This is a genomic window from Candidatus Liberimonas magnetica (assembly GCA_020523885.1).
In the GTDB taxonomy this organism is placed as follows: Bacteria; Elusimicrobiota; Endomicrobiia; order Endomicrobiales; family JAFGIL01; genus Liberimonas; species Liberimonas magnetica.
In genome coordinates, this window is sequence record JAJAPY010000012.1 from 1 (window position 1) to 57,671 (window position 57,671).

The 57,671-nt window shown below is 41.9% G+C and carries 30 protein-coding genes (1 of these 30 running past the window's edge); 18 read left to right on the forward strand and 12 right to left on the reverse strand.

Annotated features, from left to right (window positions below; translation table 11 throughout):
- Window positions 1-194: 194 nt before the first annotated feature.
- Together LHV68_09510 and LHV68_09515 are read right to left on the reverse strand one after the other, a co-directional pair.
- Window positions 195-602, reverse strand: coding sequence for a HEPN domain-containing protein (locus tag LHV68_09510; protein ID MCB4792111.1), 408 nt, complete (start codon window positions 600-602; stop codon window positions 195-197).
- Window positions 599-1,237: a nucleotidyltransferase domain-containing protein gene (locus LHV68_09515; GenBank protein MCB4792112.1), complete on the reverse strand. Its 639-nt coding sequence runs from the start codon at window positions 1,235-1,237 to the stop codon at window positions 599-601. Before LHV68_09515 ends, LHV68_09510 begins: the two co-directional genes overlap by 4 nt.
- Before the next feature lie 750 nt (window positions 1,238-1,987).
- On the opposite strand from LHV68_09515, the gene LHV68_09520 reads away from it, so the two are divergent.
- Window positions 1,988-2,398 (forward strand): hypothetical protein, encoded by a 411-nt coding sequence (locus LHV68_09520; GenBank protein MCB4792113.1) that lies wholly within the window; start codon window positions 1,988-1,990, stop codon window positions 2,396-2,398.
- A 145-nt stretch (window positions 2,399-2,543) separates the two neighbouring features.
- On the opposite strand, the gene LHV68_09525 is transcribed toward LHV68_09520, so the two are convergent.
- The gene (locus tag LHV68_09525) at window positions 2,544-3,227 is read right to left on the reverse strand and encodes a rubrerythrin (GenBank protein MCB4792114.1); all 684 of its coding nucleotides are present in this window, start codon (window positions 3,225-3,227) and stop codon (window positions 2,544-2,546) included.
- A 212-nt stretch (window positions 3,228-3,439) separates the two neighbouring features.
- On the opposite strand from LHV68_09525, the gene LHV68_09530 reads away from it, so the two are divergent.
- Window positions 3,440-3,598 carry a hypothetical protein gene (locus LHV68_09530; GenBank protein ID MCB4792115.1) on the forward strand — a complete coding sequence of 53 codons (159 nt, stop codon included), beginning with the start codon at window positions 3,440-3,442 and terminating at the stop codon, window positions 3,596-3,598.
- On the opposite strand, the gene LHV68_09535 is transcribed toward LHV68_09530, so the two are convergent.
- Window positions 3,574-4,641: a glycosyltransferase gene (locus tag LHV68_09535; protein ID MCB4792116.1), complete on the reverse strand. Its 1,068-nt coding sequence runs from the start codon at window positions 4,639-4,641 to the stop codon at window positions 3,574-3,576. The two genes, LHV68_09530 and LHV68_09535, sit on opposite strands and share 25 nt — an antisense overlap.
- 273 nt (window positions 4,642-4,914) lie before the next feature.
- Between LHV68_09535 and LHV68_09540 the strand changes: the two genes are divergently transcribed.
- The 5 genes from LHV68_09540 to LHV68_09560 are packed head-to-tail and all read left to right on the forward strand — an operon-like array spanning window position 4,915 to window position 10,967.
- Window positions 4,915-6,381, forward strand: coding sequence for a B12-binding domain-containing radical SAM protein (locus tag LHV68_09540; GenBank protein ID MCB4792117.1), 1,467 nt, complete (start codon window positions 4,915-4,917; stop codon window positions 6,379-6,381).
- Entirely contained in the window at window positions 6,378-7,088 is a 711-nt protein-coding gene (locus LHV68_09545) for a methyltransferase (protein MCB4792118.1), read from the forward strand. Before LHV68_09540 ends, LHV68_09545 begins: the two co-directional genes overlap by 4 nt.
- A gap of 1 nt (window position 7,089) precedes the next feature.
- A complete protein-coding gene (locus LHV68_09550; protein MCB4792119.1) occupies window positions 7,090-9,402 on the forward strand; it encodes a B12-binding domain-containing radical SAM protein in 2,313 nt (770 codons plus the stop codon).
- Window positions 9,389-10,195, forward strand: a complete 807-nt coding sequence (locus LHV68_09555) for a methyltransferase domain-containing protein (GenBank protein ID MCB4792120.1) — start codon at window positions 9,389-9,391, stop codon at window positions 10,193-10,195. Before LHV68_09550 ends, LHV68_09555 begins: the two co-directional genes overlap by 14 nt.
- 1 nt (window position 10,196) lies before the next feature.
- A complete protein-coding gene (locus tag LHV68_09560; GenBank protein MCB4792121.1) occupies window positions 10,197-10,967 on the forward strand; it encodes a DUF5777 family beta-barrel protein in 771 nt (256 codons plus the stop codon).
- Here LHV68_09560 and LHV68_09565 read toward each other — a convergent pair.
- Window positions 10,951-12,126: an MFS transporter gene (locus tag LHV68_09565; protein ID MCB4792122.1), complete on the reverse strand. Its 1,176-nt coding sequence runs from the start codon at window positions 12,124-12,126 to the stop codon at window positions 10,951-10,953. The genes LHV68_09560 and LHV68_09565 overlap by 17 nt on opposite strands.
- Window positions 12,127-12,406: 280 nt before the next feature.
- On the opposite strand from LHV68_09565, the gene LHV68_09570 reads away from it, so the two are divergent.
- The 5 genes from LHV68_09570 (at window position 12,407) to hcp (ending at window position 22,172) form a co-directional block, all read left to right on the forward strand.
- Entirely contained in the window at window positions 12,407-14,083 is a 1,677-nt protein-coding gene (locus LHV68_09570) for a hypothetical protein (GenBank protein MCB4792123.1), read from the forward strand.
- Window positions 14,084-14,210: 127 nt separating this feature from the next.
- Window positions 14,211-14,888 (forward strand): hypothetical protein, encoded by a 678-nt coding sequence (locus LHV68_09575; GenBank protein ID MCB4792124.1) that lies wholly within the window; start codon window positions 14,211-14,213, stop codon window positions 14,886-14,888.
- Window positions 14,889-15,164: 276 nt separating this feature from the next.
- Window positions 15,165-19,109 (forward strand): polysaccharide deacetylase family protein, encoded by a 3,945-nt coding sequence (locus LHV68_09580; protein ID MCB4792125.1) that lies wholly within the window; start codon window positions 15,165-15,167, stop codon window positions 19,107-19,109.
- A gap of 30 nt (window positions 19,110-19,139) precedes the next feature.
- Window positions 19,140-20,441 carry a glycosyltransferase gene (locus LHV68_09585; protein MCB4792126.1) on the forward strand — a complete coding sequence of 434 codons (1,302 nt, stop codon included), beginning with the start codon at window positions 19,140-19,142 and terminating at the stop codon, window positions 20,439-20,441.
- Between the two features lie 81 nt (window positions 20,442-20,522).
- The gene (gene hcp, locus LHV68_09590; protein ID MCB4792127.1) at window positions 20,523-22,172 is read left to right on the forward strand and encodes a hydroxylamine reductase; all 1,650 of its coding nucleotides are present in this window, start codon (window positions 20,523-20,525) and stop codon (window positions 22,170-22,172) included.
- 255 nt (window positions 22,173-22,427) lie between these two features.
- On the opposite strand, the gene typA is transcribed toward hcp, so the two are convergent.
- The gene (typA, locus tag LHV68_09595; protein ID MCB4792128.1) at window positions 22,428-24,284 is read right to left on the reverse strand and encodes a translational GTPase TypA; all 1,857 of its coding nucleotides are present in this window, start codon (window positions 24,282-24,284) and stop codon (window positions 22,428-22,430) included.
- 129 nt (window positions 24,285-24,413) lie between these two features.
- Here typA and LHV68_09600 point away from each other — a divergent pair, with 129 nt between their 5' ends.
- From LHV68_09600 to LHV68_09615, 4 genes are all read left to right on the forward strand, one after another.
- Window positions 24,414-25,883, forward strand: coding sequence for a potassium/proton antiporter (locus tag LHV68_09600; GenBank protein ID MCB4792129.1), 1,470 nt, complete (start codon window positions 24,414-24,416; stop codon window positions 25,881-25,883).
- Between the two features lie 21 nt (window positions 25,884-25,904).
- A complete protein-coding gene (locus LHV68_09605) occupies window positions 25,905-26,444 on the forward strand; it encodes a septation protein A (GenBank protein ID MCB4792130.1) in 540 nt (179 codons plus the stop codon).
- Between the two features lie 227 nt (window positions 26,445-26,671).
- Window positions 26,672-26,896 (forward strand): hypothetical protein, encoded by a 225-nt coding sequence (locus LHV68_09610; protein ID MCB4792131.1) that lies wholly within the window; start codon window positions 26,672-26,674, stop codon window positions 26,894-26,896.
- A complete protein-coding gene (locus LHV68_09615; GenBank protein ID MCB4792132.1) occupies window positions 26,893-27,675 on the forward strand; it encodes a class I SAM-dependent methyltransferase in 783 nt (260 codons plus the stop codon). The genes LHV68_09610 and LHV68_09615 overlap by 4 nt, the downstream gene beginning before the upstream one ends.
- A gap of 78 nt (window positions 27,676-27,753) precedes the next feature.
- Here LHV68_09615 and LHV68_09620 read toward each other — a convergent pair whose 3' ends face one another.
- The 5 genes from LHV68_09620 to LHV68_09640 form a co-directional block, all read right to left on the reverse strand.
- Complete coding sequence (locus tag LHV68_09620; GenBank protein MCB4792133.1) at window positions 27,754-28,044, reverse strand: GIY-YIG nuclease family protein; 291 nt, start codon at window positions 28,042-28,044, stop codon at window positions 27,754-27,756.
- A gap of 89 nt (window positions 28,045-28,133) precedes the next feature.
- A complete protein-coding gene (locus LHV68_09625) occupies window positions 28,134-28,841 on the reverse strand; it encodes a hypothetical protein (GenBank protein ID MCB4792134.1) in 708 nt (235 codons plus the stop codon).
- A 78-nt stretch (window positions 28,842-28,919) separates the two neighbouring features.
- A complete protein-coding gene (locus LHV68_09630; GenBank protein ID MCB4792135.1) occupies window positions 28,920-29,210 on the reverse strand; it encodes a GIY-YIG nuclease family protein in 291 nt (96 codons plus the stop codon).
- An 86-nt stretch (window positions 29,211-29,296) separates the two neighbouring features.
- Window positions 29,297-30,148 carry a radical SAM protein gene (locus LHV68_09635; GenBank protein ID MCB4792136.1) on the reverse strand — a complete coding sequence of 284 codons (852 nt, stop codon included), beginning with the start codon at window positions 30,146-30,148 and terminating at the stop codon, window positions 29,297-29,299.
- The gene (locus LHV68_09640; protein MCB4792137.1) at window positions 30,139-31,449 is read right to left on the reverse strand and encodes a radical SAM protein; all 1,311 of its coding nucleotides are present in this window, start codon (window positions 31,447-31,449) and stop codon (window positions 30,139-30,141) included. The genes LHV68_09635 and LHV68_09640 overlap by 10 nt, the downstream gene beginning before the upstream one ends.
- Window positions 31,450-31,576: 127 nt before the next feature.
- On the opposite strand from LHV68_09640, the gene LHV68_09645 reads away from it, so the two are divergent.
- Entirely contained in the window at window positions 31,577-32,092 is a 516-nt protein-coding gene (locus LHV68_09645) for a hypothetical protein (GenBank protein ID MCB4792138.1), read from the forward strand.
- Between the two features lie 55 nt (window positions 32,093-32,147).
- Window positions 32,148-50,570, forward strand: coding sequence for an AAA family ATPase (locus tag LHV68_09650; GenBank protein MCB4792139.1), 18,423 nt, complete (start codon window positions 32,148-32,150; stop codon window positions 50,568-50,570).
- A gap of 64 nt (window positions 50,571-50,634) precedes the next feature.
- Here the strand turns inward: LHV68_09650 and LHV68_09655 are convergent, their stop codons facing one another.
- Window positions 50,635-57,671: the final stretch of a HEAT repeat domain-containing protein gene (locus LHV68_09655; protein ID MCB4792140.1), read on the reverse strand. 29,041 nt of this gene lie beyond the right edge of the window; 7,037 of the gene's 36,078 nt are visible here — the last part of the coding sequence; its start codon lies beyond the right edge, outside the window; its stop codon occupies window positions 50,635-50,637.

Below are 57,671 nucleotides of genomic sequence, written 5' to 3' on the forward strand. Positions count from 1 at the left end.
TCTGGTTTGTTTTCTTGATTTGTATGTGTTCATTAACACCTATTTTTACGTCAATATGTATCTTTTGTCATATTTTCGCGCTGCGGGATGCTAATTTATAGCTACTTCAATACTGCTTATAAACATCCTATTTATAAATTGTGCCTGGATTGACAAATGTGACTTATTTAAAATCAATAAAACAAACAAAACATTCATCGAAGCTGCATTTTTATCCAATTATAATAGCGTTCTGTCCGAATTAAAATATCATTTGCTTCTTTTTCTCTAAAAGATCTATCCTCATATTCAACGATATTTTTCATAGCTATAATCTGAGTTAAGGTATTTGCGTACTTTTTGGTTTCTTCAAAATCTATCTGATCAACAAGAAGATGAATAAGGTCTCTATGGTCCTGACTTGAACACCTTATACCTTTCTTGCGAACCAAAAGGCAATCAGTTATCGAAATAGCGCAATGAACTGCTTCCAACCCGACTGAATGCCAGTTCTTGTTTGAATACGATTGAAGCATTGCACTGTAAAAATCATTAGCCTTATCTAAATATACCGTATACTTCGATTTCTCTATATTTTTGAAAGAAACATGTTTGGCATTCATATTGTTATTATCTCACCGGGTGTTTTACCGTAAACAGTTTTGCCAGATTTAATTATATTACTTATCAGTTTATCGCCTTTTTTAGCCTTTTTTATAAACTCATTTATAGTTAAAATATAAGGAGATAATGTGTTGCCGAAATGTTCCATAAAATAAGTGTTTTCTCCGCTGGCAATATCAATAATTTTATCTTTTGCCGCAATATTTTTTATGATTACTAAAACATCTATATCACTTTTAGGTTTTTCATTTTCCGAAGCCAGGCTGCCAAAAAGTATTATTGAAAGAATTTCATTTTTCAAGTTACCTAATGATTGGAGCAAAACAACCCCGATATCTTTTGTTAACTCAACAATACTTTCTTTTTCTGATTTAAATAATGGAATTAGAGTGTTTTTTACAAAATAATGCTCTTTGTTTAAAACAAATAAATGCATACTCCCTGTCTTTTTTACTTTAACTATGCCGTGCGCACAAAATTCCCTTAGCACTTTATGACATTGCCAATGGTTTATATCTGCGGCAGCAGCAATCTCTCTTCCGCTTTGCTGGCCGCTATTGAACGCCAGGTGGCGCAATATTTTAACCTTTACCTTTTGGCCCAACAAACTGTCAAGTACATTCTTGTATTCCATAACACCCTGTCTATTATTAAAGACATTTGTCTGCTATTGTAGACATTATAGCATTTTATAGCAAAAAGTCAATACACCTGTCATGATTTTCTATTTTCTTAGTGTGAATTCCGGGGACACAATACTTAATTACCCCATTTTACGTCATAATGTATCTTTATTACAATTTAGTGGCATTTATACTTAATGTAGATATTGACGAAATCTTATCAATCCTTATCTTAATAACGAGGCTGTTGCTGAACTCCTAAAGTGTCATTGCGAGGAGTCAAAAGACGACGTGGCAATCTACTTTACGACAATAATATATTTTTGAGATTGCTTCGCTAACGCTCGCAATGACAGAAAACAGAGTTCGGCAACAGCCTCTAACTTAAGACCGTCCCCTATCCCTGCGTTTTTAAGATTTATATCAATAGACAAGACAAGTATACCTATTTAAAAATACCTTTTCAAACAAGACACAAGCTTGGCCCGGTATTGTTATGAAACTTTTTCTGATCTTATTTTGTCTAAATGGCGTAAGAGATAAAACCCAAAAATGGGTAAATAATAATGAGAAGTTAACAATTTAGAAGGGTTCAGTGAAGAAAGGCTCGCGAAGCGAGACTTTTTGAACGCCGAAGGGAAACTTAGTTTCCCTCGGGGAGCGTTCCGGCGATAAAATTCCCGATCGAGCCGGAACAATCCTGAGAGAAGCGAAGGTAAGTCCCGCACAAGGCGGGACGCGACATAAAGGAGGAATAAACCATGAGAAGATTAGTAGCTATGGTGCTTGCCTGTGTTTTTGCTTTGCAGGTGTACGGATTGTCGTATGCAATGGATTGCGGGGAAGGCTGCAAGCATTGCCAGAAAAAGGTGGAAAAATCAATGGATAAACACCTTGCAAAAATGACAAAGGAGTTGAGCCTCACGCCAGAACAAAAAGAAAAGGTTGGAGCTATACTGAAAGAAAAGAGCGATAAGATCAAAGCTGAAATGCAAAAAATGTGCGATGCCAAAAAAGCTATCAAGGATGAATCCTACCAGAAGATAAAAGAGGTGTTAACCCCGGAACAGGTGCAGAAATTTGACGAGATGAAACAAAAACGCGAAGAAAAGATGAAAAAGAAAATGAAAAAATGCGAGGAGGATAAGAGCAAAGATGCGGTTGTAAAATAAAAAAAATAAAATAGGACGGCCTTCGTTAACGTGAACTAACAAAAGGCCGTCCTTTTTTATTAATATTTTTTAATTCTTTATAGTAATTATGCTTTGACGGAGTTTAATCACCGCAATCAAGGGAATGCTGTTTTTCTGGCAGCCCCTATTTTACCTGCTCAAACTTGGATACAGGCGCATGGCATATTGCGCATTCTGCAAAATTCAGGTTGTCTGTCAGGTTGCCGCATACAGTGCATACATAAAACCCTTTGGAAGCTTTTTTCCAGGCTTTAAGGTTTTTGAGGGATTGCTCAAACATCATCTTATGGTTTTTTTCAACTCCCATTGCAGAACCGAAAGATATCGCGGCCATCTTTACATTATCCGCTTTTGCCTGTTCTAAGAATTTAGGATACATAGCGTCTGATTCGTAGCTTTCGCCTTTTAAGGCATCTTCAAGGTTTTCTTTTGTGGTTTTTATTTCAGGCAATTTAACCTCTGCCTTTGGCATGCCTCCGAGCTCGACAATAGCTTTTGAATGCAGGCCAGCGTGTATCTCTTCGGATCGGGCAGCAGCTCTAAAAAGCTGTGCTGCCTTTTTGTACCCTTCTTCGTCCGCTTTTTTTGCATAAGCCAGGTACTTTGCTTTAGCGTTTGACTCGCCGTTATAAGCCGTCATAAGGTTGGCCAATGTAGCGGACGGCTGGGGGGTGGCAACTGCGGTAAGTTCTTTTTTTGTATCCGGTGCTGCTATCTGATCCTCGGCATTAATTGAGATCGAAATGCCGGCAAGTACTGTGCAAATTCCTAAAACATACAACACCGAACTTTTGCTGATTTGCTTCATATACCCTCCTTTGTTTATTGAGCCTTATGGCTAATAGGATCGTTTGTTATAATTCTATCTTATTAATGCAGGCTAAAACAATAGCTCATCTCCTGAATAAACTGACTTTATTCTATCTTGCTCTTTAATTTTAAAAAATAATTTGTATAATCGTTGCGGAAGAACATTGGTTATGACCCGTGTACGAAACTAGAATATCAGGGGGGCCTAAAATGAAAACTATACCGTTAATGTTTGCAGTGATCTTTGCAGCAGCAGTTTCTCTTTTTGCAGATATAATTTACCTTAACGATGGGCAGATATTTGGCGGCTGTTTCGCAGGAATGACAGAAAATGTCATTCCAAATCAACGGCCGGTCAACGATCTATAAATATTGTTAAAATCTTTGACAGTTTCATTCATGGATTTCAGAAGTATCGGTTCATAATCATTACTTAAAAGCAAGAGCTCTTTAATTTTAGCTATCATTTCTTTTTTATCGGTACAAATGCAGATCTTTTTATTTGGCGGCGTATGGCCCACATTAAAACAGACAACGTGAAGGCCGCAGTAAAGGGCTTCCATAAAAACGTACCCCTGGCCCTCGTATATTGAAGTATGCAAAAATACCTTGCTTTGCTGCATGTATTTGAAGACTTCTCTACGCGGTAAGGAGCCGGTTAACGTTACATTGCTGTGTAAACCGAGGCCATCGATCTTTTGTTCGAGATATTCCTTTTCTACGCCGTCACCAATCAATACTGCTTTTAATTCCGGAAATTCCTTTGCCAGGACGCTGATTATTTCTAAAAAAAGACTGTAATTTTTCACCGGTATTAATGAACCGGCGCCGAGTACATCTATTTCCCGTTTTGTGTTGCGGTCGTTTATGGGTACCTGTTCCCGGTCCAGCCCGAAAGGGATGACGGTATTTACATTTTTACCCGTAGCTTCACGAAAGAATCTGGATGCATTAGCGGAAGGAGTAGTGACTGTAAGCCGGGAATACTTCAGGAGTCTTAAATAATGGTTTCCAGGTTTTGCATCCTGCCCCATTATACTGGCCACTTGAGGTATATTGAATATAAATGACAGTATTTGCCCGATAAAACTGCATTCACCGAGCCAGAAACTGTGGATTATCCTGAAATTACCGGCTGAATGAAGCCTCGTGAAAAAGTAAATAACTTTAAGCCAGTCAAATAATCTAAGAAGCTTTCTATTCTTCCTTCCCATGGAATAGACTTCAATACCGTTCCATTTATAAGCACGTTTATTAAATGGATATTGAAAGGAAATAATGGTTATTTTCGAATCGGGAAATTGTTTTGCATAATACAGCACATAATTTTGTAATGCCGGAATACAGGCCGTATCATCCTCATTTTGCGGAAATCCGGGAACCAGGAACACGATGTTATTCTTTGGGTTCATAGTATCAACACTCCGTAAACAGAAATAATTATAGCAAATAGTATATTTGCACTGCTTAATATTTAGTAAAATATATTATAGTTTAAATATGCGAAAATTAATTAACAATGAAGCTGTTGCCGGACTTGATTTCCTGTCATTGCGATCCCGCAAAGCGGGAGAAGCAATCTCAAAGATTATTTATCGTTATAATGTAGATTGCCACGTCGCCCTTCGGACTCCTCGCAATGACACCTCAGGAGTCCGGCAACAGCCTCTAATGAGAATGTTAAAATGATACTTTTTATAAACCCAAGAAGCGCCAGCAGAAAATACCGCGTTCCGTTATCTTTGCTTGCCCTGATGCGGATGTTCCCTGAAAATGAAACAAGTATAATCGACTGTAACGGAGTAAAAGACCCGGAAGTTGTCTCTCTAATACTGGAGCATATAGGACTAAAAAGGCCTATCACAGCGGCAGCTCTTACCGTCATGCCTGGCCCTCAATTAAAACCGGCGATAATCATAAGCCGCGCGATAAAAAAACGCTACCCGGAAATTCCTATTATCTGGGGGGGCTATTTCCCAAGCATAAACACGGAAACAGTATTAAAGTCGGATTTTGTGGATATAGCAGTCAGGGGGCAGGGGGAGGAAACGTTTTTTGAAACAATAGAATGTTTAAAAAATAAAAAACCCCTTGCCCTTGTCAAAGGAATTTCTTTTCGCGAGGGTTCAAAGATAGTGCATAATAAAGACAGGGCTCAAACAGACCTCAATCTGTTACCTATAATTGACTGGAACAGGCTTGATATTAATAAATACATTTCAAAAACTATCCTTGGCTCCCGTACTTTCAGCTACCATTCAAGTTACGGATGCCCGTTTTTATGCAAATTCTGCGCTGTTAACACCGTATTTAAAAAAACATGGTTTGCCGAGACTCCTGAACGCATAATAGGAGCTTTAAAACCTTTAATAGAAAAATATAGTATAAATGCCCTGGAATTTCACGATAACAATTTCTTCGTTTCTGAAAAACGCGCGATAGAGACCGCGGAACTTTTGAAACCCTTTAAAATGCGCTGGTGGGCAGAAGGACGGATAGACAGCCTCAATTCTTTTTCTGAAACCACATGGCAGAAACTCAAAGAGAGCGGTTTATTCATGCTGTTCACAGGTGCGGAATCCGGGAATGATGAGACCCTTAGAAGTATCGGTAAGCCTGAAATCAACACAGAACAGATATTTAGTACGGTAAACTTGCTGAAAAAATACGATATAATACCGGAATTATCGTTCATGCTTGGAACAACAAAAGACCCTGATAATGAACTGAAATCAGCTGTTACAATGGTTAGAAAAATAAAACGCATAGAAAAACGGAGCATAATTATTTTTTACCTGTATTCCCCGGTATATGATACTTCGCTTGCCGGAGAGTTGGCTGGCGGAGCTTTTGATTTTCCCGACAATTTAGCAGAATGGCAGAAGAGCAAGTGGGCGTCTTTTGATATGCGGCAGGGAAAACAAATTCCATGGTTGACTAAAAGATTCATACGCCGGGTGAAAGATGCCCAGACAGTTATAAATGCGCGGTTCCCGGCTATTACAGAAATTACAATAAAAACATGGCAAAGGTTATTGCTTAAACTGAGCGCTTCGTACCGTTATGCGTTTAATTTTTACAGTTTCCCGATAGAACAGCGGATATTATTTAAGTTGTTTTCTTACACCCACCCGAACGAAGAGGGGCTATGAACAGATTCTGCTATGACCCTTTCTCTTTTCCGCGTAAATACGTGCGCGCTGTCTATAACAAGATGTTTCATAAAAGACTGCGCCTGCGCGCCGGCCGCACCGCCTGTGTAACAATAAAAGGCACCCGCTTCAATATAGACGAAGGTGTTTTTAACCCTCTCCTGTTTATGACCGGGAAACCATACGCAATAATGCTTGATAAAGTGTTGAAGGAAGGCAGCCGCGGCTCTGTCCTTGATATGGGTACGGGCTCAGGGGTCGGCGCGTTGATCGCAGCCAGGTATTCGGACAAGATCCATGCCGTTGACATCGATTCAAAAGCAGTCGCCTGCGCACGGGAAAACGTTGAGAATTCCGGCAAGATGAGTACGGTCCAGGTCTATCAGGGGGACCTTTTCGAACCTGTAGAAGGATTTGTATATGATGCGATCCTGTTCAGCCCGCCGTATTTGGCTAAAATCCCGGTATCAGGCGCCGGCCGCGCACTTTACGGCGGCAATAACCTTGAAACTATAGACAGGTTTTTTTTCGGGGCAAAACAGCATCTGGCACCTTGCGGTGTAATCTATATGCTGTGCTCAAGCGAAGGGCAGAATGACATGATACTGGAATTTATTAAAAAGCACAAGTACCGGTTCACCCTTTCTGCAATGAGAGATATTATACTGGAGCGGTTGTTCCTTTACAGAATTAATCCGGAGTATTGAAATGGGCGAGAAAGAAAGGGTCCTAAAATTAGTATATTATTTTAATATGTTCGATTATCCGGTTTCTCCACGGGATATTTCCAGCCTGACCGGCATTAAAATCAATACAGCCCAAAAACTGCTTGAAGAAATGGCCGGGAACAGAGAAATTGAAAGAAACAGTGATTACTATTTTGTTCCCGGGAAAATATGGTCTGTTAAAAGGCGTCTGGAGAAAGAAAAAACTTACTCTATTTTAAAGAACAAGATAAGGACGGCAGCCTTCATCCTGTCTCTTATACCTTTTGTACGCGGAATTTTATTGACCGGTGCGGCAAGTAAAGGGGTTTTATCTTTTTATGATGATTTTGATTTTCTAATAATAGCAGAACACGGGCACATCTGGCTGTGCCGCACTATTATAGTGTTGTTGAGGAGGTTGGTCTCTTTTAATTTTCGCCATCCGCGTTTCAGAATGTTTTGCTGCAATTATTATGCAAGCGATGCCTGCCCGGAACTGCCTGACAAAAACGAATTTACTGCTATGGAACTAACAACATCCCAGCCTGTTTACAATGTTGCTCTTTGTAACAAGTTCTATGCGGATAATGCCTGGTCAAAAGGCTACTTTATTTCAAGCCATGTAACGGATAAAGTGGCACCGGTTACTTTTAAATCGTCATTTCTAAAAAAGCCGCTTGAAATACTTATGACTTTTTTAGGAGCAAGGTATATCGAAGATAGATTAAAAAACATGTATTACAGGCACTGGCTCAAAAAAGGGTATATTTCCGGGTTAAACGATTTTTCTAACATGGTATCTGATTTTTATATTAAGGCGAACCCCGGTAATATACAAAAATACCTGCTCGATAAAATAGCAAATTATAAAGCCGGGGAGCATCATTCAAAGCTGCGGACAAAAGCAATAATGCGCCAGCTTGCGTTCTACCGGCCTAAAACATCGGACAAAATGCGGATCTTATTTACTCATGCTTATTATTTAGCGCAAACACTGGGAGAAAAAAGAATAATGAAACCGTACGTGCCTCTAGGGCCGCTTTCTGTTGCATCATCAGTAAGAGAACGGGGATTTGTGGTAAATTTTTTTGATACCACATTTAAAAAAAATATAAATTCTTTTGCCGGTTATTTATACTGGAACCCTCAGCCGGTAATAGGGATTTATATCCTTGAAACAACTAAAAAGAGCGCAGTTAAAATGATAAAAATAGCCAGAGCTTCAGGAAGCGTAGTCGTAGCTGGGGGCCCTGAGCCTTCCGATGACCCTCAATATTACATAGATGCCGGAGCAAATGCGGTAGTAATAGGAGAAGGAGAGGAGACGGTTGTTGAGTTGTTGAATGCCATACAGTACGGCGACAAGCAGGTCAGCGAGATACCGGGCTTGTATTTAGGCAGGGATATCCCGTTTGCGGAAAGAAGACCTGTAAGAGACCTTGACCTTTTCCCTCAGCCTGCAAGGGACCTCGTTGACATGCGCCCGTATTTTAAAACCTGGCAACAGCATCACTCAATAACGTCTTTGCATCTAACCACTTCCAGGGGGTGCCCTTACAAATGTTCCTGGTGTTCAAAACCGGTTTTTGGCACGTCTTTCAGGCAGCATTCGCCCAAATACGTAGTAGAAGAAATGTTGTACCTGAAAAAAAACTATAACCCTTCGCAGGTATGGATAACGGATGACACATTGGGTATTAACCGTTCATGGATAAAAGATTTTCGTGATGAGGTGTTAAAAAAAGAGGCAGCTATTCCTTTTGAGTGCCTTTCGAGGGTGGATGTGGTTAACCCCGAGATGCTCAAACAGCTTAAAGAAACAGGTTGTTTCAGGGTATGGTACGGTGCGGAGTCAGGTTCGCAAAAAATCCTCGATAAAATGAACAAGTCTTTTACCATAGAAGACATAAAAAAAGCTTCTTGTCTTACCCGCAGTGCAGGCATCGAAGTGGGCTTCTTTATTATGGTAGCGTATCCGGGAGAGACTATAGCTGATATTGAACTAACCAGGAACCTCATAAAGCAGGTTAAACCCGACCTGTGCGGTTCTGCGGTCGCATTCCCTATGAAAAAAACCAAGTTTTACGATGAAGTTGAACATCATCTTCTGCCTAACTGGCACTACCCCAGATTAGAGAACAACAATAAGCTTACTTTTAAGGCCGGGTATCCGGGAATATTTTTTAACCTGTCACGGCGCTTAATAGCAAAAGAATGCACGGTATTTGACAAACCCGGGACAGCGTTAAAAGATAAATTAAAGTATGAAATATATAAATCTGCATATGGGATCATGAAATATGTGTTGTCTTGATGATTTAAAATCAGAGTGGAATACTCAGGCAGAAGGGTATGATACCGGTTTTCGCAGCAGAGCTATTGCCCGGTATATTCATAAAAGAACGATGGTATCCTTGAAAGAAGCCTTTAAACCAGGGATGCACCTGCTTGAAATCGGCTGCGGTACCGGTGAAGAAGCGATAGCTCTTGCAAAAATTGGAGTGAGGATAACTGCTATCGATATTTCTTCAAGCATGATCGAGTGTTCAAAACAAAAGGCGAAAAACGAAAATGTGCAGGATTTGATCGATTTTAAGGTTCTACCTGCCGAGCAAATTAACCTTTTGGAACACGGACTATTTGACGGGGCTTACTCGCTTTTAGGCCCTGTAAACTGCATAAATAACATTCAAGTGTTTGCAGATTCCCTGACTTCAATGCTTAAACCGCAAAGCAGCGTTGTTTTTTCTGTTATAAACAAGTATAACTTGTGGGAATTGTTCTATTACAGCTTGAAAATGGATTTTCCTACTGCATTTAGAAGGCTGGGGCATTCCCCTGTTAAAGTAAAACTTACTCCTGGTTCTTGTGATATACATTTATGGTATTATACACCCGGTTCATTTTATAGTTTTTTTAAAAATAATTTTAATACTAAAGAGATAGCAGCTCTTCCGCTTATTATGCCTTCACGGTTTATGGAACGCTGCTGTAAAACAATAAAAATAGAAGGTATTTTAGAGTTTATTGAAAAAGTATTTTCAGGAATTTATCCTCTTAATTGTTTAGGGGATCATTTCCTGATAACAATGAACAAAAGGGGCTAGCATGAAACGATTTATTGCAGGTTTTATTTTTTTCACGTTTTTGGCTTCACCAGCCTTTACGATGTACAGCGATTTTTCGCAGGAGCCGTTCTTGAACCTCCTGCAAACCAAGCCCCTCGAAGACAGGGAGCTGCGGTTTTTCCTTCAGCATCATTATGATAGTGGGAATATCGCTTCAGCGAATATAAGGTTCGGTTACGGTTTCACCAAAAATATAAATATGTATTTGTCTGTTTTAACCCATTCTCAGGTAATTTCAGATGGCACCAATTCTGAAAGCATAGATATAAAAGAATATGAATATTTGTTTTTAACTCCTGTATTAAAAGATAAAAGTAATAATTCTTTAACAAAAGCTTCTTTTATTGGAGGTATAAGCACATTGAGAGCTGACCAAAGCTCCAGCATCAAGTCAACAGGCTATAATAACCAGTACATTCTGCTTGGCTTGTTATATGATCTGTATTCTAAAGACCCGCTTATATTTGAAATAGCGCCGATCTTTGTTACTGATACGAAGGATAACAAAAGCGTATTTGAGGCTTCTTTCGGCTTAAAATATATGATAGGCAAAAGAACAGCGCTTTTTGCCGAATTGCCGATCCTTGTTTCCAATCCTAACAATTGGAAGAATCCGTATTCGCTGGGTTTGCAATATAAGCTTGGCCCGCATATTATTTCACTTTTCGTGACTAATACCTACGGTTTTACAACATCCTATGTCTTGCAGGGAATTGATACAACGTATTACGGTTTCAGGTTTTCTCTGTAGGACTAATTGTTTTTATTTTGAGGGCAAAATACAGGTTGGTAAGAGAGATCACAGCGCCCAAGAGGAATATATATTCGTAGCCTACGGTTTTCCATATTAACCCGCCAAGAAGAGCAATACTTATAGAAAAAATATGATCTATGGATACTCCCGCTGTAAGAGTTGAGGTGAGCTCCTGCGGGTCGAGAGCTATTTTTTGTAAATAAGTGGCACGCGCCATACCAACCGACATAAGCAACTGGTCTGTAATAAAGCATGCACTGGCTATCAAAAGTGCGGTGTTTATAGAGAAGAACTTCTTTGCAAAACCGTATCCCATACAGACAAAAATAAGCACTACGGCTTCGCCGGCCAGGATAGTTTTTTCGCCGTATTTATCTATGGCTCGGCCCAGGATCGGTTTAAATACTATGCCTATAACACCGCCGATGGTAAGGAGTTTCGCTATGGACTGGGTCGGCTGTAAAAAGACGGTGACTAGTATCCACGGGGCAAAAGTCAAAAATATCTGTTTTCTTGTCCCATAGAGGACAGAAAGTATATAAAATAGTTTGTACTCTTTCCTGAACTTAAACCTCGTTCCGGCAGGTACAGGTTTGTTCTTTCTCATGCCGTAAATAAGGAGTGCTCCGATAAAAAAACAAAATGCCGAGATACCAAAAGTGGCGGAAAAACTCAAATGCAGGTACTTAAAACCTAAAAACACCATAAAACTGCCGGCTATAGCGGCAAAATTGCCTGCCCCCTGAAGCTGTCCAAGCCTTTTTCCGGTCTTACCTTCCTGGGCCAGCTCCATACCTATATCGGATGTAAGCGGCAGGAAAAGATGCTGGCCGAGGCTGTACACAAAAAGCCAGAGGAGCATGCTTGAATAACCGAAAGAGAAAAAGCCTATCATAAAAACCCCTAGGGCAGCTATCATCTGGGACATAGCCGCAAGGGTCCTGTTGCACATAAAGAAGAACAGGGCGGAAACAAAAATGACCGAAAGACCGGGGATTTCCCTTGGGAATTCAAGGAATGTCCTCTGGAAATTTGTTATGTTAAAGCGCTCGTTTAAAAAATTATTAAATGTCGAGTCAATAATGCTCTGGGCAAAGCCCAGGCAGGCTGTCGCCAGGATAAATAAGAGAAAATCCCTTGAAATTGATTTGTTCAATATCTTCATACAGGGATAAATTGTATATTATTTAACCTTTCAAATCAATTTCATATTTTTATTAATTGTGTTTAAAAGCCATTACCGATGCGGGACCGGTAAGGGCTCACCGCAGACAGGCATTGCGGGAGTGGATGTCGGGCAAATCAACGTATATCGTTATTTTAGAGATATATTGTTAAATATATTTAAAAGTTGTAAAATAAGTAGGAATAAGGAAAAAGCCCGATACTCTTTGTAGGGCATGGTTCGCAGTTTGCATTATAGAAAAAGGGGAAAAATGAAAAAAATATTAGTGTTTGCAGTATTAGTAATCGTTCTTGCCGTTCCTTACTTAAAAGCACAGGATGCCAGCCTTGATGCAGATCAAAGGCAGAGGTTCCTTGAATCTGACAGTGTTTTTTTTAAGTTATTTCAGCAACATGAATTGAAAAACGACCCGCCAAACATAATATTTTCCAGCGTTCCTTCGATCCTTGTGTATATAGACGGTGACCCTGTATTTTGCCCCATTAAAGGTACGTCTTTGTCAAGAGTTGTTAACACTCAGGTATTTCTTTTAAAGGCCAAGACAGGGAAATATTATCTTCATGTTTTAGACGGATATATGGAAGCGCGGGATTTAAATAGTACTTGGGGCCTTGCAACCAAGCCGCCTCTTGATGAAGCAAAAACACAAAAAATCGCGGACACTATCACGTCCTTAGACCTTCTTGAAGCAGAACCTGACCCCGACCCGGACGCAAACCCGCAAAAGAGGCCCTCTCTTAATAAAATGCAGGCGCCGCATATTTATGTTTCTACCACACCGGCTGAACTTATAGTCAGTGACGGTGAGCCGGATTACTTGCCCATAGACGGTACAAAACTTATGTATCTATCAAATACCGATGCAAATGTTTTTAAAGACCTTGACGGCCAAATGACTTACATTTTGCTTTCAGGCAGATGGTTCCGGGCAGGTTCTGAAAAAGGGCCGTGGGCATATATAAAAGGCTACGACCTGCCTCAGGATTTCGCAAAAATTCCGGATAAAAACCGGAAAGAAAATGTAAAAGCATCAGTTCGCGGGACAAAACAGGCACATGAAGCTCTGATAGCTAACGAAATACCCACTACTGCAAGGATAGACCGCAGAACAGCAGATATCAAGCTTGATATTGACGGCGAACCACAGTTAAAAGCCATCGAAGGTACTCCCTTATACTATATTTTCAATTGTTCTATACCCGTTATCAAGGTAGATCAAAACACCTGGTATGCGGTGTACAACAGCATCTGGTTTAAGGCAAATGATATTAACGGCCAATGGGCCGTTGCGGATTCTGTTCCAGCCGGGATATATTCCATACCGGTTAGTTCTCCGCTTCATTATATTACCTATCTTAAGGTTTACGGCTCTACTCCGGAGTACGTTTATATAGGCCACACCCCGGGTTATTATGGTACCTTAGTATGTACCGATGGTACGCTTGTATTCGGGACAGGTTATATGTATCCGCCATACATAGGAAAAGATGTATGGTATATGCCGTGCCCTACCTACGGTTTTGGGTCTAATCTACGCTGGACTCCGTGGTACGGCTGGAGTTTTGCCTTCAGCTGCGGTTTTCCATATTATTGGCCGCCACGGCCGTTTTGGGGGCCTTTCCGTGCCAGGGGTCATGGTTGGGAAATATCTGTTTCCAGCAATAGTTATCACGGGGTTCAAGGATGGAAGGTTATGCAAGGTAGAGATGCATGGCCTGGCCGTGGTGCCGCTTACAATTCTATAATCGGTAACGTGATCACAGGCCCACAAGGAGGCCTTAAGGTTATCTTTACAGAAAATCCTGACATAGGCCGTAACAAAAATAATGATATTCCCGGATATTTAAATAACCAGGGCAATAAAGCAGGCTCCCAGCCGGACTTGAATCTCAAGCAGGGAGAAAAAGTGCCGGATGTGAAAAAATAGGACAGCGGCGGAAGCGGGCCGGGGAAATAGTAACTTGCAGTATAGGAATTTCAACGGCGAAGATAGGATATCATAATTCCGGGTATTATAATACCTAAATAAAAAATATTTAGAAGTATGGGAAAAAATGTGTTTTTCGGCTGAGGCGAGTTTTACCAGCAGTGTTGTCCTTTCGGGTTTCGGGGTTGCGGCTTATAAAAACCTGAGCAGGCGGCCGCAGCTGCTGTTTGCCTCTATACCGCTCGTATTTGCTTTCCAACAGTTTACCGAGGGCGTACTTTGGCTTACTATTCCTGCTGCGCATGAGTACGAACTCTTGCAAAAAATAACTACTTACATTTTTTTAATTATGGCTCAGGCTCTTTGGCCGGTACTCCTTCCTGTATCAGTTCTATTACTGGAAGAGGATACCGTACGAAAAAAGCTGATCTATGCGTTTCTTGCTTTAGGAGGGGTTGTAGTGCTGTATTACGGGTACGGCATATTGACTTCCAATGTCCAGCTTTCAGCAAAGAACCATTATATCCAGTATCAGGAATATTCAAAAAGCGCATACACCAAGCTGTTTTTTGCGCTTTATACTCTTGCGGCTATCGTGCCTCTTTTTGTTTCAAGCGTTAAAGGAACATCCAAGATGGGCCTTCTTATGCTGGGCTCTTGTATAGTTACGCTGATTTTTTTCGTTCAGTTCCTTACCTCAGTCTGGTGCTTTTTTGCCGCCATAATAAGTTTCCTTGTCTATAAAATACTCAAAGACAGCAACCTTAAAACAAGTTCGGAGTTTCGAGTCCGGAGTTCGGAGTAAAATCTTATCTCTTACCCCTTACACCTTACCCCTGCCAATCGAATTGATATTGACGGATTAAATTTGGTATAATTACGCTCCATTTAATCACGCCTCCGATGCTTTAATACGGAGTCCGACAAAATCGCCGGACATGGCGGGATGTCACCCATCCTTCGTCCATTTCTGGGGCTACGGAGGGCGCAGCGCTATTGAAAGGAGACTCCGTTTCCTGCCGCAGGGGTTCCAACAGAGGAAAAAATCCATAAGAATCGGCCGTTTTTTTAAGGATGACGCATGTCAAGTAAAAAAATTATTTATATTGTACTTAGCCTGATGCTTATTTTGGCAAACAGTGTTTTTGCTGCAAAAATGCAGAAGGTCCTGATACTCTATGATGAAGGCCCGGATAAACGCCAGCCTGCTTTGAATGATGCCAGGTACCTGGCTAACCTGCTGGGGCATTTCAATACATCTATCAATCTCTTGCCTTTAAGCCAGTATAAATCCGGAGAAATAGCCAGGAATGAAATAACTTTTTATGTAAACTATGAAAAAAAGATAGATTTCCCTCAAAGTTTTCTTTCTGACTTTTATCAAAACCAAAAAACTTTTTGCTGGTTGAACCATCAGATCGGAGACGTTGAGCAGGGTTTCTTAAAAAAAAAATACGGGTTCCATTTCCGGGAGTACAGGGAAGACCTGAAATTCAACAAAGTTTTATATAATAATGTTATTTTTCCCAAAGGCGACGACAATATCTCCATCATTTCAATAGACAACCCCTCAATAGTTTCTGTCCTAAGCTATGCCATAAATATCAAAGGCGATAAAGTCCCTTATATAATTAAATCTAAAAACCTGTGGTATATCGCAGATTCCCCGTTCTCCTACTTTATGGAACAGGACAGGTACATAGCTTTTGCAGATATACTCCATGAAATTGTAGGCGAGAACCATCCGGTGTCTCACACAGCCCTTGTCAGGATAGAGGACATCAATCCAAGCACTGAGCACGGGCAGCTTCTTAAGGTGGCGAGATTCCTTTCTTCTAAAAAAATCCCGTTTTCCGTAGGCCTTGTTCCGGTATTCATAAACCCTGCCAATAAGCTTGAGTACCATCTTGAAGACAATCCCAGGCTCCTTTCTGTTTTAAAAAAGATCCCTTCGCTCGGCGGAACGATAGTCCTGCACGGCTATACCCATCAATACCACGGTGTTACGACAGACGATTATGAATTTTGGGACGACATAGCGGATAAGCCCATAAGAGGCGATGCGGTAGAGAATATATCATTGAGGATAGAAAAAGGTTTGAGAGAATGTTTTAATAATGATATATACCCTTTTGCCTGGGAGACTCCGCATTACTTCGCATCGAAAAATACATATCTTGCCATAAAAAAACATTTTTCTTATGAATACGGCAGGCGGGGAGTAATGCAGTACCTCGGAAGCGACCAGTTTTTCCCTTATCTGGTCACTGATATGTACGGCCAAAAAGTCATACCCGAGAACCTGGGGTATTTGCATGTTGAAAATCCTGACCCGGATTCAATAATCGATGCCGCAAGGCTCAACCTTTCGGTAAGGGACGGGTATGCCAGCTTTTTCTTCCACCCTTTTATTGATGTTAAATACCTTAAAAGAATAATCACAGAACTTAAAGATATGGGTTATGTGTTTAAGGACCTGAAATCTTATTTGCCTGAAGTAAAAGCGCGCGACAAAATAGTTATAACCGAAGATTCAAAAGTCAGCATTGAATCTCAGGAAAGGTACATATCTATAAGGGAGTTCGATTATTTCGGGAAAGAAAAGGAAAAGAACATTATTCCCAATACCGTGGGAAAAATATTTACTGAAGTCATGAAATGCCCCTTAGGCAGGTATGCAGTGGTTAAAGCCCAGGATCAGCTCGAACCCAACTTCCTTATAAAAATTTGGAAATCGGCGAAAGCCGACATCAGTTATATGCGGGGCAAGACTATAAAAAAAGGTTACGGGAAACTCGCAGAAATAATGGAAGTAGTGTTCATAAACCCGCCTACTGCTATAACTTCAATTGAGGAAAAGAACGACCTTAACTCATTAAAATCTTCCCTTTCAGTTTCAGGAGTTGCGTATAACGAAGTAACGCCGGCAGATTTTGAAAAAGTTGACCTCCGTGATTACGATATCATCATACTCCCGTATGCCGCGGCAAAAACCTTATCGGAAGACGAACGCAGGCACGTCAAAGAAGCCGTAAGTTCCGGCTCAAACCTTGTCTTTGACGGCAACAGCAAGATAACTGAAGACCTGGGTATAGGGCTGCAGGAAGCGCCTATTGTAGTCCGGCAGATACGCGATTATCAATTTCCGGAAGTACCGCTTTACTGGGCCACGCCTATAACAGTTCGTCCTGTATACAGGTCTGTAGAGAATGATTACAGGACTCTATGTGTAGAAGATCAGACTAATGCTCCTCTGGTGGTTACAAAAAAGTACGAGAAAGGTTCGTATATCTATTTTTCAACGCTTTTTGACCCTAATACCGATAAAGGCTACTCGCAGTACCCGTTTTTCATAGAGATGTTAAATACGGCGTTTGATTATAAGCCTATAGCCCACAGAAAGACTTTGGAGATGTATTTTGACCCCGGGATGAGACAGAACATAAGCATTGAAAAACTTGCAAAACTTTGGCGTAAATACGGTGTAAATAAGATCTATGCAGGGGGCTGGCACTTCTACGACAAATATGCTTATGATTATGAGCGCTTAATAAGGGTCTGCCATCAAAACGGGATACTTGTCTATTGCTGGCTGGAACCTCCTATGGTAAACCAGAAATTTTGGAATAAGTATCCGCAGTGGAGAGAAAAAACAGCGCTCTTAAAAGACGCTAAAGTCTCCTGGCGTTTTCTTATGAACCTGGCAGACCAGAAATGCAGGCAAAAAGTATTTTCAGAAATAGCTTCTTTACTGTCCAAATATGAATGGGACGGCGTAAATCTAGCCGAGCTGTATTTTGAGTCTTCCTCAGGCCCCGAACAACCGCAAAACTTTACTCCGATGAACGATACCATAAGAAAAGAATTCAAAATAAGATACGGGTTTGACCCTGTCGACTTGTTCAATACCGAGAGCCAGCATTACTGGAAGACAAATAAAGAAGACTGGGAAAAATTCGTAGTTTTCAGGATAAACCTTTGTAACAAGCTGAAAATATACTTTCTTGACATGTTAAGGGATGTAAAGCAAAAAAAATCCGATTTTGAAATAATGATGACTGTTATTGACACCACCTTGATGCCTTCTCTTACGGAAAAAATAGCAGAGGATATGGACGAATTGTTCAGGATGCAGAGAAAATATAAGATCACTGTCCAGATAGAGGATGCATCGTTCTTCTGGAGCGGGAAACCGGAAAGGTATTCAAACCTGGGAGAATATTACCGGAAGTTCATAAAAGAAAAGAACCGTCTGGTGCTTGACTGCAACGTATTAGAGAACCACAAGAAAGGGTTAGGGGATATACCCTGCGAAAAACCGACAGGGGAAGAGATGCGGCATATCGCATACAATATGGCTGCAAGCGGCTGCAGGCCGGCCTTTTATTCCGAAGAAACGATATATGAAAATGATTATAGCAACATCACAGCAACGCTTGCCCATGAGACTAAGATAAAATCAGAGACTGATACCCAGTGGAGGATACAGTCGCCTAACATGGTGAGTTTACATACCGGAAAGAAGAACCTGATGACACAGCTGGACGGAGAATTGTGGTTCGCTATCGACGGTGAAAATGTTATAATTCCTGCAGGGGACCACACTCTTAATTTTTTATCAGAGTCGCGTTATTTTGACATGTCAAAGCTAAAACCCAGGCTGAGCTATATTTCAAGCGAATTGAAGTGGGCTACTTTTTTCAATAACCTTATAGAATTTTCCTATTCAGGAGATGATGTACCCTGCTGGGTAGAGATAAGCAAGCGCCCGAATAAAATACTTATTGACGGTAACAAATATTCTTATACAGCTTTTAAAAGCGATAATGGTTTTACCTTGCGCTTACCCAGCGGGGACCATGTGGCAAAGATATCGGTCGGAGGCGGGTTGTCGGACCTGGTGGAAAGCTCAGGAGTTATCCTTCTTTCTATCATAATTATATTCGGGTTTTTTACCAGCGTTTTGTTCCTGGGGTTATTCATTATTATTCAAATAAAAAGGAAATTTACCCCGCCGCAAAGATAGCACCCGGCTCATGCCTGGGAGCAAATGTAAATGATGGCGGGATGTCACATATTAAAGGAGCCTTCGGCTCTTGCCGGAGGGATTCCAAAAATGATAGTTGAGGTTTTGCTGGAGCTCATTTACCTGCTTTGCGTGGCTGTAATATGGCTGATGCTCCTTTATCAGGGGGTTCTTACTTTTGCGGGTTATCTTTATTCCAGGAAAAGGATCAAGGCGATGCATATCAAACATGCTGACATGCCTATGGTCACTATCCTTATCCCTGCAAGAAATGAAGAAAAAGTGATAGCCGAAACAGTGCGCTGCCTGTGCGGCCTCAAATACCCTGCAGATAAATTTGAAATAATCGTAATCAACGATGCTTCGACTGATAAAACAGCAGAGATCCTGTTTTCAATAAAAGATAAGAGATTAAAAGTGCTGAATGTTCCTGCAGAAAACAGCGGAAAAGGAAAAGCAAGCGTGCTTAATTTCGGGGTCACCAAAGCTTCGGGTGATATAATCGCTGTGTATGATGCGGATAACCGCCCGGAGGCAAGTGCGCTTTCTCTTTTGGTGCACGAACTTCTTGTAAATTCGGGTTTTGTAGCAGCTATTGGAAAGTTTCGTACTATAAATAAAAATAAAACATTCCTTACACGTTTTATTAATATCGAATCCCAGTCTTTCCAGTGGATACTTCAGGCAGGCAGGTCATTCCTTTTTGATATAGCGATCCTGCCGGGCACAAATTTTGTAATATGGAAAAAAACGCTTATGGAACTGGGAGGATGGGACGCAGCGGCCTTGACGGAAGATGCGGAACTTTCGGAAAGGATATATAAATCAGGCGGAAAGATAAAGTTTGTACCGCATGCCATCACCTGGGAACAGGAGCCGGAAAAGGTAAAAGTGTGGCTGAAACAAAGGGAAAGATGGGTAAGAGGCAATAACTATGTCCTTAAAAAAGTCTTATTTGATTTTCTTGACTTTAAAGACAAAGCCATAGGCCTTGAGTTTTTGATATTTACATCGATGTACTATATCTTCTTCTTTGCGATGGTATTATCCGATATATTCTTTGTTTTGGGGCTCTTAAATATAATAGCAATAAAGATAGAAGGGCCGTTTCTTGAGGTCTGGATAGTGGCGTATATGCTGTTTGTAAGCGAAATAGTCCTGACACTTTCAAGGGAACCGAACGAAGACAGCGCTAAAAACATATTTTACGTGATACTAATGTATTTTACTTACTGCCAGTTATGGATAATAGTGGTCTTTTCCGCATTCATAAAAGATTTTATCAAAAAGGAAAAGATGCTCTGGTATAAAACAGAACGCACAATCTCCTAAATATGGTTTAGAATAACTCATAGTATTTTTTTTACCTTTTTCCCAAGCTTTACCTATCCTTTAATAAATCTGGAGTTCAATATGAACATGTTTTGTTATCAATGCCAGGAGACCGGCAACGGGAAAGGCTGTACCGCCCTGGGGATGTGCGGCAAGACAGATGAAACCGCAAACCTTCAGGACCTCCTTATATACACCCTTAAAGGCCTGGCTTTCTATGCAAGGTTTATATTTTCCTCAGGAAAACCTTTCAATCTGGAGTTAAAAAGAAAAACGGGCGTTATAATAACAGAGTCGCTTTTTGCGACCATAACGAACACTAATTTTGACCCTTCAAGGATACTTTCATATACTGAGCGTGCTTTAAGGCACAGGGAAGCCTTGCACAAGGAATATTTAAAGGCAGTTGATGCGCCATCTCCCGTCCCGGGGACGGGGGCGGCAAATGTGATCCCTGAGAGTGCGCGCTGGGTTTATAGCAGTAAAAAAGACCTGTATCAGAAAAGCTATACCGTAGGTGTCCTTGAGACACGTGACCCAGACCTTAGGTCTGTCAAAGAAACAATAACTTATGCCTTAAAAGGAATGTCAGCCTATACTTACCATGCGGCTGTCCTTGGTTTTTATGATGACTCCATATTTGATTTTATCTTTGATGCCCTTTTTAAAATCGATACGGAAACACAGATCGAAAAGCTTTTACCGGTCGTAATTAAAACAGGAGAATATAACCTAAAAGCCCTGGAGGTTTTAGACAAGGCAAATACAGCGGTTTACGGCATGCCGAGCCCTGTAAAAGTAAGGACAAAGCCCGGAACCCGGCCGGGGATATTGGTGACCGGCCATGACTTGAAGGACTTAGAAATGCTTATGCACCAAAGCGAAAACCAGGGCATAGATGTATACACGAACGGCGAAATGGTACTTGCTCAGAGCCTTCCTTTTTTCAGGAAATTCAAACATTTGGCAGGCAACTACGGCAATGCCTGGTGGCAGCAGGCGGAAGAGTTCAGGTCTTTTAACGGGCCCGTACTTGTTACCTCAAACTGCATTATTCCGCCTGATGAATCGTACGTTAAAAGGATGTTTACCACCAGCGTAGCAGGGTTTCCGGGAATCCCCCACATAGAAGAAAAAAACGGCACAAAAGATTTCTCAACCCTTATTTCTTTAGCCAAAACCCTTCCGCCTCCGGCACCGTTAAAGGACAATGAGTTCATGAGCGGGTTCGGCAATAAATATTTGTTAAGCGTTAAAGACAAAGTTATTGAGCTTGTAAAGGACGGCAAGATAAAAAAATTTATCGTAATGGGCGGTTGTGACGGCAGGGAAACCAAACGGAAATATTATAAGGACAAAGCGCTGACGCTTCCCAAAGATACTGTAATACTTACTGCCGGGTGTGCAAAATACAGGTTCATTAAAGATATTTCCGATACTATTGAAGGTATCCCAAGAGTCCTTGATGCAGGCCAGTGCAGCGACAATTATTCCTTCCTGGTTTTTGCTCTTGAACTGGCCAAGTCTTTGGACATAAAGGACCTGAACGAACTTCCTATAGAATACGACATAGCCTGGTATGACCAAAAGGCTGTGGCTGTGCTTCTTACCCTTGTTTATCTCGGCATAAAAAAGATAAAATTCGGGCCTACACTCCCTGAGTTCCTTACCCAGTACATAATAAAGAATATTAAAGATAAATCGGATATTTCTACGGTTTATAAAGAGTAGGCCTGCCAATAATTCAGCAGGCCATTACACTACTTCGTTAGATCTAATGTTATAAGATAGTTTTCTTTTTCGGTGTCATTGCGAGTAGTAAAGCGACGTGGCAATCTCAAAAACGACGAGATTGCTTCTCCCGCTTTGCGGGATCGCAATGACAAATCTTACTTAACGAAGTAGTGATGATTACAGTGATAAAACAGAATGATTACGGTGATACGTCGCCGTTCAAATAAATAAATATGCACGGGTAACAGTGCCTTATTTGTTATTTGTCCCTTCTTCTTTTGCTTTATTGGCCGAGCGGATCCTTGAGCGTGTCAGCTGTGAAAGGAATGTTTTTCTAAGGCGGATGTTCTTCGGTGTGACCTCAACAAGCTCGTCGCTTTTTATAAAAACTATCGCTTTTTCAAGAGTCATCGGCTGGACCGGGGTAAGGAGTATGTTGTCGTCTTTTGCAGCAGCCCTCATGTTCGAGAGTTTCTTTTCCTTGCAGACGTTTACGTTCAGGTCATTATCCCTGTTGTGTTCGCCGACTATCATGCCTTCATAAACCCTGTCTCCCGGCCGCACGAAGAGAATACCCCTGGGCTCCAGGTTAAAAAGCCCGTAGCCGTTCGCTTCGCCTTCGCGGTCGGATACTAAAGACCCGTTGACCCGCGTATCAAAATCTCCCCTGTATTCTTCGTAACCTTTAAGGTAAGAATTCATTAAGCCCGTACCCCTGGTGTCGGTCAAAAACTCGCTGCGGTAACCTATAAGCGAGCGGGAAGGTATGGAAAACTCCATGCGCACCCTTCCTGTACCGTGGTTGACCATATTCGTCATTCTTCCTTTTTTTCTGGATAACTTTTCTGTCACTATCCCTATACATGATTCATCGCAGTCTATAAAAAGGTTTTCTATAGGTTCAAGTTTCTTGCCGTCTTTTTCTTTATAGATCACCTGCGGCCTGCCTACGCTTAACTCATAGCCTTCGCGGCGCATGGTCTCTATCAGTATTTCCATCTGGAACTCACCGCGCCCTTTTACAATGAATTTGTCGGAATCCGGCATATCCGTCACCTGGATGGCGACATTTTGCAGGGTTTCTTTATGGAGCCTCTCCGCGATCTTTTTTGACTGGACAAACCTGCCTTCCTGGCCGGAAAAGGGGGAGGTATTTATCGTAAACATCATTGAAATGGTAGGCTCGTCAACTTTAAGCCTTTTAAGCGCTTTCGGATTTTCCTTGTTGCATATAGTATCCCCGATGACTACGTCTTCTATCCCGGAAAGTATCACTATATCGCCGGCATGAACGCTTTCTACTTCTTTATAATTAATGCCTTCATAGATCTGGAGTTTTGAAACTTTTAATGTGATGATATTATTATTTTCTTTAATACATGCCAGGTTGTCGCTTAATTTTGCCGAGCCGTGGAAAACCCTTCCAATGGCGAGCCGTCCGAGGTAATCCGAATAATCAAGGTCGGACACAAGCATCTGGAACGGCTCGGATTCGTCATATATCGGTGCAGGCACCAGGCTTAATATAGTTTCAAAAAGTATCTTAAGGTCTTTTCCTTTTTCTTCCAGTGTTTTTTGCGCCAGGCCTTTTCTTCCTACGGCATAAAGCACGGGAAAATCGATATGATGGTCTTTGGCATCAAGGTCCATGAACAGGCCGTATATCTCGTCAAGAACTTCTTTCGGTCTTGCGTCTTTCCTGTCTATCTTGTTTACTATAACAATTATTTTAAGCCCTGCTTCCAGGGCTTTTCCAAGGACAAACCGAGTCTGCGGCAGAGGTCCTTCCGAAGCGTCTACAAGGAGGATGGCGCCATCTACCATGCTTAAGGCCCGCTCTACCTCGCCTCCGAAATCCGAATGGCCCGGCGTATCGATAATGTTTATACTGACGCCCTTATAGTGTATAGAACAATTTTTAGCAGCTATGGTAACCCCGCGCTCACGCTCAAGGTCCAGGCTGTCCATCACCCTTTCGGATACTTCCTGGTTTTCGCGGAATATCCCGCCCTGCCTCAACATGTGATCCACAAGAGTAGTTTTTCCGTGGTCAACATGCGCTATTATGGCTATATTCCTTATTTTTTCATTTATGATTAATTTACTCATTTAATACCCCTTTAAAGAGAGAATATTATACATTAAGTGAGAAAATAAGTCCACTAAAAAATACAATATTTGACTTTTGTTTCAGAGCGCTATATAATAATACGAATATAATCACCAATGGAATAATAAATGCCTTCAATCGAACATATCATAACCGGTTTTTCCCTGCTTCTGATAATTAGCATAATCGCAAGCAAAGCGTCCTCAAGGTTTGGGATCCCTTCTCTTCTGATATTCCTGTTTATCGGTATCTTTGTGGGCTCAAAGCAGATAGGAGATATATCTTTTCATGATACCCGCCTGGCGCAGTATATCGGGGTAGTCGCACTTGTATTCATACTCTTTTCAGGAGGCCTTGAAACCGACTGGAAAGTGGTAAAACCTGTCCTGTGGCACGGGATATACCTTTCTACTTTCGGTGTTCTGATAACAGCTGTTGCCCTGGGTTTTTTTGCTGTTTATGTACTCCATTTTTCGATCATAGAGGGGCTTTTGCTTGGCTCGGTCGTTTCATCTACAGATGCTGCAGCCGTTTTCTCCGTACTGCGCTCAAGGAAGATAAGCCTTTCCGGGAATTTAAGGCCTTTATTAGAACTTGAATCCGGCAGCAATGACCCGATGGCCGTGTTTTTGACCATTGGATTTATAAGCATATTGTCAGAAACCAGTAAATCTATGTTAGATATGATTCCTCTTTTTGTGATGCAAATGGGCATCGGTGCATTCATGGGGTATCTGTTTGGAAAAGGAATTCTTTTGTTAATAAACAAGGTAAAACTTGAATATGACGGCCTTTATCCTGTGTTTACAACTTCCCTGGTCCTATTGGCGTATGCCCTGACGAACATGTTCAACGGGAGCGGATTTTTGGCGATATATATCGCGGGGCTGATGATGGGGAACAGCAACTTCGTGCAAAAAAGGAACCTGATACATTTTCACTCTGGTATAGCGTGGCTCATGCAGATAGCTATGTTCTTAACCCTCGGGTTATTGGTAGTACCGTCAAAGATAGCGTCTATAGCCTGGACGGGGTTTATGGTTTCGATATTTTTAATGTTCGTAGCAAGGCCCTTGAGCGTATTCATAGCTTTATTTAAGACGGGACTTTTTTTCAGAGAAAAACTGTTTATTTCCTGGGTGGGTTTAAGAGGTTCAGTGCCGATAATCCTTGCGACTTTTCCTCTCTTAGCGGGTGTCCAAATAGCAGATATGGTCTTTAACATAGCTTTTTTTATTGTCCTGACATCTGCGATATTTCAGGGTACGTCTATAGCTTTTATGGCAAAACTCTTAAAAGTAGAAGTACCGTTCAAAGACAAGATACAATACCCGCTTCAGTTCGAACAGACCGATGACCTTAATACTAGGTTGATAGATTTCACCATCCCTTATAATTCGTGGATGATAGATAAAACTGTCGCCCGGATCGGCCTTCCGGACGATAGTCTGATAACCCTTATCGCCCGGAGCGATGATTTTGTGGTGCCGAGCGGAAAAACAAAAGTTGAGGCAGGAGATGTGCTTTTGATACTGGTAAATAACAACAACCTGCAGGAAATACTGGACCTGCTGTCGAGTAAACACAGGGATAATTAAAAGTATAAGGATAATAAAAAAATGAAATTTCTTTTTGAACTTCTACCTATCATTTTGTTTTTTGTAGCATATAAATTTAAAGGCATATTTTTTGCCACCTCCCTGGCTATAGCCGCAAGCCTCGTGCAGATAGCTTTTACTTATTTACGCACAAGAAAAGTTGAGCTTATAATGTGGGTGAGCCTGGGCGTTATATTAGTATTTGGAAGCGCCACTCTTATTTTCCGCAATGAGATATTCATAAAATGGAAACCCACGGTCCTTTACTGGATATTTGCCGGTGCGATTTTTTCGATCAAATTTATATTTAAAAAAAATGCCATACAGGGCCTTCTTAAAAGCCAGCTTGTGTTGCCTCAAAACGTATGGGAAAGATTAAATATAGGATGGGGAACGTTTTTTGCGGTACTTGGCGCGATAAATCTTTTTGTTGCATATAATTTCCCGACTAATACCTGGGTAAATTTTAAATTATTCGGAATAATGGGGCTTGTATTGTTATTTGTTATACTGCAGGGGATATTCCTTGCCAAGTACATTGAAGAAGATAAAAAATCTTGACAATAAATATTTTGCATGTTATAATTATCCTGTCATGAGCAATACTTTAACAAATTCAATTAAACGCGCATTGGTCCTTGTTAGCCTTGTCCTCTGGGATAAGGCAGGGAGGGGTGCGTTTTAATTTGTTAAAGTAAAGAATCAAACAATTAACTAAAAATTAGAACCACCACTTTTAAAGCCGGTGGTTTTTTTGTTTGCCCCGAAAAAGAGAAAAGGATGGTAAAATGAGTGCATTTGACATGGTTTCAAACCAATATGCAAAAAAGGCATTAGTCCAATCAGGTGATGCAAACGGATTTACAAAGAAAGAATATTATAAAGTAGGGATAGACGATGAATACTTTATTGCTTTCAACGAAAAAGTTAAGAACGAGTTTGAGAAAGAGGCTAAAAACGGGAAAGTAGGTTTAGATTTCAACAGGTTATATTATATAGGAGAAAAAACATGAGATATACATTCGGAACATCAGAGACAGCTTCACAAAGGCTTCAAAAAATATCAGAGATATTTAATCCGCATTCAATGGATTTTATAAGGGATAATATCCGCTCCCCAATAACTTCGGCTCTTGACCTGGGGTGCGGCCCGGGTTTTACCACGCATATGCTTTCTATGGCTGTTAATACAAAGCAGGTGTACGGGCTTGATAATTCGGAAGAATTCCTGATTAAAGCCATGGACAGGTTCTCTCAATGCATATTTATCAGGCATGATGCCAAAAAAATACCGTTCCCGATCAACCCGGACATTATGTATATGAGGTTTGTACTCTCGCACCTTGCTAACCCGGTCAGGCTCATCAATATGTGGATAAATGAAATAAATGACGGCGGGATGATCCTTATTGAAGAAATGGAGGGAATAGATACAGGCGTGGAACTGTTCAAAAGATATCTTAAGATCAACACCGGGCTTGTCAACTCGCAAGGAGCAAGTCTTTACGTGGGCAAAGAACTCTCCAAAGGCCGGTATAATGCGGATGTCCTTATTAATGAATGCATCGAGCTGCCTGTAAAGAACTGCGACGCTGCTGCCATGTTCTATCCAAACACTATAAGTATATGGCAGAAAGAAAGGTATGTCCTTAATAACTGCTCCTGTAAGGAAAGAAAGGAGATATCGGAAGGGATCAAGAAAATAATGAATTCAAATGACGGGCGAACCGGGACCACCTGGAAGATGAGGCGGATCGTGTTAAGAAGAAGCGGTTATGAAATGTTCATTTAGCAGCCAGCGGAGCCCTTTTGGCAGGAGAGGCTGTATCATAATGTCATTGCGATCCCGCAAAGCGGGAGAAGCAATCTATTACATTAATTCAAGATAGAGATCTTTCCACATCTTATTTGAGCTATTTATTAAATCTATCTTTTTACTTCTAGAGCCGCCTTTAATCTGTTTTTCTCTGGCAATTGCATTTTTTATATCGCTGTAGACTTCATAATAAACCAGTTTTATAATATTGTATCTTTTAGTGAAACCTTCTAGAACCTTATTTTTGTGTTCATATACTCTTTTTATTATATCATTTGTAACTCCAGTGTAAAGAACAGTATTATTTTTATTCGTCATTATGTAAATATAGTATTGTTTTCCCATGATAGTAGAGATTGCTTCGTCGCCCTACCGGCTCCTCGCAATGACATTTCTTTATCGATGACAACTCTAAGGAATATTCAGATGTAAAGTTATTTTTGTGATACAATATAAGCGTATAATATTTTTGCCGCGCTGCGTGCCGCATTCCTTACGGTTTCCATGTTTTCTTTTTTAAAAGTGCCGTAAAAGGGGTTAGATTTTAAAATATCAGTAACATACAGCAGGGAAACGGCGGGTTTTTTTACATAATTTGCTGCGGCCAGGAAAGCGGCAGTTTCCATATCAACAACTTTAATTTTGTGGTTTTTTAATAAATCTAAATATTCTTCTTCCAGTTTTAATGAACCTACGGATAAACAGGCCCCTTTTATGATATCGGATGAAAAACCGCTAAGAAGTTCTTTGTCCGGATAAAAAACATCCAGTGTTTTTCTTTTAAGGAGCATATTTACGAAGCTGTCCTGCGAATATGCTTTTTCCGCTAAGAAGGCATCGCCTATAGCAAGGCCCTTGTCAACCGCACCGGAAGAACCCAAAAATATAAGTTTTTTGCATTTTGTATCTTTTAAATATAAAACAGCGTCTCCGACAAACCCGGCACCCATCTTTGTTATGATCAGCGAAAAATTATCATCGCTGCCCGCAGAATAAAGAAGGCCTCTGTTTATCTCAAGTATCTTAAGTTCATTTATAATGTCTTTTGAAAAAAATGGGATTATTACACAGGTTTCTTTTATTTCTACCTGTCTTATGCCGAACAAAAATTTAAATATATCGTTTTGTTTTATTTTTTTCATGATAGTAGAGATTGCTTCGTCGCTTCGCTCCTCGCAATGACTGCAATAAGTCATTGCGAGCGACAGCGAAGCAATCTATTACATTAATTCAAGATAGAGATCCTTCCATGTCTTATTTGAGTTATTTACTAAAGTAATCTTTTTATTTCTAGAACCACCCTTAATCTGTTTTTCCCTTGCAATTGCATTTTTTATATCATTAAAAACTTCATAATAAACCAGTTTTGTAATATTGTATCTTTTAGTAAAACCTTCAGTAACCTTGTTCTTGTGTTCATATACTCTTTTTATTATATCATTTGTAACTCCGGTGTAAAGAACAGTGTTATTTTTATTCGTCATTATGTAAATATAGTATTGTTTTTCCATGCTATTAAGGATTGCTTCGTCGCCCTGCGGGCTCCTCGCAATGACTACAATAAGTCATCGCGATCCCGCAAAGCGGGAGAAGCAATCTAATTATTTGAATTGCTATATGTGTTTTTAAAATAGTCCTTCCGGCCGTGGATATAGACATTATATACTTTATTATTTTCTTTTGCATATTTTTCTATGCTGTTTTTAATTGACTGCCATGTGCCGTTGTAGATTTTATTGTCGGTAACCATAGCATTGTATTTTTGTTTTAAATACGGATAGGAACCTGTAATGGCATCGATAACTTTGGAAATGTTGCCGAGGTTAAAATTTAATCCCTCAAAATTCATCGTATCGTATTTTTCAAAGCCAGCAAAGATATCGTTAATATCAGTTACAAACGGCAGGATGGGAGAAAAGCTCGGGATCACGGGTATTTTGTTATAGTGAAGTTCTTCAATTGCAGCCAACCTGTCTTTAAAAGGCGGGCTTTTTAGTTCGATCTTATTTTTCAGGTCTTGCCCAAAATTGTTTATAGTAAAATAAATAGCTTTACAGTAACCTTCTTTTAAGAGGTGCAAGCTTTCCCTTATCAAAGGCGAACGGGTCAGTATAGAATAATAGACCCCGTGTTTATTCAGTATTTCAAGGACCTTGTTTGTTATCTTGTATTTAGTTTCAACAGGCTGGAAACACTCTGTTATCGAACCGATAAGGACCTGTTTCGGTTTTTTAATAAGTATTTCTTTTTCCAGCAGAAGAGGGGCATTCAGCCTAACATCTACGAACGAACCCCATTTTCTTTTATCTTTCAGCGTGGATTTGTTGAATTGAGCATAGCAGTAAATGCAGGAAAACTGGCATCCTTTATACGGATTTATTACATAATCTCCAAGATCAATCGATGTCGGGTTTAATATCCTTGAAACGCCTACTTCCCTTATTTCCATTTTTCCTCAACCAGGTTTTTCATGAAAGCATTAGTATACTTAAAACCTTCTTTTTTTATGGTCTCTATGAACAGGTTCACTTTATGAATAGACTCTTTATTGATTCTGTAGTCAGCTTTTCTTTCTATACTTGTGCCTTCATAATAGACATAGGGGTTTATCTGTTCTATCTTCTTTATAAGAGCTTTGTTCCTTATCAAAAAATACAGGCTTTCTTTATAATCCTCTATCGTCTCGCCCGGGAACCCTACTATAAGGCTTACTCCGAAATTTAAATCAGCGGAATTCAGTTTCTTGAAGAATAAGGCAGCGTCAGCCGCTGTAAAACCCTTGTTCATATTTCTTAAAGTATTGTTGCAGCCTGACTCAAGGCCGACAAAAAGGTTGTAACAGCCGCTGGTTTTCATTTTTTTAAATAAACTGTCCGGCATAGCGTTCCTTACTGCGATTTGCGCCTCCCAGTTTATAGAGCCGAAATTCGATATGATATTATCCAAAAGGTTTTCAAAGGCTTCTAAATCGCCGTTTATTAAAGAGTCGTTAAAAATAAAATTCTTTATACCTTCTTTTTTTAGTTCTCTTATACTATCTATTATTTTATCTACCGGATAAGTCCTGAATTTTTTATACAACAAACGTTCTGAGCAGAAACCGCAGTTTCTTATGCAGCCCCTTGAAAAGATAAGCGAGACAGCTCCTTTTTTAGGGTAATCATTGAGGTTAAAGTCGGAATAATCTGCGCAGGAAAAATCATCAGGATTTTGTATTTCATTAAACAGGATGACTTTTTCACCCATTTTTTTCTCTGTGATATAAGCTAACAGGGCGTGCTCGCCCTCGCCTACCACAAAAAGATCGGACAAACCGGAATATTCTTTAGCCAGGCCGTCTTTAAATTTGAAATATTGGCTTGCTATCTCAGGGCCTCCAAAAATGATTTTAATTTCCGGATTTTTGGCTTTCAATATCCCTGCGACTTCCTTTACGACGCTAAAGTTGCTTTTATAACATGAAAAACCGATTATTTTATAGCTTAAAAGCCTGTCTATCATTAGATTAAAATCTTTTTGATGGTTTTTTTTAACTGCGGCAAGGAATGAATTTTCAAAATCTGGATTAGAGCTTGTTTGCCATTGTTTTTTAATGTTGTTGTCCATGATACGAAAAAAATAATTATTGAAATCAAGGATATCTGATCCGGTCTGGTTTTGTTTAAGATAACCTTTCAGGGCCGCAAGGCCAAGCGGCGGGAGGTTCGGCCAGAAAACAGGCAGTAAGACAAGAGCGGTTTCATGATTCATAATAAGTAATATTATACGAAAAATATGGAAGTTAAGAAAGGATTTGTCACTATATATATCAAATTTTATAAATATTTTACATATTTTTTATATTGATTCCAAACTGTTTATATATTATATATATATTATGAAGAAAATAGCAGTGCTCATCATATTCAGTTTCATTCTCTACCATTGTTCGTTTTTATTAGTAACCGATAGTTTAGGCGAACAAAATATTTTTGCAAGCGCTGCAGCTGTAGGCGATAGATTTTTTGTCTCTCAATATCTAGCGCAGAACGTTGTTAAAGTGGTAGACCTGCTGCTTTCAAACAGCTCTTCGAATCCGCCTATCAACAAAGCTAAACCGCAGGAAAAAGAATCGAAGCATGAGGCAGACCAGACCTTGCCTTCCATGAACAAAGAGTTTTCTTTCACTGTCAAGACTATTCACAGCCAGGGTGGTATTTTATTAAGCATTGCAAAAAGTCCTTGTATTTACAATGCTTTTATTGATGTATTACACCCAGGAAGGGATGTTTCCTGGCATCTAACCAGGTTCAGGTGTTTTAAGACATATATATTTTTAATTTTGTTTAAGGCCCTGCCCCGTGGTGCTTTGGATATATATTACAATATTGCAGGTTTGAATAGAGCTGTATAGCCCGATCCCTATGTTACGGAATCGGGTTTTTTATTGTTTAAAAAGGTTATCGGATATGAAAAGAAAAGTCATCGCTATTATCACAATATTCTGCTTCGTATTCTCATTTGTTATCGCGCAACCATTACAGGCATCTTTAGAGAGGATACGGGACATAAATTCTGTAAACGAAATACTTGACGGTTTTATGCTGCCTGCGTCTGTGGGGCGGATAACGGATAACTACAGTTCAGAGTTCGGTGTGTCCTTGGGTCGCGAAGCGGAAGTTCAGAGTTCGGAGTTTAAAAATCAAGGGTTTGGAAGCAGTCCTGGACTACGAACTAATAACTCAAATACTGTAGTAATTAACATCCAGGATCTCCACTGCCATCCTGAAGTTCAAAGAAATATATCAAAAATCATATCGATTATAGATAACAAATACCATATAAAACATGTATATATTGAAGGCGCCTATGGTTCTGTAGATACTTCCTGGCTTACCGGTGTAAAAGACAAGGAATTAAATGCAAAGGTTCTTGAAGTGCTCATGGAAACAGGGAAGTTATCTGGATCTGAGTATTATGCTGCGCTCTCCGGGAGGAACGACCTGTTATTTGGAGTTGATGACAAAAGACTTCATTGTCAAAACGTCCTCAGGTTAAATACCATTGTATCTGAACAGGAGCAAATTAATCAAAAAATCGAAAACCTTGCCAGGGATTTAGAAGTATTAAAAAATATATATTATGATGCTGATAACAAGAGGCTTGATACTATCCTTAAGAAGTACAAAAACGGCGCTATCAATCCTAAAAAATTCTATAAGGCCCTTGCCAAATATTCTTTGGAACTGGACATAGACATCCGTGATTACAAAAATACGTCTGAGTTCATAAAAACATTTGACAGGTCTTTTGATTACAAAAAAGTCTCAAAAGAACTGCAGGCACTTTTAGGGCTGTTAAAACAAAAACTTCCTTATCAAGCATATCAAAACCTGGCGGTAAAAACAGCCAACTTTTCCCAGCTGCAGTATTTGTGCCTGTACTTGCCTAAGATAGCTGCTAAATACAAACTTGACATTTCAAACGACTACCCCAACCTTAAAAAGTTTTTTGATTACCTCGAGATAAGCCAGGGCATAAATTCTATAAAACTTATCAGTGAAGAATATAAACTGCTCAATGAAATCAGGCTAAGGCTTGCACGTAAAAAGAGTGAACGTGACATTATATTTTTGATTGAATTTTCAAGATATCTTAAAGATTATCTGTCCTACAAAAGCTCATCTGAAGATTACGATTTTGTCCGCGAGAACCTGTCAAAATTTGAGCTTTTGTGGAAACAATATATCGGAAATAACAAGCTCTCTCAAATAAAAGACAGCCTCGGCCTGCTCGAAGACTATTATCAGGTGAACCTGAAGAGAAATGAGTGCCTGCTTAATAACTGCATGAACGGCAGGGTACAGGGGGCAGGGCTCAGGGTTCAGGCGCTCAATGAAACAGCATTCCAGCATAAGCAGGATGTAAGCATGGTTTCTAAGCCTCAGAGCTTCACAGCTTCAGAGCAGGACGACATAGTCGTGCTTGTGACCGGCGGTTTCCATACTCAGGGTATTTCTGTCCTTATGAAGGAACGGGGCATCCCTTACATTGTCATTACCCCTAATGTAACCCAGGATAATGCGTTTTCTGAATCTGTATATGCAGAGCTGCTTCAGGCTCAGACAAGGATAATAAAGGCTGCTTCTCAACGCATGAATCAACCGGTCCAACAGGGCACTGTCAAAGGCCTGGATTCGCTGCAGATAGTAGTGCTTTCAGCTCTCGGTCTTCTTGATAAAGTGCCGTTACTGGCAGACGACTTAATGGCAGGGTTATATAAAGATCCGAAGTTCAACAAAAACGGCAAGCTCGATATAGGTGCCAGCAACCGGTTATTCGGCCAGCTTTTTAAAGAAATAGGAGACACAGGCAAAACAAACGTTCTAGTAGAAGAAACTGAAACAGGGTATAAACTTTCCATACATTATGCCGATATAGCTGATCCGGATAAAGCATTAGTTAAGACCATAGCTTATGATAAAAAATGCAAACGCATTACAGGCGATGAGGCCGTAGCTTCGGCAAAACTAAGCCCGCAGGAAGTGCGCAAAGCGCTCAGAAACTATGTCCAGAAAAATAAATGGATAATTCCCAAAGACATATTGACGACCCTCGAAGACAAGGCGGTAAATGCCGCCGGGCTGGGATACATAGGCGATAAGCTTAAGAAAGGATTGTCAATGCTCCTTGCCGAGACCCTGCTGCTTACTGCTGGTACTATAGCAGCAAAAATGCTTATCCACGTCAGCCTTCTGACTCCTAGTCCGGTTTCACCTATAATAATCGGAGCTGCACTGTTGCTGGGCGCTGTATTTTCCTTCATGCATTCCGATCTATATCGTGAAGGCCTGGACAGGAGAGAAAGGATACTGTTGTTCTTTAACAGGTTCCTGGGAGGGGCGGGTTTGAGCTTGCTGCTTTTTGCCGCTCCGCTTGAGCTGGCCATACCGCTGGCGGCCGGGATCCATGAACTATGGAATTTTTTGGCTCTGGCCGGGGAACGGTACCGCTACTATGAAGGAAGGAATCTAGGAAAACTTGTACTGAAAAATATGCGGGTGCTTTCTCTGAGCGGGCCGCAAAAGCTTTATGAAGTTATCTCCGGCGCCGAAGTGCTTAAAACCCTGGGTTTTGACGTCAAAAAAACCGCCAGCGGGCGGCTTGTAATAGATAAAAAGGACTATGAACTTTTTAACGAATTGAAAAAATCTCATGCCAGCTTTAATCGTGACGTGCTAAAAGATTTTCCTCTGGCGCAAAGCTACATATTTTCCCTGCGGGCCCAGGAACGCTTTGTCAAAACCGTGCTTGAGTTCATAAACGCTTACCAAAAGCTCCCCAAAGAAAAAAAGAAGGGTTATGAAATAGGCAGGGATGCTTCAGGCAGGGCTAATGTCGAGCCTTTAGGGCAAGCTATCCTTTTTGCCATTAAACAACATTACGGCGACCTGATAGGAGCTGACAATATCTTAAAGCACCTTTTCCACTTTTATCCATTTATCAGGCCTTCTGATTTATCCAATAAAAAACTTCTGGACGATTTATTTTCCATCAAGCCTGATTATAAAAATTATGTTGAAACAGCAGCCTATGCTTTAGCTACTAATGATCCGGTATTATTTAATTTAGAGAGCGGCAGCGACCGGGTTTTGATGGAAGCTTTGGACCGCGTGTCCAGGGACAGGAGTATAACGGTCTCAAAGCTGTGGGCCCATCCGTTCACTGAAGAAGGCCAGATCCTGGGGCAGAAGGTCCCGCGCAAGAGCGATAACCACATCGTCCTCGGGTACGGCGAGCTTACCAGGTGCATAAAAGAAGCCGGTAAGGAAGTGGAAACAGCCGGGAAGGAAGGGCGGCCGCCCCGTAAACATGTGCTTATCATTAAAAATGTCGAGTCTATGCAGCCAGAGGTGCGCATAATGCTTCAGGAACTTCTTAACCTTAGGGAAACAACGCATCCTGAATTCGGTACTATCAGGCTGCCGGACAATTTCCAGATACTGTTCACTAAACATGAAGGTGCAAACCTGCAGGATGAATCGTTCTATGACCGCCTTATTGTAAAGAAGGTAAAAAAACCGGCAGGTTTTAAACCTGCTGCCTTAACGGCATTTCCGGAACAGGTGAATGAAAGAAACTATACCGATTACTTGCGTATTGATAGGGAAAACAGCGCTGTGTTCCTGGTGATAGACAATACCAAAATCCCGTTATCGGAAGGACAATTTGGCACTCTGAAAGAAGGTTTAAAGGGAGAGGATGTGCTGGATGCTGTCCATGAAAGGAGCGGGCTCATACTGGATTTTGATACTATTAAAATGCTTTATTTTTATCATCAGGCTGCGGTAACAAAAACTAAGATCCTTCAGCTGCAGGGGGCGACCGGCGTAGGAAAGACCTACACTGCCGGCAAGCACGCAAAATCGCAAGGCAAGGATTTTTACAGCGGTTCTACGAGCGAGGGTACGGAGCTGGCTGATTTCATAGGCGGTTTTGAAATGGACGCAAGCGGCGCTTTGAGTTTTAATCCGTCAACAACATTCAAGGAACGGGCTGAGGCTGAAAACGGGAGCGTAATAGCGCTCAGCGAGTTCAATACCCTTATTGATGACCAGGAACGTACAGCCCTGGCCTGGTGGCTTGTCCAGGTGGCGGAAGCAAAACCGGGGGATGAGGTAGGGGATATAACAATCCGGCTTACTGAAGTACCCGTACCGGAAGGCGAAGAAGTCAAGGTTATCCGCATAAGCCCCAAGACGCAGATCGTAGTTGATATAAATCCAGCCGATTATATAGCCAGGGGCATATTCCCTGACGTTTGGAAAGAATATGTGCCTGTGATTACAGTTGATAAGTTTGTTACCGGCAATGAAAGCCGTAAAGAAAGCGAGATAGACAAACTTTTCCTCTATGCCTCAATGTATCTCAAGCACGGCTGGAAGACGGAAGCTGGTGCCGTAAAAGCCCCGGGCATAAGTGATGCTAAATTACGCGGGCAGATTTCTTCTACTCTTGCCTTTGCCTACTTATGTGTCGTAGCTTCGTATGCAGGCGGTAAACTGGGGGCTCAGGAAAAAAAGATTTTTTCTGCCCGCGAGCTGCGGCGCCTTTGCGAAGACGTATTGTATGACATCTCTTTGGGCAAAGATGAGAAAACAGCTGTTGCCAAGGCTGTCCGCACCCATCTCGTTGCCGGCTGGAAAGAACCGTCTGACCAAAAAACTGTTATTGAAGCACTCCAGGAAATGTTTACATATAACGGAATGAAGATCAGGGCTTCAGCTATAATGAATCTATTCGAATCTCCTAAGAAGTTAAAGGAAACTAGAAGCTTTGCATCTGCTGATATAAGAGCTGAAGTCTTAGCCCTGGTGCCGCCGGAGTCTCTTGAGTCTTTGAATAAACCTACCGGATTTACTGAATTTGTAACAGACCAGATGCTTACCAAAGGGCGCCTGGTTCATATAAACGTTGAGCCGGATACCGACCTGCAGCATGAGATCAAAAACCTTGAATCATCAGTTAACGGCACAATAAAAACAATACCCGTCACGGATAAAACAGACCGTTTTATGCTTGAAGGAGGCCTGGTCCCTACACCTGACGGGCTCGGGACTGTATTCGGGCAGGGACTGTTGGGAAAATTACGCGAAGAAGCTTTAAGAGACCCTTCAAAACAGGTAGTATACATTTTAGATAATATCCACAACATGAGGCCGGAAGATGCTGTAGCCCTTAATGAGATCAGCCAATTGCCTGCGAATGCGCACATTCTGATGATAAGCCGCTCGCCTCTGTTGTGGTCGCCCGCGGAGCAATCCCGCTATCCCTTATTATGCTACCGGCAGGCAAACGAGTACCGCCGGCAATACCTGGCTGAAAAACTGCTGAACGTACTTAAGGTCCAGCACAAGGTTTCTGATATAGTGATCAGGAACCTGTTCAACCTGTTAGAAAAAACCTATCAAAACCTCAAGAACGACTTCGCAGGGCAGCCCTTTCAGGTACAAATATCACACAGGAAGTTCGTGCTGTTCCTGGCCCGGCTAAGTACAATGATAGCAGAAACTCCCAGGGGAGTTCTTAATTCAGCTCTTCTGTACGAATATATTGAAAGGGCTTTTGAACTTGTTTTTCTTCTCGATTTTGAACCGGTACAGCGTGCGGCTCTGAGCCGCAAGTTTTTAAGGGCTCTAGTTCAATATCTAAGCACCAGCCAGTTGACTGAGGAACTCAGCGCACAGCAAAAAATGCAGTTTCCCAAAGGTGTTGAACTCGTCCAGGCTCAATTTGAGTTTGAGAATGGAAAGGCTGATGCAGTGTCCAGGGATGCAGCAGCTGGTAAAATAGCTGATATCCTGAAAGCCAATCCGGATATAGGAATGTGGGAATATCCGGCGCCGGCTGAGCTTGAAAAAGGGGACATCGTGCGTACATACAGAGCAGGTAAGGCCTCAGGCGACGTACCGGACAGCCATAAAAGAACAAGAGCGCAGACTAATGACGGCAAAACCTGGGCAACCGGCTATGTGTTTGACGAGGTACGCATACATACTCTTGATAGGGACGGGAATCACCGCGAGAAACCGCTCGATTATGCAAGCATTGCATTAAAAGAGAAAGAAGATAAAGACAAATTTAAAGATAAATATAAAGGTAAAAGGATTAGAACGATAGCTCTCAGCAGTGACGGTAAAACCATGGTCGTAGGAGCAGATGATGCTATTACTGGAGGGAAAGTATTAATTTTTAATATAAACGATTTGGGGGAACCTGTTTATAAGGCGCTGGTTCCGATATTTATGGATATTAAGGGAATTGCTTTGAGCAGTGACGGCAGGACCCTTATGACATCCGATAATTTATGGACGAATGTATATACCCTTTCTTCCGAAGGAGAAATCATTAAAGAAAGCGTCATAAATGACGACGGGACAGTTACCGATGAAGAGAAAAAAGATACCATGACATCACTGGATGACGAAATTATAGAAGTTTCAATGAGCATCAGCGGCAATGTCCTGGCTATAGGAAAGTATGGAGGGGTAACTAACGTTTATCAAATGGGAGATGACGGAAAACCCGTTATGATAGGAAAAATAAACGCGGGTACTGCAGGAACTAATATTACTTCACTTTCAGTAAGTGGCGACGGCAAGACCATAGTTGTTACTACCGGTAATAAACAGGTACGGGTGTTTCACAGGGGAGATGACGGGGCAATACCATTATTGCCTGCGGCGGTTATTGATTTTGATGAGGACTCTATTAAATCAATTGCTGTAAGTGATGATGGAAAGACTTTAGTATTAGCACACTATAACCTAACAGGGAATGCTCAGGTAGAAGTGTATACTATAAATTCCTACGCAGAACCTTTCGCTGTGCTTCAAGGAAGCCTGGACGTACCTGCAAGACAGATCACCCAGGTAGCAATGAATGCCGACGGCTCTAATATAACGGTAAGCGGCGATGACGGCAAAACTTATGATTTTGAGAAATCGGAGTTTATAATTGAAGATAACGAAATTGTGCTGAAACTTGATAGTAAAGAAAGAATACCCCGCAGGAGCCTTTCCGAGGTTTGTGAAGTCCTGGATACTCACAGCAGCGTAAGCACTCCGCTTGAAAGAATAAAAAAGATCCAGGAAGCATTGTATTCTACTAAAACAGCTGACGGAATAAAAAGGATAGCAGCCGAACTAAGGAAGATTCTAAAAAGCAGGGCTGCTGCCTTATCGTGGAAAACCGCAGATACAGATAAACTTGCCGTTTCAGATGTTATGTATGGCTACGGGATAACTAAGAATATAACGGATTTTGACGGTTCTTTGCTGGAATCTGCAGCCCTGAGCGGTGACGGCAAAACTATAATAAAAATAAATGCGTCTAAGGAAATGAGCATTTGCAGTGCTTCAGCTGACAATTCTTTTATAAGGGGCAGTTCCCTGGGTCTCCAATCTAATTTTATAGATGTATTAGCGGTAAGCGAAGACGGCGGGACCGTTGTGTTAAGAAACAGGAACGGTGATTCGTTTTTAATGATAAATGGAGAAATTAGAATTTTCCCCGGATTGGTTCCTCTTAACTCTGGTGCAGCGGTAAGCCAGGACGGATCAACAGTAGTATTTAATACTAAAAAGGGCAAAACATATGTGTTTAAGATTAATTATGAAGGGGAAGAGGCTAAGATCAGCAATCCAAGGATTATTGAAACTGAACTTATTGCCGATTCAGTATCCTTAAGCAGTGACGGCAAGACTCTTGTGCTTGGAATGGCTGATTGGAATACCCGCGTATACAGGCTGGATAACGACAGAATACCCGGTTTAATAGCAACGTTGTCTGATGCAAAAAGCAGCATAACATCGGTTGCTGTAGCAGGAGACGGAAGTACCATAGCTGTAGGAAGTAAAGATAAGAAGGTGTATGTCTACAGGGTTGGCCAGGACGGTACAGTCAATCAGTCCCCTGCAGTGGCACTTGAAGATGCCGCAAACCCGATAACGTCTGTTTCTATGAACAGGGACGGCACGGCGCTAATAGCCTCAGACGGCAGTGAAAACCTGTGTATCTATAATCTGGAATACGGCGAAAATATTTCAGATAAGCCTTCAGTATTAAAGAGCCGTATTACTGCTGCAGAGAAAATCCAATCAGCCTCTATAACACTGGACGGCTCGGCCATCCTTGCCATAAGCAGCGATAAGAAAACATTCCTGATTAAATATGCACCTTACCTGATAAATAATCTTGCTTTAGCAACAAACCTCGATAGCGAGGAAAGAATAAACCTCGAACGCCTTTCAACTACCTGCAAACTGCTGGATACAAAAGCTGATATGACACCCGAACAACGGCTTCGCCAGGCCCATAGCGAGGTTATAAATGCCGCAGATGATATAAAGGCCCGTGCGCTGGAGGAGATGAGAACGGTTTTAAAAACGTCTCCTCTTTCCAATGCCTTGGAATACAGGAATGCGGACGAGCTGCAGCCGCCGGATATTATAAGCACGTATAAAATAAAAAATACTATTTCCACTGGCAGAGATGATGAGATGATTAATTCGCTGGCACAAAACGATAAATATATAGTCGGCGGCTGCAGCGACGGGAAAGTGCGGGTTTATGCCAAGGTTAACGATAAAGCCAACCCTGACCCTGTTGCGTTTTGTGATATCGAAGATAGTATTATTTCAACAGCGATAAGCGGAGACACTATAATAATAGGAACCAGCAATGATAAAAAAGAATGCAACAATGTGTATATATTCCGCATCGGAGAACGGGAAGGAGCGGTTAGTCTGGCCCCTGTATCCCGTCTTAGCATCGAAGGTAAAATCACGGACGTTGTTAGTGACGGTAATACTTTGGTTGTAGCCGCCTATACTGATGTCGCTAAAGCGCATGTATACAGTATGAATAAAGACAAAACAATACATGAATTATTGTCATCAATTAATTGCCCTGACGGATTTGATTCGATAAAATTATACGGAAATACTCTAGCGGTAAGCAAGCCGGCTAGGGACAACACGGAAACAGTGTATATGTACAGAGTTGAAAAAAATAGTTCAGAACCTGTTGATTCCTTTGTGATTGAAGAGTCAGTCCCCGGTTTGGCAATTTATGAAGATTTTGTAGTTGTTTTAGGGTTTAAACCCTGGGAAAGCGGCGTTATTATGCAGATATATAATAGAAAAGAACGAAAAATAACAGAGTCTGTCAGCATACCCTACCTTCCTACTGCAATAGAAAGGGATGGAAACACCCTTGTAGTTGGCACAGAGAACGGTTATGTCTACGTCTATGGAATAGTAGACGGTAAAATCAGCCCTGAAGCAATACAGGAAATGCATGTCCGGGGCGGAGTTGTATCCCTGGCGGTTAGTGATGATACAACAGCGGTTTTAAATGATAAAGGGAATATATATTTATTTGGAAAAACCCCTTCTTACATAATAAAAGACGGCGATAAGATGATACAAATTGAAACAGGAGCTGTAATAAGCAAAACAAAGCTCCCAAAATTGTGCGAGGTAGTGAAGTTTGAACAGCATGAAGCTGCTCTGCCTGAGCAAAAACCGTTTAAACAGCTCTATGGCAAGAAAACGTTTTATTTTGAAGCCGGGCAGGACGATACCCTATACCTGAATTTTAATGGAAAACGGTATAAAACCCGGCATACATTGATAAAATCCATTGAAAAACAGGGTGAATATACACCGGTTGATTTTAGCGCTTTGCGAAACCCGTATAAAGAAGGCAGGCTTCCATGCACTAAACAAGATTTTCTTATGAGGACTGATTTGCTGGCGGAAGTGGAAGACTCTATAGTACAGGCTTTTGCTGAAGGCTGGCATGTTGATTTGGAAGGCCCTCCCGGCGGGGGCAAGACGAGTATCGGCCGCGAGATGGCGATGCTTTTTGGATTGCCGCGGCACCTGTTCCAGATGCACGGTGAGCGGGAATTGGCAGACCTTATAGGCGGTTTTAAGGAAGACAGCCAGGGAAGGCTGATCCTGACCAGCGAGCCGGTCAAAGATGCAAACGGCGCGGTTATCTTTGATAAGAAAGACGGCAAGCCTCATTACAGGCAGAAATTCCTGGAGTGTCTGGTGCACGGCGGCGTGTACATTTTTGATGAAGGCGCTGTGGGCGAACAGGGCAGGGAGCTGCTGAGCTGGCTCAGCGCTGTAGGCAGAGGAGATACTGAAATATACCTTGAGGAGTTTCCCGGCCGCACTATTAAGCTTGAAGTAAGCAAAGATTTTCATATCGTTATTACCAACAACACGCTTAAGTACCCGTTGAAAAGCGAAATTGCATCTAATATTCAATTTATTTATGTGGACGAAGATGATTCGGCTCCTGTCCTTGAAAATCTTTTTGAATATATACTCGGAGATAATACGTCCCTGCCTAAAGACAGGAAAACAGCCTTGGCAAAGATAGCAGCGGCTGTTTACTGGGATGTGAAGCCTCTGATAGGAAAAAATCTGGGGAAAGAAAAAAAGAACAGGTACCTTGTTTCAAAACGTGAAATACGGCGCATAGCATCACAGGTCCGCAAACAGGTGCAGGCTCTCGGCCCTGATGATGACATGTACATATTGTACAAGTCCCTGTTCGTCGTGTTTGAAGTTATGTTCCCGCACCCGGAAGAACGGATTCTGGCCCATAGGATCATTCAAAACAGGCTGGGCAGTGACTTAACCCAGCAGTTTGAGGAGAGGCTTAAGCAAGAGATAAAACAGAAGTTTGGCAGCGCTTTAACCTGGACTGAAGCCTGTGCAGCGTTTGTGACCGAGGCCATGTTTGACCAGGATGAGCCTGTATGTTATATAGCCGAACATGATGCCAGGGCTCAGGACGTTATCGCCCAGCTGGCAGATAAACACAAGGCGGAACGAGTGGTCATAGATGCGCTTCCTGAACATACAGAGCTTGAAATCCTGGGCGGTTCATTACCCATTTTTGGAGGGCCCGGGTCAAAAAAATCAATGTTTGTACCGGGAAGCATAACCAAATACCTGCTCAAGCAGGAAGAGCTTGAAAATCAGGCAAAAAGGGATGAAGTTATTGTCTGGATCCGGAACATAGACCAGTGGAACGAGGAAATACGCACCGCTCTTTACGGGCTCCTTGAGGACGGTTATATAGAGTTGGAAGACGAAGAAGGCTCTGTCCATACTTATTATAAGCCGCCGTGGGTGCACCTGGTGTCTGACCTTTCGTTTGACAATACTGAGGATTTTAACAGTGCGTTTTTCAACCGGTGGATAAAGATCGGGTTGTCGAACGAAAAACCCGCGGGTTTTGATGCAGAAGGAAAGGAAGATAAGAAACTAAAAAGTGATTTTGAAATGGTGTTAGAAAAAGGCTATAGCCTGGACCCGCTAGAACGTACGATACTGACAAACCTGTATGCCGGGTTAAAGGAGATGGACGAAAAACCTTATTGGGCGCGGCAGGCGAGGTATGATCTAGGCCCTGAAATATTCTATATGCTGGCAGACGCTATAATACAGGCGAAAGAAGAAAATAATGAATGGCAGCAGCTCCTCCTGCGTATAGAAGAGCTGAAAAAAAGAGGAGATACTAAGTTTGACCCGCGCTCCTGGTCCGGCAGGGGCCCTCCTTCACAAAAAGAGGCAGCAGCCCTCTGGGATGAATATCTTCGTCTTGAAAAAGAAATCCTAGCTCAGGAACTTGTAACCATACTAGGCTACAGGTTTTCCACCCGGTTGTACCCGTCATTACCTTCTGATTTTGAACGTTTTAGAGATGTTGTACAAAATTGTTTATTCCCTGTTTTTGGCACTACCTATTTAACGCTTCCTGACCCGGCTGTTCATGTACGGCCAGAGGGTGTTGTAGAGAGCATCGGGAACGTGCCGTTAAATCCCGGTGAAGGCGCCCTGGCGCCCGGGAAGCTGGGCAAGGACAGCCTTATAGATTATAATTACGAAGCGCGTAAAGGTCTTTCGATCCTTGCCCGGGCAAAGAGGCTGGGCAGGGCGGTATTTCTTACCGGGGGCCCGGGCTCTCTTAAGACCAGGCTCACCAAACATTTTGCAGATATAACCGGCAGTTTCTACTTTAAATTCCAGTCTCATAAAGCAAGCAGCTACTCAGACCTGACGTTTACTCTTGCCCAGGATGAAACAGGGGCTTTTGAGGTCGAGATGAGAAGCTTCTATAAAATGTTAGAAGAAGAAACACGGGATATAGTCATAGATATAGATGAGGCAAATGCCAACCCTGCGATCCTGGGGGTCCTGGAGCCTTTATTGCGCGGTGAACGCAGGATTTATCCGGCATTTCCCGGGGCAAAACCGATTGACATAAAAGCAAAACACGTTTTGCTTACCATGACCGCAAATCCGGCATTTTTTTCAGGAAGGTCAGAAATAGGCAGGAGAATCACCAGCCGCATGATAATAGCGAATATGAACCAGCCCGGTATAAATGATGAAGCAAATATTATAGGCAGTATATTCTACGGCGTAAATTTAAGAGAACTAGAACCTGAACCGGAAATCGTTAAAACAGCGCAGGAAGAGGCAGTCAAGGAAGAGGAAGCCCGAATAACAATCAAGGAAGAAGTTCCCGCAGATACCGGAGAAGATGAAACAATAACCGGTTATGAGGGTGTTGAAGAAGGGCACTCTTCCGTCGAGCCTGCTGTTGAACTTAAGGCAGAAGCAGCAAAAGGCGCTAAAACCAAAGCAAAAAGTAAAAGAGAAAAACCCCAGGAAGCTAAGAGAACAAAACCGGCTGCCCAGGAGCAGGCTAAAGCGGATGAAACAGCAGAAGAAGTGCAGACCCCTTTAGCTAAAGCAGTACAAGAAGCGCTAACTAATGCACAAGCACAAGAAACAGTAGCTAACGCAGCAGCAGATAAGGTAGCGGCCAAGGACAAGCAGTTTGAAGGAACGTCCGCTCCAGGTAAGCCTGCTGTTGGACCTGGGGCAAAAGCACCTCAAAGAGCTGATAGCGGCGAATACTCCGGCAGCCGGAAGATGGGTGAAAACGCATCCTGGACACGGGAAGAAGAAAATCCTACGCCGGAACAGGTCAGGGAATGGCAAAAGAAAACAGAACCCGCCTACGGCGTATTCAGCCCGGAAATATATCCTAATACGCGGTATAATGTATTAAATAAATTAAAGGTGACAGGCAATAAAATAACTTTATCCGGGCAAAAAGAACCGGACTATCCCGGAGGCAGGGTAAGTTTCACTACCGCTCCTGAACGGGATTTGAAAAAGACCCACGATTTCTTTGACGGTACGTTCCCTGTCGAAGCCTTAAGTTCTTCCTGGCAGCGCGTGCCTTCAGCAGGCGCAGGTATGCTTATGCTCTCTGCAGAGGCAGTGGATGAAAACGGCAAAAAAACAGCTGTTGAGCTTGAATTTGCAAAAGACAGCGCTGATAACTATTATGTGCGCTCGCCAAAGCAGGCTGTGCCTGTTAAAGCGACCCTGAAATACCGCGTTGCAGTGCGCGCCGCTTACTTTAGCAGTGAAATACCTGACGGCACGTTTACTTGGAAAAAAGATATACCCGAACCTGTGGTTGAAGCCCTGGAGCTTATAGGTATAAAACAAGGAGACAGCTATCAAAAGGTAGTATTTAAATTAACAGATTTTTTTAGGAACAAGGTTTCAAGTACCAAGGATATTGAAAATATTACAGGGAATGTATATTTAGATATTATAAAAAGCCCTTACTCTAAGTGTGACCAGCGCACCTTCGCCTTTGTTGTTACAGCGCTCAGTCTGGGGATTGATGCAAGGATGGTAATAACCGGCCCTGAGAAGCATGCTTATCCGGAAATATTTGTGCCGTTTAATGATCTGGGCTGGGTGCGGCTCGGCAAAACCGGGCTTGGCGGCGGCGGAGACCCCATGAAAAATGACCTGAACCAGCTTGCAGGGGAACTGCATAGTGAAAGGTTTAAAAATAATCTTCCCGTGCCTGACCAATTGATAAAGGAATCTGAACGGTGGAAAGAACGCCAGGAAAAAGCTATGGCTCTGCAGGGTATTAAACCGCAGATAAAAACCATGCCCGCTGCAAGCAGCAGCGCTTTACCGGATAAAATAGAGTCTTTAAGCGTCGACAGGCAGGACATAGACCGGAGAGTCCGGTATGGAGTTGACGGTACGATAAGAGGAATAGTACAGGTTATAAAAACGAACGACCCTGTATCTGCCATGATGCTGCAAGGCCAGAGCGGTGAAACCTGGTTTGTTTTTAACCGGATAGTGAGCGCCGTTTTGTCAAAATACCGTACAACAACAAAAATGGTGCGCAGAGGCATAGGAGAAGTAGACGTGCAGGCAGTGGCAGCCGGAAAAGACAAAAAAATAAAAATAAGAAGAAAGGTGAATAAACCGCGGTCTGTGGCTGCTATGAACCTCATTGATTTTAGCGGCAGCCAGGAACCCAGGAAAAATGAGCTTGAGTATACTATAAGTATGATAGGCAGGCGGTTTTGGCAAGTAGGCCAGGTCATACCTCACAATTTTTTATGGGACCTGACCCATTTCACCAACCAGGCATTCAAGCCCGCTGTAGCGTTGGGTGAAAGTTTAACCGAAGACCAGAATGACGAAAGAATAAAGTCTATGGCGAAACTGATCGGCAAAGGCGGCACCAATATCACCGCGGCTCTGTATTGGAAACTGCAGGATTATTTAGCCAGTCAGGAAGCGAAAAATGCTGAGGTTAAGTATCTTGTGTTAGTCACGGATGCCAAGGATGAAGAAGCAGGCATAAAAGACGGCAAAATAACAGATGTCCCGGTAAAAGTAGGAGTGGATGAAAAGACCGGCAAGGATATAGAAATCAGTTTGAAGAAGATACTTGAGCAGTATCGCGAGCAAGGCATAGAAATCATTGCTATCGGCATAGGGGCAGGGGTCAAGGATATAGGTGCCTTTACCGGCCCCGGGGTGTATAATGTCCGTATCGGCCAAGGCAAGAACTATGATATAGCACTGGCCATTGCAAAAATAGCCGAACTTAAGATCACCGGGCCCGGGACCCTGCGCGATTTTGGAGGCGATATTACCGGTTTCCTGCAGCTGGCAGATCCGGATACAGAGAGTGATGAGCCTTTGACCAGTTTATTGGATCCTATACTGAAGGCAGCGGCGCGGTTTATCGCTGACAAAGGTTTTGAAAACGCTACCGTTTATGTAAATGTTCTGCGCAATCTCTTTAATGCTATTTCAGGCCTGTGGGAAGAACCGGTGTTCAGGTACGGCGGGCTTATGGTTATTCCTTCTCTTCTTGGATGCCTGGGAGTTGCTCCGTTACTTGCACTCGGCATCGGGTTGGTGTGGAGCGGCCCGGTATTTTTATTCCTGCATACGTTTATACGCTGGCTCGTGCGTTCAAGCCCGGCAGTTAAGTGGCAGGGATGGAAAAAAGAGCTTGCCGGTGAATTCTTCGTGCCGGTGCCTGCACTAAAACGTACATTGCCAAATACAGTTATGTCCTTTGTTAAATCGCAGGCCTTTGCAACGATAATATACAATGCGGTCTTTATAATATTGGCGGGTTCCAGAGCTCTTGCCTGCGGGATGATACCCGCTGGGCAGCTTATCTCCCTGGCTCTTGTTGCCGCCATTGTTGTGCACATAGCCAAGGATATGAAGATAATATGGGGAAAACAATTAAAGGACAGCATTCTTATAAAACTTCACGCTAAATTCAAAATAGGGTTTCATGAACTGGTCCATGCAACCGAGATTTCAGTGCTGAAGGGGCAGCAGGATATTGATATGCAGCGGGACGGGTTCATTTCAAGAACGCGGTGCGGTATTAATGTGCTTGGTATCGCGCCTGTTACGGGTGCGGAAAGAGAACAGCGTTTAAGGAACGTGCAGGGGATCATTGACAAAGATTTTGTTCAGATCACGAATGAAACCGCCGGAATACCAGCGGTAGTTTTTAAAGGCGAGCGGCTGAAGGTATTTAGAGAGCTTATTGATGCAGGCGACGGCAGTTATGCGGTCCTGCTCCGCTTTGAACAACCGGCAGGCCTAGAAGCCCTGAGCGATGAGGATCTAAGCGAGATCGGGCACCAGGTTATAGGTTTTATTTGTAACAATGACAAGTTCAACAAAGAACTGATGCGCTATCTTCCGGGCCGCAACAGCAAGAAAGCTCTTAAACCTGATATCGTGTACGCAGAGGGAAAACTTGCCGGGTATATGCTCCCCGGCGATGATTTTGAGCAGGCGCTCAGGTATAAAAACACCCTGTTCATCGAGGTAGAAAAAGACAAGGTAAATGCGCAGGGAAATATCTCTGCCGGCGCTGATATCGTCATTTCCTATGATGACGTCACTAGGCTTGATACGGACGTTTTTATTAAAACAAAACTCGGTCCTGCTTACAGGACCAAACTGCGGGAATCCATGATAAGCCGTGAAGCAGAACGGATAATAGAGGTCCGGCTCGGCGCAAATCCCGAGGCTGAATTACCGATAAAAGCGCAGGAACAACTAAAGAAGATCTGCGGCGGCCAGGTTACATCGGCGCTTACTAAATGTGCTGTCATAAGGACACTGGAGCCTGTGCTGGATCCGGATAACAAAGATTTTAAATCCAGAGAAGCCCAGGTATTATCAGCAAGAAAAAAAATGAAAGAACAAATAGAGAGGGGCTATACTGTAAAAAATATGCAGCAGCTGGAACTGCTGCCTTTTCTTTTAGCACGGACCCTGGAATTCTGGCCTTACAGGTTTTACGTTGACTTAAGCGGGCTTGACGGATTAAAAGAAGGTGAGTTTGATACCCTTATGAGTAAGCTGGAAACATTAAGCCGCAGAAACCCTGATACGCGGGTAATATTTGCACTGCCGTTGTCCCTGGAGAGCGCTGTGAGTAGCCGCATGGAACAAAGGATACGGGCGGTGCGTAATTTTTATGTTGAGCGTTTATGTGTTCTTGGCCAGGTTATTCCGCTTGCAAAAGAAGACAACTTGTATTTCCGGATAGTCTATAATAACCTGCTAAACGAAGAAGATAATAAGAAGGCTGCCCGGCGTTTAGCCCAATCAGGAGCCGAGGGGTTTGTCCTCATGCCTCTTGAAAACCTCCAGGTTGCGCAGGTCCTTATGCAGGAGATATTAGAGGGGCTGATAGGCATCTCCCGCCCGCAGACACCGCAGGAACGGTTCATGCAGGCCTACCGGCGCCACGGGCTCGGTTTTTTTGACGAGAAAAATAAGCCTGCGATTAAAATAGAAGACCCGAATTTTAGCGAATTAGCTAAAATTGTGCGTGTTTATTTTACTACCTATCACAAGGAGTTTATTGAACCTCAGGAAAAGAGAACTCTAGAACCCCTCAAAAGCGGCCCGTATATCTCAGGAATGCTTGCTGCCGTGCAAAAAATAATTGAGAACGAACAATTTAGTTCCGGTGAATTATACCGGTTCCGGCTTAAAGCCGAACGGTATATTGAGAAGATAAGGGACTCGAACGGCGATGAACAGCTTGTTTTGTTTAGTGAGTTTATGGGTTTTACGCGCGGTATACTGGAATCATTATATAAAGGGAAAGATACTCCGAACTTCGTGACTGAACGGTGCGATACAGCATACGGTGCGATCCTTATGAATGCTGTAACAGTGCCGGGCACAGCGCTTGAAGAAGTGCCCTTGCTCTTGGCCAGAGGCGATTATGGCCTGGCCGTAGAAATAGTGAATAATGAAATAGACAGGATAGATAAAAGCGCTGCTGCGGATGAAAGCCGGCTGAGGCTGGTTGAAGTGGCAGGCATGCTTTTGGAATACCGCGGCAAAGGGTTTGGCCTGGATAGAAATATGAGGGGAAAAATAAATGAATTTATAGTACGCACTGCGGAAGACTATGTGGTTCAGCTGGCAAAAGAAGGCTTCCTTGAGGGGTTAAATCAAAAGCCGGACGGATTGAAAGCTCTTTTGTATACTACCTTAAACAAAGGAGCAGCAGTGCTGGGCGAACGGGGTGACCAGGGCCGTGCAACCCAATGGCTTGCTTATGCAGATAAGATACTTAATAATCTAAAACCAAAGCTAGGGCAGATATCTCAAGGCAACTATAGGGATGAGGATATTCCTTATTTTTCAGCATATATGAGCCTCTATGTTAATACCGTAACAGGCAGTGATTTCCAAATTGCCGTAGACAAGGTCCTGGCCCGGACTCTTGAAAGCTTTATTGAAGAGGCTGTCCTGCCCGGCGGCGGCTGGTCCGTTACCGAGCTTCTTATAGTATTGGATGTCTATGAACAAAGGTTACCTGAGTTTGGTGATAAGATAAAGGAAACGCTAGGTGCCGGCATCAAAGCCAACCTGTATACCGCCATAGAAGTCGCCGGGTAGAAATAGAGAAATAGGGGACGGCTGAGGCAAAAAAAAGGGGTTTTCAATTAACTCAATTTTTAAATTATGCTGCACCGAGGACGCTTTTTACTGAGTTTATGTCCATTGTGCCGTAGTTTTTGTTTATGGATTTTCTTATTGTATAATCTGAAGTTACATCCAACAAAATCATATCTATAACTGCTGTCATAGACCCGGATATTCCTTTTACGCGGTCATTATTCTTTTCTATTAATGAAGAATTAAAGTTGCCTCCAGAAAAGTTTGTTTTACTTATAGCATAGTCACCTTTATCTGTTTCAAGCTCCGCTGGTTTCATTTTAAACTGCTGCAGCAAGGCTTTCCCGATCATTTCTTCATGTAAAGGGTTTGTGAACTTATAGGTTCCTTTTTCATAATCCAGGCCCAATTCCTTACTCTTATTTGATAATGCCTGCAAGATCAATATTTTTTCCGCTACAGCGGTTAAGAATTCCTTCTTTAATTCCAAGTTGCCCAATTCCTGTGACTGTTCATATATTGCAGAGTCGGCTGCAAGCCCTGAAGTTTCAAGAATTCCTTCACTTAAAGCTTTAAGCTGTTCAGGCTCAAGCTTGGGCAGGTCCTTTACGCTCCAGTTATAAGCAAGCCGCCTTGCTTTTTCGGGAGTTTCTATTTTAGCTTTGCCGAAATTTAACAATATATTTAAAATCAAGACGATATTTTTCTTATCAGTGATATCTCTTGTTGCGTGTAGCAATTTTTTAGCGTCCTGGCTGTGGAATATTATGGTATTTGCCAAAGGCAGGTATTCCATATATTGTTTTATGTTCTCTTTTTTGATGCCTTCAGGTATTTCAATATCAATAACAACATTAGCGTCGAATTTCGAATCTGCCGACAATTGGTTGAGTTTAACTATTTGCACGGGTTTTGGCGAAGCTATTCCTTCAGGCATGATTACCGAGATTATAGGATAACCTTTTAAAGCCTCCAAGAAGCTGTTTGCCTCTGTTCCCAAAACACTAAGGTCAAGCCCTACATCACAAAAACCCAGGTCAATAAGCTCCTTAACTTTTTTATAGCCTTCTCTATTTTCTGCCTTATAATTTACATGAATTGCAACTCCGTATTTTTTAGCATTTATAAGCAAGGCTTTTATTTTATTTTCATCGATTTTCTTTTTATCCAAAGCCTGTTGAAAGATATCCCAGTCAACAAGCATCTGGCTGTTGCCGACGGAATTAAATATGTCCAGCGTTTTAATGAAACCTTTTATATCGGAGATGTCCATTTTAAGTATCTTGTTTTCCGCCATTGTCACAGACACCGCATCGTGCTTAATAAGAGTTTTTTGTATGAAATCCTTTATCTTTATTTCCGGGATATTTTCTAATTTAGATGACGGCATTACTAACACTTTGTTTATGCCTGAATCAGACAAAGTCCATTTTATTGTACCACTGGGATCAATATGGTCAACGAGCATTGCCGGTTTAAAGGGAATTTCTAATCCTGCTTCTTCGCAAACCTTTTTAACTTTCTTCTGTGCACTTTTGGCTCCTTTTTCGTTGTCAGTACCGCATAAATGCTTTAAGAGCTGCACAGTGGCCTCTTGCAATTTGTAGCTATCGTCAAATTCGGGTATCCCGAATCCATAGTCACTTTGTTGGGATATTTTTTTAAAGTTTATGGAAAATACCAGAGTACCGTCAATGACCCCAAAACGGGTATCAACCGGCTTACCGTCAAAACTTACGTTAAACTTCGGAAGTTTATTGCTTACCTCACTGTTCGAATTCGTGAAAATAACATGTGTAAATTCACCGTCATTTTTATACTTCCGGATAGTTTCCACAAGCTTGTCCGGGCTTACTATATGGCTTATCATTTTTGAATTTACCTGGCCTGCCTTAAATAGACCCAGAACTTTGGATATAAAAGACGTTTTTTCCTTGTAGGCCGGCCCGGTTTTTTGTGGTTTTTTAAAAAGGTTCAATACCGGTGCCGGTAAACTGCGCATCTTTTGAAAGGCTTTTTCTACGGATTCTGACACGTCATGTATTTCATTTAAATGATTGAGCACAGGGGTAATATGTACGCTGTGAGGCTGGCGTATATAATATGCCAATAAAAGGGTATAGACAAGGCTTGTGAGCTGGTCTACCAAAACCGCTATCCCGGGGGGAGCAAAATGGACGGCAATAAGAATAGGGATAGTAGTTATTAAAAGGTCCAGGGTGCTGAATTCAAGCCATTTTAATTTATCTCTGTGAGTAGCTGTGTCTTTTTCTAAGAGAGCTCTTGCTATAGGAAGGACAGGGATAAGGATATCGGCGATTTCTCCTAAAAGGCCTCTTATGCCTTCATCTTTCAATATCTGGGCTAAGTTCAGCTTGGGTTCCGCTTTAATTTCTTCAATGAATATCCCGCGCAAAGAAAAGTACAAATAACCAAGGAGCGTATTTGCCACCAGAACGAACAGGAAGCTTAAAGGCCCGGTAATGCCGGCTGCTGTATAGAAAATAACTACAACTACGGTATTATAAAGCGCAGACCCGAGAACCGTTACCGTAAGCTGTTTGCCGAGGTTTTGTTTGTTAGAGAGTGAATGGCTTACTATTTCTGAAATGATGGCGATGACCTCGCCTATCAGAATGCTGATGAAGGGTATATGCATCCCGAAAGGGAGCGTAAAAAAATACTTGCCCTCGAGGCTGGCAAAAACCTCTCCTATCCCGGGAGGAAGCCCGAATATTGCAATAGCTAAAGATACGGCGGTTATCACCCCGACAATTAAAATTATTTTCTTATAGTTATCAGGTACGGCATAATTTAATTTTGCTGCTTTTTCCTCTTGCGCAGGTGCAAAGACGGAAGGAGCAGGTTTTGAATATTCATCGACAATGCCGTAGAGCCATTGTAAAAATATCCTGTAGGATGAAATATCCAGTGCTTCATCCAAGGAATGGGCATCTTTCGCCCATGGGCCTATTAGTATTCCGTCAAAAACTTCGCCATAATGATTTCTTCTGACTGCCATGACTCCAAGCTCGGCCGTATCCTGGGCCGCATGTTCTGCATCAATAAGTACCGCCTCTTTACCGATTATTTTTTCTAATATAAGCTTTGCCATCCTTCCGATTTCAAAGTTTTTAGAACTGTCAAAGACGGCGTTCTCGGCAATAACTTTTCCTGAAAGCTCTGAAGTATAGAGACGGTTGAATTCATCCAGCTCCGGCTGATTTGTGCCGCGTAACAATATGTCAGCGGCTGCCCTGGCTGGATTACCTTCTAATGTACCGAGATTGATACTTGATTTAACTAAGCTGGTATCGCCGTACCTTGTAAGAACACCCCATTTCAACGATTCTTTTACAATAGCTGCTATCAAGCCCTGGATAGCATTATTTCCGCCGGACGAGTTGTATGCCGTTACTAAATCTTGTCCTGTTACAAAAATATCTTTATCTGTGACAGGATCTCTGCCAGTTTTTATTTTTACTGTGCTGATTTTTCTTTCTTTTAAATAAAGGTTTAGTCCTGGATCCGTATCTCTGTATTTCTGTTTTAATTCTGCATAAGCTTTTTTTATGATTTCGTTGGCTTGGTCAGTATTTTTGGCCCTGATAACCACTGTTGCATTTTCAGGTATGGCATTTTCTGCAAAACCGCCTTTAAAAAAGACTACCTCTAGTGAAGGTATAGCCTTTACAATATCAATTAATGCATTTACAGCGTTATTCCTTCCGGCGTCTATATCGCATCCTGAATGCCCGCCTTTTCCGCCCTCTAATCTAATTTCCAGCACAGGTGCAGCTTCATTAAGCGGGACAAAATTATCTTTTACTTCACCATTAGACGGAGTTTCTCTTGCAACTTCCAGACTAACTGACCCTGCCAAACCTGTTGCAATACGGGTTTCAGCATTTTTACCGAAATCAACGTCATTATCAAGGTTGATGATATTTCTTGATTTAAACTGGCCCATATCTATTTTGTCTGCGCCTTCCATCTTTTTTTCTTCATCAACGGTTAAAGCAAATTCCATACCGCAATGAGGTTTATTACCTTTAAGGAGCTTGCCTGCAACCAGTAATATTGCAGCTATACCCGCGCCATCATCAGTCCCCAGGTTTGCATCTACGCCTTTTAGCCAGAATTTTCTAGTTCCTTCCCATATCATGGTTTTTACACGTTTTGTCCAGTCTCTGTCCGGCGGGTTTAACACCATGTCCATATGCGCCTGAAGCAGGAGGTATTTTTCTTCACTAATAGTTGGATAAATCCTGACAAGCAAATTTCCTGTATTATCCATAGTGAAAATGCCCGGGACACTAGGGTCTTCCTGGTCGATAAGCTTGCCGCCTTCTATATATTTTAAGCCCAGTGCCGCAAAGTTTTTCCTGAGATATTCTGCCATCTTTTCTTCATGCCTGGATTCGCAGTGGATAGCTACCGTATTAAAAAAAGTGGCCCAGGAAACAACAAAATCCTTCAGTTTTTCATCTAATTTTTTCGGGTCTATCCGTTTAGCTGTAAGGAATGCATTAACGACCTCTTCAGCCTTTTGTCTTGCAACGGCAACCGGCACGCCGTTTAAGGACATCTCGTGGATTGATAGCTGGCGTAGAATTAAGGAAGCAAGTTCTGCAGGGTCTAAATCAACTATGGCGATATCCTGAATCACTATTTTCCCTGAAGCAGGATCAATCCAAACCAGGTCTTCTACAGAGTTAAGCTTATCGGTATCATGCACGATAGTAGTTTCAATTATTTTTTTATTGCCTACAGCCGTGGGTCCGCTGTTTGCCGAATAGACTATTTCCTCCTGGCTTGCATCTGTTTTGATAATAGAATTAAGTTTAATAAAAAATTGTTCTTCATTGTTCCGCGCAACGGGAAGAGGAACTGCAAAGGCCTTTCCTTTTAATTCTTGCCCGGCCTTTTGTAAGATATATTCTCTCTCACCCAAATACAAAACCTTATTTACCAGTAAGCCGCGCAGTTCTTGGAGGTACGGCAGGTTAGCTTTGTCCAGGTTTCTTAAATAACCTATCAGCTCGTCTTTTTTGCCGGTACATATAAAAGATGCTGTATTTAGCATATCAAAAAACTCACCGGCATCTATATTTGTTTTTTTTCTGAATTCTACAGCTAAGTCAGCTATCGCCAGGCTTGTTTCGGCGTCATCCAAGAGGCCGCGTTTTTCGTCTAAAAACCGTATAAGCATACTTGGATATTTGGGGTCGTTTTGCATAGCAGAAATTTTCTTTAACGAGCCGGGCAGTATTACTTCAAGGTTATATAAGAGATAGCAGTAATCCCTGTCAAACTTATTTTCATCATACCTGTAGTTTTGTTCAAGTTCCCTGTTCTTTGATTTAAACGCAGTATACACTTCTTCGGTTAATGCTATTATTTCATTATGTTTTTCAATGCCGGATTTTAATACCGTTTCTATCACATAGCTATTGCCTAAAGCATATAACAGGCCGGATTTACTATATATTTCAATTATTGAATCTGCAGTCAAGCTTGACTGCGGGGTTTTTTCCAGGTTATCGTGCAGTATTTGTGTTAATCCTATGGTTAATTCAGCGGCTCTATCAGGCCTGTCTTCATAACATAGTTCAATAGCTTTCCTGACATCGCTGATACCAATGTTGTTAACATGGGCCTTTATTGCTTCTAAGGCTATTAAGCCGGCTTTATAAGACATTTCAGTTTGATAAGGCTTATAATTTTCATTACCAAAACATAGATCAATAGCTTTCCTGACATCAGCGGAGGTAATGCCGCTAATATGGGACTTTATGGCTTCTATGGCTATCTGTCCTGCCCTGTCAGGCTCGCCTTTTAAACATAAGAAGTCAAAAGCTTTCCTGACATCGCCAGCGGAAATATCGTAAATATGGGCATTTTTCGCTTCTATGGCTATGTCAATGGCATCATGGAGCCAGCCTTTTTTAAAACACAAGTCAATAGCTTTCCTGACATCAGTATCGGAAATTTCACTAATACCTGCCTTTATCGCTTCTACGGCTATATGTCCGGCTTTATCAGGCATGTTGTGTTTATCGTCAAAACATAAATCAAAAGCTTTTCTGAGGTCGCCGGCTGTTATTTCACTAATACCTGCCTTTATCGCTTCTAAGGCTATTTTAGCGGCTAAAGCAGGCTTATCTTCAAGGCACAGGTTAAAAGCTTTCCTGAGATCGCCGGCTGTTATTTCACTAATGCCGGCTTTCATCGCTTCTAAGGCTATATTTGCGGCTCTATCTGGATCGGGACCATAGGATAAGTTAAAAGCTTTCTTCACATAACTAAGGGGAATTTCACTGATACCTATCTTTATCGCTTCTACGGATATATTCCCTGCCATACCGGGGTAGCCGTGTTCAAAACATAAATCAACAGCTTTCCTGACATCGCTGGCGGAAATTTCACTAATACCTGCCTTTATCGCTTCTACGGCTAGAATGCCGGCATCAATAGGCCAGTCTTTTTCAAAAGATTTGTCTATCCATACCTTGATATCGCCGGCAGAAATACCTCTAACATGAGCCCTTAGCGCTTCTACAGCTATAGTACCTGCCAGAAAGGGGACTTTTCTTTCAAAACATGCGTTGATAGCTTTCCTGATGTTGGAAATATTGTTTATGTAATCACATATTTCATTGCTTTTTTCTGGTCCTGATAATTTTTGTGCTAATACCCAGAGTTCATCTGGTGTTAAATTTTCGGCTTTAAGTGGAGGGGCATTGGGATGTTCCATATCGTATTTTGCATGGGTGCGGATATTTGCGGCTTTACCTGCTCTTTTGGCAAGCTTGAATGCTTTGGAAATTGCAGTTTTGTGTATGAGTAAAGAAAGGAAGCTGTAAGTCCAGGCAGAATATGTGGCTGCTGTTATAGCTGCTACGCCCAATGCCATTGTTATATAACCGCTCTTATAGGCGCCAGCGCCTCTGAAATGCTCCCAATAAAACTTAAACGGGTTAAGCGAATCTTTATATTCAAGCTCTGCTATCTTCCTTGCGATATCCCAGGTTAGTTTTCCGTTTTCGGGTATAAGGTGCCTGTTCTTGGGAAGGACAAGAGATGCAGCTGCAGCAGGTT

Excerpts from the sequence above, each read along its gene's own strand:
- LHV68_09510 (MCB4792111.1), bottom strand. The coding sequence starts at position 602 with ATGAATGCCAAACATGTTTCTTTCAAAAATATAGAGAAATCGAAGTAT.
- LHV68_09515 (MCB4792112.1), bottom strand. The coding sequence starts at position 1,237 with ATGGAATACAAGAATGTACTTGACAGTTTGTTGGGCCAAAAGGTAAAG.
- LHV68_09520 (MCB4792113.1), top strand. The coding sequence starts at position 1,988 with ATGAGAAGATTAGTAGCTATGGTGCTTGCCTGTGTTTTTGCTTTGCAG.
- LHV68_09525 (MCB4792114.1), bottom strand. The coding sequence starts at position 3,227 with ATGAAGCAAATCAGCAAAAGTTCGGTGTTGTATGTTTTAGGAATTTGC.
- LHV68_09530 (MCB4792115.1), top strand. The coding sequence starts at position 3,440 with ATGAAAACTATACCGTTAATGTTTGCAGTGATCTTTGCAGCAGCAGTT.
- LHV68_09535 (MCB4792116.1), bottom strand. The coding sequence starts at position 4,641 with ATGAACCCAAAGAATAACATCGTGTTCCTGGTTCCCGGATTTCCGCAA.
- LHV68_09540 (MCB4792117.1), top strand. The coding sequence starts at position 4,915 with ATGATACTTTTTATAAACCCAAGAAGCGCCAGCAGAAAATACCGCGTT.
- LHV68_09545 (MCB4792118.1), top strand. The coding sequence starts at position 6,378 with ATGAACAGATTCTGCTATGACCCTTTCTCTTTTCCGCGTAAATACGTG.
- LHV68_09550 (MCB4792119.1), top strand. The coding sequence starts at position 7,090 with ATGGGCGAGAAAGAAAGGGTCCTAAAATTAGTATATTATTTTAATATG.
- LHV68_09555 (MCB4792120.1), top strand. The coding sequence starts at position 9,389 with ATGTGTTGTCTTGATGATTTAAAATCAGAGTGGAATACTCAGGCAGAA.
- LHV68_09560 (MCB4792121.1), top strand. The coding sequence starts at position 10,197 with ATGAAACGATTTATTGCAGGTTTTATTTTTTTCACGTTTTTGGCTTCA.
- LHV68_09570 (MCB4792123.1), top strand. The coding sequence starts at position 12,407 with ATGAAAAAAATATTAGTGTTTGCAGTATTAGTAATCGTTCTTGCCGTT.
- LHV68_09575 (MCB4792124.1), top strand. The coding sequence starts at position 14,211 with ATGTGTTTTTCGGCTGAGGCGAGTTTTACCAGCAGTGTTGTCCTTTCG.
- LHV68_09580 (MCB4792125.1), top strand. The coding sequence starts at position 15,165 with ATGTCAAGTAAAAAAATTATTTATATTGTACTTAGCCTGATGCTTATT.
- LHV68_09585 (MCB4792126.1), top strand. The coding sequence starts at position 19,140 with ATGATGGCGGGATGTCACATATTAAAGGAGCCTTCGGCTCTTGCCGGA.
- hcp (MCB4792127.1), top strand. The coding sequence starts at position 20,523 with ATGAACATGTTTTGTTATCAATGCCAGGAGACCGGCAACGGGAAAGGC.
- typA (MCB4792128.1), bottom strand. The coding sequence starts at position 24,284 with ATGAGTAAATTAATCATAAATGAAAAAATAAGGAATATAGCCATAATA.
- LHV68_09600 (MCB4792129.1), top strand. The coding sequence starts at position 24,414 with ATGCCTTCAATCGAACATATCATAACCGGTTTTTCCCTGCTTCTGATA.
- LHV68_09605 (MCB4792130.1), top strand. The coding sequence starts at position 25,905 with ATGAAATTTCTTTTTGAACTTCTACCTATCATTTTGTTTTTTGTAGCA.
- LHV68_09610 (MCB4792131.1), top strand. The coding sequence starts at position 26,672 with ATGAGTGCATTTGACATGGTTTCAAACCAATATGCAAAAAAGGCATTA.
- LHV68_09615 (MCB4792132.1), top strand. The coding sequence starts at position 26,893 with ATGAGATATACATTCGGAACATCAGAGACAGCTTCACAAAGGCTTCAA.
- LHV68_09620 (MCB4792133.1), bottom strand. The coding sequence starts at position 28,044 with ATGGGAAAACAATACTATATTTACATAATGACGAATAAAAATAATACT.
- LHV68_09625 (MCB4792134.1), bottom strand. The coding sequence starts at position 28,841 with ATGAAAAAAATAAAACAAAACGATATATTTAAATTTTTGTTCGGCATA.
- LHV68_09630 (MCB4792135.1), bottom strand. The coding sequence starts at position 29,210 with ATGGAAAAACAATACTATATTTACATAATGACGAATAAAAATAACACT.
- LHV68_09635 (MCB4792136.1), bottom strand. The coding sequence starts at position 30,148 with ATGGAAATAAGGGAAGTAGGCGTTTCAAGGATATTAAACCCGACATCG.
- LHV68_09640 (MCB4792137.1), bottom strand. The coding sequence starts at position 31,449 with ATGAATCATGAAACCGCTCTTGTCTTACTGCCTGTTTTCTGGCCGAAC.
- LHV68_09645 (MCB4792138.1), top strand. The coding sequence starts at position 31,577 with ATGAAGAAAATAGCAGTGCTCATCATATTCAGTTTCATTCTCTACCAT.
- LHV68_09650 (MCB4792139.1), top strand. The coding sequence starts at position 32,148 with ATGAAAAGAAAAGTCATCGCTATTATCACAATATTCTGCTTCGTATTC.